66 protein-coding genes and 1 pseudogene (1 of these 67 running past the window's edge) are annotated in these 56935 nt (G+C 34.8%); 20 read left to right on the forward strand and 47 right to left on the reverse strand.

Annotated features, from left to right (window positions below; all coding sequences use genetic code 11):
* Window positions 1–18: 18 nt before the first annotated feature.
* The 7 genes from lpdA to NSQ69_RS13610 all read right to left on the reverse strand — a co-directional run bounded on the left by lpdA (window position 19) and on the right by NSQ69_RS13610 (window position 7661).
* Entirely contained in the window at window positions 19–1398 is a 1380-nt protein-coding gene (gene lpdA / locus NSQ69_RS13580) for a dihydrolipoyl dehydrogenase (RefSeq protein ID WP_002127713.1), read from the reverse strand.
* Window positions 1399–1413: 15 nt separating this feature from the next.
* The gene (locus NSQ69_RS13585; protein WP_002127715.1) at window positions 1414–2613 is read right to left on the reverse strand and encodes a dihydrolipoamide acetyltransferase family protein; all 1200 of its coding nucleotides are present in this window, start codon (window positions 2611–2613) and stop codon (window positions 1414–1416) included.
* Between the two features lie 27 nt (window positions 2614–2640).
* The gene (gene acoB, locus NSQ69_RS13590; protein WP_002127716.1) at window positions 2641–3675 is read right to left on the reverse strand and encodes an acetoin:2,6-dichlorophenolindophenol oxidoreductase subunit beta; all 1035 of its coding nucleotides are present in this window, start codon (window positions 3673–3675) and stop codon (window positions 2641–2643) included.
* Window positions 3676–3692: 17 nt separating this feature from the next.
* Window positions 3693–4691 carry an acetoin:2,6-dichlorophenolindophenol oxidoreductase subunit alpha gene (acoA, locus tag NSQ69_RS13595; RefSeq protein WP_002127717.1) on the reverse strand — a complete coding sequence of 333 codons (999 nt, stop codon included), beginning with the start codon at window positions 4689–4691 and terminating at the stop codon, window positions 3693–3695.
* 169 nt (window positions 4692–4860) lie between these two features.
* Entirely contained in the window at window positions 4861–5340 is a 480-nt protein-coding gene (locus NSQ69_RS13600; protein WP_002085139.1) for a DinB family protein, read from the reverse strand.
* A 41-nt stretch (window positions 5341–5381) separates the two neighbouring features.
* Window positions 5382–6578, reverse strand: coding sequence for an MFS transporter (locus NSQ69_RS13605; protein ID WP_341099379.1), 1197 nt, complete (start codon window positions 6576–6578; stop codon window positions 5382–5384).
* Between the two features lie 123 nt (window positions 6579–6701).
* Window positions 6702–7661, reverse strand: a complete 960-nt coding sequence (locus NSQ69_RS13610; protein WP_002065832.1) for a helix-turn-helix domain-containing protein — start codon at window positions 7659–7661, stop codon at window positions 6702–6704.
* Window positions 7662–7797: 136 nt separating this feature from the next.
* On the opposite strand from NSQ69_RS13610, the gene NSQ69_RS13615 reads away from it, so the two are divergent.
* Both NSQ69_RS13615 and NSQ69_RS13620 read left to right on the forward strand, forming a co-directional pair.
* A complete protein-coding gene (locus NSQ69_RS13615; RefSeq protein ID WP_002127720.1) occupies window positions 7798–8643 on the forward strand; it encodes an oxidoreductase in 846 nt (281 codons plus the stop codon).
* A gap of 40 nt (window positions 8644–8683) precedes the next feature.
* Window positions 8684–9193, forward strand: coding sequence for a GrpB family protein (locus tag NSQ69_RS13620; protein ID WP_002200267.1), 510 nt, complete (start codon window positions 8684–8686; stop codon window positions 9191–9193).
* A gap of 100 nt (window positions 9194–9293) precedes the next feature.
* Here NSQ69_RS13620 and NSQ69_RS13625 read toward each other — a convergent pair whose 3' ends face one another.
* From NSQ69_RS13625 to NSQ69_RS13640, 4 genes are all read right to left on the reverse strand, one after another.
* Window positions 9294–9602, reverse strand: coding sequence for a DUF4181 domain-containing protein (locus tag NSQ69_RS13625; RefSeq protein WP_341099380.1), 309 nt, complete (start codon window positions 9600–9602; stop codon window positions 9294–9296).
* A gap of 63 nt (window positions 9603–9665) precedes the next feature.
* Window positions 9666–10502 (reverse strand): PP2C family serine/threonine-protein phosphatase, encoded by an 837-nt coding sequence (locus NSQ69_RS13630; RefSeq protein WP_170935230.1) that lies wholly within the window; start codon window positions 10500–10502, stop codon window positions 9666–9668.
* A complete protein-coding gene (locus NSQ69_RS13635; protein WP_078178696.1) occupies window positions 10486–10977 on the reverse strand; it encodes an HIT family protein in 492 nt (163 codons plus the stop codon). The genes NSQ69_RS13630 and NSQ69_RS13635 overlap by 17 nt, the downstream gene beginning before the upstream one ends.
* Window positions 10978–11081: 104 nt before the next feature.
* Complete coding sequence (locus tag NSQ69_RS13640; protein ID WP_002127725.1) at window positions 11082–11255, reverse strand: hypothetical protein; 174 nt, start codon at window positions 11253–11255, stop codon at window positions 11082–11084.
* 215 nt (window positions 11256–11470) lie between these two features.
* Between NSQ69_RS13640 and NSQ69_RS13645 the strand changes: the two genes are divergently transcribed.
* Entirely contained in the window at window positions 11471–11707 is a 237-nt protein-coding gene (locus NSQ69_RS13645) for a hypothetical protein (protein ID WP_002085127.1), read from the forward strand.
* A gap of 47 nt (window positions 11708–11754) precedes the next feature.
* Here the strand turns inward: NSQ69_RS13645 and NSQ69_RS13650 are convergent, their stop codons facing one another.
* Together NSQ69_RS13650 and NSQ69_RS13655 are read right to left on the reverse strand one after the other, a co-directional pair.
* Window positions 11755–12591, reverse strand: coding sequence for an ABC transporter permease (locus NSQ69_RS13650; protein WP_002127727.1), 837 nt, complete (start codon window positions 12589–12591; stop codon window positions 11755–11757).
* A complete protein-coding gene (locus NSQ69_RS13655) occupies window positions 12584–13789 on the reverse strand; it encodes a quaternary amine ABC transporter ATP-binding protein (RefSeq protein ID WP_002013036.1) in 1206 nt (401 codons plus the stop codon). The genes NSQ69_RS13650 and NSQ69_RS13655 overlap by 8 nt, the downstream gene beginning before the upstream one ends.
* 173 nt (window positions 13790–13962) lie before the next feature.
* Here NSQ69_RS13655 and NSQ69_RS13660 point away from each other — a divergent pair, with 173 nt between their 5' ends.
* Window positions 13963–14820, forward strand: coding sequence for a glycine betaine ABC transporter substrate-binding protein (locus NSQ69_RS13660; protein WP_002085124.1), 858 nt, complete (start codon window positions 13963–13965; stop codon window positions 14818–14820).
* Between the two features lie 53 nt (window positions 14821–14873).
* Here the strand turns inward: NSQ69_RS13660 and clpP are convergent, their stop codons facing one another.
* On the reverse strand, window positions 14874–15455 hold the full coding sequence (clpP, locus tag NSQ69_RS13665) for an ATP-dependent Clp endopeptidase proteolytic subunit ClpP (RefSeq protein ID WP_002136712.1): 582 nt from the start codon (window positions 15453–15455) through the stop codon (window positions 14874–14876).
* A 20-nt stretch (window positions 15456–15475) separates the two neighbouring features.
* Window positions 15476–16162 (reverse strand): RNA polymerase subunit sigma-70, encoded by a 687-nt coding sequence (locus NSQ69_RS13670; protein WP_002127730.1) that lies wholly within the window; start codon window positions 16160–16162, stop codon window positions 15476–15478.
* 143 nt (window positions 16163–16305) lie between these two features.
* Here NSQ69_RS13670 and NSQ69_RS13675 point away from each other — a divergent pair, with 143 nt between their 5' ends.
* The 3 genes from NSQ69_RS13675 to NSQ69_RS13685 all read left to right on the forward strand — a co-directional run bounded on the left by NSQ69_RS13675 (window position 16306) and on the right by NSQ69_RS13685 (window position 17833).
* Entirely contained in the window at window positions 16306–16626 is a 321-nt protein-coding gene (locus NSQ69_RS13675) for a 2Fe-2S iron-sulfur cluster-binding protein (RefSeq protein WP_001125405.1), read from the forward strand.
* 4 nt (window positions 16627–16630) lie between these two features.
* Entirely contained in the window at window positions 16631–17293 is a 663-nt protein-coding gene (rpiA, locus tag NSQ69_RS13680; RefSeq protein WP_002136714.1) for a ribose 5-phosphate isomerase A, read from the forward strand.
* Between the two features lie 105 nt (window positions 17294–17398).
* Window positions 17399–17833 carry a GNAT family N-acetyltransferase gene (locus NSQ69_RS13685; RefSeq protein WP_002142060.1) on the forward strand — a complete coding sequence of 145 codons (435 nt, stop codon included), beginning with the start codon at window positions 17399–17401 and terminating at the stop codon, window positions 17831–17833.
* A gap of 212 nt (window positions 17834–18045) precedes the next feature.
* On the opposite strand, the gene NSQ69_RS13690 is transcribed toward NSQ69_RS13685, so the two are convergent.
* From NSQ69_RS13690 to NSQ69_RS13730, 9 genes are all read right to left on the reverse strand, one after another.
* Window positions 18046–19413 (reverse strand): lytic polysaccharide monooxygenase, encoded by a 1368-nt coding sequence (locus tag NSQ69_RS13690; protein ID WP_341099383.1) that lies wholly within the window; start codon window positions 19411–19413, stop codon window positions 18046–18048.
* 438 nt (window positions 19414–19851) lie between these two features.
* The gene (locus NSQ69_RS13695) at window positions 19852–20412 is read right to left on the reverse strand and encodes a hypothetical protein (protein ID WP_002127734.1); all 561 of its coding nucleotides are present in this window, start codon (window positions 20410–20412) and stop codon (window positions 19852–19854) included.
* 76 nt (window positions 20413–20488) lie between these two features.
* Entirely contained in the window at window positions 20489–21685 is a 1197-nt protein-coding gene (locus NSQ69_RS13700) for a macrolide family glycosyltransferase (RefSeq protein WP_002127735.1), read from the reverse strand.
* A 92-nt stretch (window positions 21686–21777) separates the two neighbouring features.
* On the reverse strand, window positions 21778–22455 hold the full coding sequence (locus NSQ69_RS13705; protein WP_002127738.1) for a formylglycine-generating enzyme family protein: 678 nt from the start codon (window positions 22453–22455) through the stop codon (window positions 21778–21780).
* A 59-nt stretch (window positions 22456–22514) separates the two neighbouring features.
* Complete coding sequence (locus tag NSQ69_RS13710) at window positions 22515–23021, reverse strand: DNA topology modulation protein (RefSeq protein ID WP_002013022.1); 507 nt, start codon at window positions 23019–23021, stop codon at window positions 22515–22517.
* 21 nt (window positions 23022–23042) lie between these two features.
* Window positions 23043–23429 (reverse strand): ribosomal maturation YjgA family protein, encoded by a 387-nt coding sequence (locus NSQ69_RS13715; RefSeq protein ID WP_002127740.1) that lies wholly within the window; start codon window positions 23427–23429, stop codon window positions 23043–23045.
* A 92-nt stretch (window positions 23430–23521) separates the two neighbouring features.
* On the reverse strand, window positions 23522–23875 hold the full coding sequence (locus NSQ69_RS13720) for an MmcQ/YjbR family DNA-binding protein (protein WP_000994618.1): 354 nt from the start codon (window positions 23873–23875) through the stop codon (window positions 23522–23524).
* Between the two features lie 15 nt (window positions 23876–23890).
* Entirely contained in the window at window positions 23891–24295 is a 405-nt protein-coding gene (locus NSQ69_RS13725; protein ID WP_002127741.1) for a GNAT family N-acetyltransferase, read from the reverse strand.
* A gap of 33 nt (window positions 24296–24328) precedes the next feature.
* Window positions 24329–24745, reverse strand: a complete 417-nt coding sequence (locus NSQ69_RS13730; protein WP_002189844.1) for a GNAT family N-acetyltransferase — start codon at window positions 24743–24745, stop codon at window positions 24329–24331.
* Window positions 24746–25052: 307 nt separating this feature from the next.
* Here NSQ69_RS13730 and NSQ69_RS13735 point away from each other — a divergent pair, with 307 nt between their 5' ends.
* Window positions 25053–25793: a collagen-like protein gene (locus NSQ69_RS13735; RefSeq protein WP_341099388.1), complete on the forward strand. Its 741-nt coding sequence runs from the start codon at window positions 25053–25055 to the stop codon at window positions 25791–25793.
* 218 nt (window positions 25794–26011) lie between these two features.
* Here NSQ69_RS13735 and NSQ69_RS13740 read toward each other — a convergent pair whose 3' ends face one another.
* From NSQ69_RS13740 to NSQ69_RS13760, 5 genes are all read right to left on the reverse strand, one after another.
* Window positions 26012–26761, reverse strand: a complete 750-nt coding sequence (locus NSQ69_RS13740; RefSeq protein ID WP_341099883.1) for a serine hydrolase — start codon at window positions 26759–26761, stop codon at window positions 26012–26014.
* Window positions 26762–26981: 220 nt separating this feature from the next.
* On the reverse strand, window positions 26982–27494 hold the full coding sequence (locus tag NSQ69_RS13745; protein WP_002065789.1) for a GNAT family N-acetyltransferase: 513 nt from the start codon (window positions 27492–27494) through the stop codon (window positions 26982–26984).
* A 74-nt stretch (window positions 27495–27568) separates the two neighbouring features.
* Window positions 27569–28576, reverse strand: coding sequence for an HAAS signaling domain-containing protein (locus NSQ69_RS13750; RefSeq protein ID WP_016095584.1), 1008 nt, complete (start codon window positions 28574–28576; stop codon window positions 27569–27571).
* Window positions 28563–28910: a PadR family transcriptional regulator gene (locus NSQ69_RS13755; protein WP_002065784.1), complete on the reverse strand. Its 348-nt coding sequence runs from the start codon at window positions 28908–28910 to the stop codon at window positions 28563–28565. Before NSQ69_RS13755 ends, NSQ69_RS13750 begins: the two co-directional genes overlap by 14 nt.
* A gap of 189 nt (window positions 28911–29099) precedes the next feature.
* The gene (locus tag NSQ69_RS13760; RefSeq protein ID WP_016095585.1) at window positions 29100–29432 is read right to left on the reverse strand and encodes a DUF952 domain-containing protein; all 333 of its coding nucleotides are present in this window, start codon (window positions 29430–29432) and stop codon (window positions 29100–29102) included.
* A gap of 82 nt (window positions 29433–29514) precedes the next feature.
* Between NSQ69_RS13760 and NSQ69_RS13765 the strand changes: the two genes are divergently transcribed.
* Window positions 29515–29931 (forward strand): hypothetical protein, encoded by a 417-nt coding sequence (locus NSQ69_RS13765; protein ID WP_341099393.1) that lies wholly within the window; start codon window positions 29515–29517, stop codon window positions 29929–29931.
* Window positions 29932–30015: 84 nt separating this feature from the next.
* Window positions 30016–30743 (forward strand): annotated as a pseudogene (locus NSQ69_RS13770) (hypothetical protein).
* Window positions 30744–30807: 64 nt separating this feature from the next.
* Here NSQ69_RS13770 and NSQ69_RS13775 read toward each other — a convergent pair.
* The 4 genes from NSQ69_RS13775 to recQ all read right to left on the reverse strand — a co-directional run bounded on the left by NSQ69_RS13775 (window position 30808) and on the right by recQ (window position 36451).
* On the reverse strand, window positions 30808–32883 hold the full coding sequence (locus tag NSQ69_RS13775) for a HelD family protein (protein ID WP_341099397.1): 2076 nt from the start codon (window positions 32881–32883) through the stop codon (window positions 30808–30810).
* Window positions 32884–32999: 116 nt separating this feature from the next.
* Complete coding sequence (locus NSQ69_RS13780) at window positions 33000–33743, reverse strand: class I SAM-dependent methyltransferase (protein ID WP_341099399.1); 744 nt, start codon at window positions 33741–33743, stop codon at window positions 33000–33002.
* A 181-nt stretch (window positions 33744–33924) separates the two neighbouring features.
* Complete coding sequence (locus NSQ69_RS13785; protein ID WP_341099400.1) at window positions 33925–34308, reverse strand: gamma-glutamylcyclotransferase family protein; 384 nt, start codon at window positions 34306–34308, stop codon at window positions 33925–33927.
* Between the two features lie 25 nt (window positions 34309–34333).
* The gene (gene recQ, locus NSQ69_RS13790; protein WP_341099401.1) at window positions 34334–36451 is read right to left on the reverse strand and encodes a DNA helicase RecQ; all 2118 of its coding nucleotides are present in this window, start codon (window positions 36449–36451) and stop codon (window positions 34334–34336) included.
* A 1176-nt stretch (window positions 36452–37627) separates the two neighbouring features.
* Here recQ and NSQ69_RS13795 point away from each other — a divergent pair.
* The 3 genes from NSQ69_RS13795 to NSQ69_RS13805 all read left to right on the forward strand — a co-directional run bounded on the left by NSQ69_RS13795 (window position 37628) and on the right by NSQ69_RS13805 (window position 39327).
* Window positions 37628–38251, forward strand: a complete 624-nt coding sequence (locus NSQ69_RS13795) for a hypothetical protein (RefSeq protein WP_002127750.1) — start codon at window positions 37628–37630, stop codon at window positions 38249–38251.
* 129 nt (window positions 38252–38380) lie between these two features.
* A complete protein-coding gene (locus NSQ69_RS13800; protein ID WP_002012999.1) occupies window positions 38381–38737 on the forward strand; it encodes a hypothetical protein in 357 nt (118 codons plus the stop codon).
* A 137-nt stretch (window positions 38738–38874) separates the two neighbouring features.
* Window positions 38875–39327 (forward strand): hypothetical protein, encoded by a 453-nt coding sequence (locus NSQ69_RS13805; protein ID WP_002012998.1) that lies wholly within the window; start codon window positions 38875–38877, stop codon window positions 39325–39327.
* Window positions 39328–39378: 51 nt separating this feature from the next.
* On the opposite strand, the gene NSQ69_RS13810 is transcribed toward NSQ69_RS13805, so the two are convergent.
* Together NSQ69_RS13810 and NSQ69_RS13815 are read right to left on the reverse strand one after the other, a co-directional pair.
* On the reverse strand, window positions 39379–39564 hold the full coding sequence (locus NSQ69_RS13810; protein WP_002085081.1) for a hypothetical protein: 186 nt from the start codon (window positions 39562–39564) through the stop codon (window positions 39379–39381).
* A gap of 126 nt (window positions 39565–39690) precedes the next feature.
* Window positions 39691–40140 (reverse strand): DUF6884 domain-containing protein, encoded by a 450-nt coding sequence (locus NSQ69_RS13815; RefSeq protein ID WP_002127751.1) that lies wholly within the window; start codon window positions 40138–40140, stop codon window positions 39691–39693.
* 319 nt (window positions 40141–40459) lie between these two features.
* On the opposite strand from NSQ69_RS13815, the gene NSQ69_RS13820 reads away from it, so the two are divergent.
* Window positions 40460–40648: a DUF4017 family protein gene (locus tag NSQ69_RS13820; protein WP_002012993.1), complete on the forward strand. Its 189-nt coding sequence runs from the start codon at window positions 40460–40462 to the stop codon at window positions 40646–40648.
* Between the two features lie 129 nt (window positions 40649–40777).
* Here NSQ69_RS13820 and ppaC read toward each other — a convergent pair whose 3' ends face one another.
* From ppaC to NSQ69_RS13840, 4 genes are all read right to left on the reverse strand, one after another.
* Entirely contained in the window at window positions 40778–41707 is a 930-nt protein-coding gene (ppaC, locus tag NSQ69_RS13825) for a manganese-dependent inorganic pyrophosphatase (RefSeq protein WP_002032629.1), read from the reverse strand.
* Window positions 41708–41858: 151 nt separating this feature from the next.
* Complete coding sequence (locus NSQ69_RS13830) at window positions 41859–42524, reverse strand: lytic polysaccharide monooxygenase (RefSeq protein ID WP_002127752.1); 666 nt, start codon at window positions 42522–42524, stop codon at window positions 41859–41861.
* 437 nt (window positions 42525–42961) lie between these two features.
* The gene (locus NSQ69_RS13835) at window positions 42962–43477 is read right to left on the reverse strand and encodes a DinB family protein (protein ID WP_002168219.1); all 516 of its coding nucleotides are present in this window, start codon (window positions 43475–43477) and stop codon (window positions 42962–42964) included.
* Between the two features lie 255 nt (window positions 43478–43732).
* On the reverse strand, window positions 43733–44236 hold the full coding sequence (locus NSQ69_RS13840) for a GNAT family N-acetyltransferase (protein WP_078206998.1): 504 nt from the start codon (window positions 44234–44236) through the stop codon (window positions 43733–43735).
* Between the two features lie 105 nt (window positions 44237–44341).
* On the opposite strand from NSQ69_RS13840, the gene NSQ69_RS13845 reads away from it, so the two are divergent.
* Complete coding sequence (locus tag NSQ69_RS13845) at window positions 44342–44983, forward strand: HD domain-containing protein (RefSeq protein ID WP_262449380.1); 642 nt, start codon at window positions 44342–44344, stop codon at window positions 44981–44983.
* A gap of 1 nt (window position 44984) precedes the next feature.
* Window positions 44985–45257 (forward strand): hypothetical protein, encoded by a 273-nt coding sequence (locus NSQ69_RS13850; protein WP_033713265.1) that lies wholly within the window; start codon window positions 44985–44987, stop codon window positions 45255–45257.
* A 54-nt stretch (window positions 45258–45311) separates the two neighbouring features.
* Here the strand turns inward: NSQ69_RS13850 and NSQ69_RS13855 are convergent, their stop codons facing one another.
* The 7 genes from NSQ69_RS13855 to NSQ69_RS13885 form a co-directional block, all read right to left on the reverse strand.
* Window positions 45312–45677 carry a carboxymuconolactone decarboxylase family protein gene (locus NSQ69_RS13855; RefSeq protein WP_002168216.1) on the reverse strand — a complete coding sequence of 122 codons (366 nt, stop codon included), beginning with the start codon at window positions 45675–45677 and terminating at the stop codon, window positions 45312–45314.
* Between the two features lie 125 nt (window positions 45678–45802).
* Complete coding sequence (locus NSQ69_RS13860; protein ID WP_002185654.1) at window positions 45803–47293, reverse strand: alanine/glycine:cation symporter family protein; 1491 nt, start codon at window positions 47291–47293, stop codon at window positions 45803–45805.
* Window positions 47294–47425: 132 nt separating this feature from the next.
* On the reverse strand, window positions 47426–48910 hold the full coding sequence (locus NSQ69_RS13865) for an aldehyde dehydrogenase family protein (protein ID WP_341099402.1): 1485 nt from the start codon (window positions 48908–48910) through the stop codon (window positions 47426–47428).
* An 18-nt stretch (window positions 48911–48928) separates the two neighbouring features.
* Window positions 48929–49825: a 4-hydroxy-tetrahydrodipicolinate synthase gene (dapA, locus tag NSQ69_RS13870; RefSeq protein ID WP_341099406.1), complete on the reverse strand. Its 897-nt coding sequence runs from the start codon at window positions 49823–49825 to the stop codon at window positions 48929–48931.
* A gap of 22 nt (window positions 49826–49847) precedes the next feature.
* Window positions 49848–50789, reverse strand: coding sequence for a proline racemase family protein (locus NSQ69_RS13875; protein ID WP_002127764.1), 942 nt, complete (start codon window positions 50787–50789; stop codon window positions 49848–49850).
* Complete coding sequence (locus tag NSQ69_RS13880; RefSeq protein WP_001257535.1) at window positions 50786–51823, reverse strand: proline racemase family protein; 1038 nt, start codon at window positions 51821–51823, stop codon at window positions 50786–50788. The genes NSQ69_RS13875 and NSQ69_RS13880 overlap by 4 nt, the downstream gene beginning before the upstream one ends.
* Window positions 51820–52995 (reverse strand): NAD(P)/FAD-dependent oxidoreductase, encoded by a 1176-nt coding sequence (locus NSQ69_RS13885; protein WP_341099409.1) that lies wholly within the window; start codon window positions 52993–52995, stop codon window positions 51820–51822. Before NSQ69_RS13885 ends, NSQ69_RS13880 begins: the two co-directional genes overlap by 4 nt.
* Before the next feature lie 184 nt (window positions 52996–53179).
* On the opposite strand from NSQ69_RS13885, the gene NSQ69_RS13890 reads away from it, so the two are divergent.
* From NSQ69_RS13890 to NSQ69_RS13905, 4 genes are all read left to right on the forward strand, one after another.
* On the forward strand, window positions 53180–54841 hold the full coding sequence (locus tag NSQ69_RS13890; protein WP_002127767.1) for a sigma-54 interaction domain-containing protein: 1662 nt from the start codon (window positions 53180–53182) through the stop codon (window positions 54839–54841).
* A gap of 73 nt (window positions 54842–54914) precedes the next feature.
* Window positions 54915–55187 carry a (2Fe-2S)-binding protein gene (locus NSQ69_RS13895; protein ID WP_002012972.1) on the forward strand — a complete coding sequence of 91 codons (273 nt, stop codon included), beginning with the start codon at window positions 54915–54917 and terminating at the stop codon, window positions 55185–55187.
* Window positions 55184–55516 (forward strand): (2Fe-2S)-binding protein, encoded by a 333-nt coding sequence (locus NSQ69_RS13900; RefSeq protein WP_002127768.1) that lies wholly within the window; start codon window positions 55184–55186, stop codon window positions 55514–55516. The genes NSQ69_RS13895 and NSQ69_RS13900 overlap by 4 nt, the downstream gene beginning before the upstream one ends.
* A complete protein-coding gene (locus tag NSQ69_RS13905; protein ID WP_002127769.1) occupies window positions 55513–56748 on the forward strand; it encodes an NAD(P)/FAD-dependent oxidoreductase in 1236 nt (411 codons plus the stop codon). The genes NSQ69_RS13900 and NSQ69_RS13905 overlap by 4 nt, the downstream gene beginning before the upstream one ends.
* A 24-nt stretch (window positions 56749–56772) precedes the next feature.
* On the opposite strand, the gene NSQ69_RS13910 is transcribed toward NSQ69_RS13905, so the two are convergent.
* Window positions 56773–56935, reverse strand: the 3' portion of a protein-coding gene (locus NSQ69_RS13910) for a YxcD family protein (RefSeq protein WP_002127770.1). The gene runs 146 nt beyond the window's last position; the window shows 163 of its 309 coding nt (coding positions 147–309); its start codon lies off the right edge, out of view — the gene reads right to left on this strand; it ends in the stop codon at window positions 56773–56775.

Consider the following 56935-nt stretch of genomic DNA (forward strand, 5'->3'; position numbering starts at 1 on the left):
AGACTGGTCTTTTTACCTTCAAGCATGTACAGCATGTCCTACTGCCTGCAATAATGCCTCATGAATCGCTTCAGATAAAGTTGGATGTGCTGCAATATAATCTCTCATTATATCAGCGGTTACTTCTGTATGAATCATCACCGTTCCTTGTCCGATTAGTTCGGTTGCACGAGGACCGATAATAGAAATCCCTACAATTTCTTGATATTTAGGTTCCACAATAACTTTTACTTTCCCCGTTTGTTCTCCAATAATAAGCGCTTTTCCGTTCGCTGTAAATGCGAATTCTCCGATGAGGATGTCACCGTATTGCTCTCTTGCTCCTTTTTCTGTTAAACCGACACTAGCAATTTCTGGAGCTGTATAAATACAGCGAGGTACAGCATGATAGTTTACTTTCACATCTTCTCCGCTCGCGTGTAATGCCGCTGTCGTTCCTTCATGGAAGGCAACGTGAGCAAGCTGTATTCCACCAATCACATCACCCGCTGCGTAAATATGTGATCTATTTGTTTGCATATGTTCATTCACAGAAATTCCTTTATTTGAAAATTGAATGCCTGCTTTTTCTAAAGCTAATTCTTGTACACGTGGTTTTCGACCTACAGAAACGAGAATGGATTCCGGGTTGGCTTCTTGGATACTTCCTTCATATTCAAATGAAGCCTGCTTCTTATAATTATTTAATCCTTTTAAAGCCGCTCCTGTAAATATTTTTACGCCATCATTTTCTAGTTTCTCCCTTAAAATTTGTGCGATATCTTCATCTTCACCAGGTAATAATTGCGATGCCATTTCAACAATCGTAACTTTTGTTCCAAGACGACTATAAATGCTTGCAAACTCGCAACCTATTACACCACCACCAACGATTAATAATGATTTTGGTATATTTTCTAGGGACATTGCATGACTACTATTTAAAATCCACTTCCCATCAAATGGAGCAAAAGGTAATTCAGTTGGTTCTGATCCTGCCGCTATAATAAACTGGTCTCCAACTACTACATCTTCTTTATCACCATGTGTAACTCGCACACGGTGATCCGTTTCAAATTTCGCTTTACCTTGTATAACTTTTATTTTATTTTTCTTCATTAAATATTGTATACCTTGTACGAGTTGCGTAACAATTTGTGATTTTCTCGTCTGTATTTGTTTCCAATCAATTGATATATTCTGCTTATCTACTAATACTCCAAAACGATTCGCATGATTAACAATATCGTATACTTCCGCACTTTCTAACAATGATTTCGTAGGCATACAACCGACATTTAAACAAGTCCCGCCAAGATCAGCTTCATCAATAAGAGTGACATCTTTTCCATTTTGAGCCGCGGTAATTGCCGCTACATAACCAGCAGGTCCGCCCCCAATAACAACTAAATTACTCATTTTCTCACCTTCTCTTTATAAAAGAATTGTTACAGGTTCTTCTAAATAACGTTTAATTGTGCGTAAAAATGCAGCTGCTGGTGCACCGTCTAGTACACGATGATCGAATGTTAAACTTAAAGGTAACATACTTCCTTTTCTTAATTTTTTCCCTTTATATACAGGAACATGTTCAATTGCACCTACACCTAAAATACCAGTTTCAGGTGTATTTAATACTGGCGTAAAATATTCAATACCGAAGCTACCTAAATTACTAATTGTAAATGTTGTCCCTTGCATATCATCACTACTTAAACTGCCTGCTCGTGCCTTTTGTGCCACATTTTTAATCTCTTTAGATAACTCTACTAAAGATAGATTATTAGCAAAGCGAATAGCTGGAACGACTAATCCTTTTTCTAACGCGACCGCCATACCTAAATGAACATGTTCAAATTGATGAATGACATCATTTATATACGCGCTGTTCATTTCTTTATGCTCTCTTAGCGCTAATACAACAGCACGAGAAACGAAATCAGTAATAGTTAGTTTGTTATCGTATCGTTTTTGTACAACTTCCGCTATTTCTTTATGTAAAGCAACTAAATCTGTAACATCTACTTTCATCGTTAATGTTAATTGCGCACTATTTTGTAAGCTTGCATGCATACGGTTCGCAATTGCTTTTCGCATACCAGTAATAGGAATGACTTTACTTTCTTCTTGTTCAAGTACTTCTGGAATTGCTACTCTTTCTTCAAGCGCCTTTAATACATCTACCTTTGTAATTCTTCCGCCAGGTCCTGTACCAATTAATGATCTAATATCGAGATTTTCAGTTTTTGCAATTTTCTTTGCTACTGGAGATATTTTAACTCTTTGCTTCGTCACATCTATCGCATATGGTTCTGGATGTTGTACCTTTTTAGGTTCTGGATTAGATGCTTTTTCTTCTACAACATGTATGTTTTCATGAACTTCTACTTTTTCGTCCGGTTTACCGATGTAGCAAATTACAGTACCCGGCGGCACTCCCTCATCTTCACTTACAGCTATATCAAGAACAGTTCCATCAGCTGGTGCTTCTATTTCAGTTTCGATTTTTTCCGAGTTAATACTAGCAATTAGTTCACCTTTTTCTACATTATCACCTGCTTTAATATTCCAGCTCGTAATAATACCTTCTTTCATCGCCATACCTAACTTCGGCATTACAACTTCTACAGCCATGTTTCTCTCTCCCTTCTCATCGTTTCATTACACATGTAATAAAGATTGGTCTCCGATCATTTCTGATACAGTTTCAATTACTTTCTCCGGCGTTGGTAAATATAACTTTTCAAGTGGTGGCGAAAACGGAACTGGTGTATGTGGTGCTGTAATTCGTTTAATAGGTGCATCTAACAAATCGAATCCTTTATCCGCTACAATTGCCGCAATATCTGTTGCGATACTACATCTTGGATTTGCTTCGTCAATAACAATCAGGCGATTCGTTTTTTCAACAGATGCTAAAATCGTATCTTCATCCAGCGGTGATAAAGAACGTGGATCGATTACTTCTACTTCGAGTCCTTTTTCCGATAATTGCTTTGCAGCTGCAAGTGCTGTATGAACTTGTTTTCCAATTGCAACGATTGTTACATCAGAACCTTCACGTTTAATATCTGCTTTTCCTAAAGGAATTGTATAGTGCCCTTCTGGTACTTCGCCTTTCATATTGTAAAGTGTTTTATCTTCAAAGAAGATTACTGGATCGTCATCTTCAATTGCCGCTAATAATAAGCCTTTTGCGTCATAAGGAGTGGAAGGAACGACAACTTTTATACCTGGAATGCTCGTAAATAACGCATATAAACTTTGTGAATGCTGTGCCGCTGCGCTAAATCCAGCACCGTGCATCGTACGTACTGTAACTGGCACTTTCGCTTTTCCACCGAACATATAGCGGAACTTTGCACCTTGGTTTAATACTTGATCAAGACAACTACCGATAAAATCATTAAACATTAATTCAGCTATCGGACGTAAACCTGTTGCAGCAGCTGCCATCGCCGCTCCCATATAACCCGCTTCTGAAATTGGAGTATCTAAAATACGATTTCGACCAAATTCTTGTACAAGTCCTTTCGTAACACCGAGTACACCGCCCCATGCTTCATCATCTTGCAAGTGATCCACTTGTGCACCGCCTGCAACATCTTCTCCGATTAAAATTACGTTTTCATCACGACGCATTGATATTTTCATCGCTTCATTAATTGCAGTTGACATACTTACTGTTCTAGTCATTATTTTTCACCCTCCTCTTATTTGTAAGAAACGTATACATCTTTTAATAATTCTTCATCCTCTGGATATGGACTGTTTTCACTAAATTCAATTGATTTTTGTACTGCTTCATCTACTGCCTTTTCCATATCCACAAGTTCGGATTCCGTTAATAAAGCTTCATGAATTAAATGCTTGCGGAAATGCACAATCGCATCTTTTTCATTTAAATGTTCTTCTTTTTCTTCCGCTGTTTTATACGTTTGTGCTTCTCCTTCAAAATGACCGTAATTACGATATGTCATGCATTCAATTAAAGTTGGGCCACCGCCATTACGTGCACGCTCAACAGCCTCTTCCGCCGCTTTATATACTGCTAATAGATCTTTTCCATCTACTTGAACACCCGGAATGTTATATGCTTTTGCACGATCAGCAATAGAGTTACAACTAGAAGCATATTCAAATGTTGTTGCTTCACCGTAACCGTTATTTTCTGCGATAAAAATAACTGGTAACTTCCAAATCGCTGCTAAATTAACCCCTTCATGGAATGTTCCTTCATTATTTGCTCCGTCACCGAAGAAGCAAACACTTACATCTTTCGTTCCTTTATATTTAGCTGTTAATGCTGAACCGCAAGCAAGTGGAAAACCTCCGCCTACAATCCCATTTGCACCAAGCATTCCTTTATCTAAATCGGCAATATGCATTGAACCACCTTTACCTTTACATAACCCTGTCGCTTTCCCAAAAAGTTCGGCCATCATGCCATTTAAATCACAACCTTTTGCGATACAATGGCCGTGACCTCTATGCGTACTTGTAATACTGTCACTATCTGTTAAGTGGGCACATACACCAACTGCTACTGCTTCTTCACCAGCGTATAAATGAACGAAACCTGGCAGAACGCCTTGCGCGAATAATTCATGCACCTTGTCTTCAAACTTACGAATCTCTAACATTTTTTCATACATCCAACGAGCTTGTTCTTTCGTAATTTCATTCCCTTTACTTTCAGTTGTTTTTAACATGTCCAGCCCTCCTATTTTCTTGTTCATCTTTTATATTGCAAGTACTGTGCCAAATTCTAATCCCTGATTTAATAGGTTTTCTCTTTTCTTTCATAATAAAAAAGTGGACAAAATGAGACATCTGTCTCGTTTTGTCCACTTTTGTTCACCTAATTTGAGAATTATTATCTTATTCATTATCAAAACTCTTCTGTAATTTCCGAATGTAAATAATTTGACCAATGTGATACGCGTTATGAGTCGTTACATTAGCTAATACTTCCCACCACTTCGCAGATACAGGAAATCCAATTACATCACTTTCAACCTTGTCTTCATTTATGAGACTTTGCCATTGTAACAGTTTCTCTAATAGTTTTTCTCTTAACTCTTCAAATGTTTGATTATCTGATAGCATAAAACTTTTGTTATTATCACCAATAGCGGGCACAGCATTAACATTTGATTCTTTGTACCTAGTTTGCCACGTCGTATTCCAATACAGTAAATGTTGTACAATTTCAGCTATACTATTACACTCTTCATTCGGTTTCCAGAAAGCTTCTCTCTCAGATAAATCCTTAACTGCATCTGAAAATGGAATATACCAACTGGGATCATTCGCATTTGCTAATAACTGATCTGCTAATACGTCTTTAACATGGAACACTTTGCTTCCCCCCATTAAAAAGATTCATTTCAAGACAATACTCACTTCTCTATATACGCTGAGTTTGCCAGATCCCCTCTTTTTAGCCTTAATCCCAAACATATGCACATAAAGAAACCAAAAGCACCTAATCCATAAGCTGTTGTATATCTACTTTCCCCGATAATCCATCCTGCAAGTCCTGGTCCAATCATTTGACCAACTGCATAGAAAACGGATATAAAACTAATTGCCATTGAGACATATTTCGGAGATACTTGCTTTGAAGCAGCAACTTGAATTAATAAAAGGATACCTCCGAGGCTGGAACCCCAAATAATTGCCGACATGATAAAGCCAATGGTATGTCCAAATATAATTGGAATCATATCACCTATTACAGCTAATAAAAGTGCAATACATAACGTCTTCTTTATACCAACCCGATCCGAAATCAATCCCCAGACAGGAGCTCCTACGATTGAAAACATTCCTGCAATCGCATAAACAGTTCCCGAAATTGATGCCGCAATACCATTATTAATCATAAAACTAGTTTGATATAAATTTGGAATTAAATAAACAACGCCCACAATAAAATACATCCATGCAATGATGTATAGCTCTTTCGTTTTCCATAAAAACGACTTATTATTCCTTTCCCCCTCATCTTCAGTAACTTCTGGATTTTTCAAAACAATTGAGGCAACGAATACAACAATACATGTAATAACTCCAAACAAAAGCCATGAACCACGCCAACTATACTCTGGAAATGCACGTACTATATAAGGAACAATTATTCCACTAAATAGCATGCCTATGCCAGCACCGCTTAATAATAGCCCCATTGCAGTTCCTCTTTTTTCTGGAAACCATCCTACTGTTATTGACATGAGTGGTGTATATACAAGGGCACTACCAGCTCCAGCACATAACATACAAATAGAGGCTATCCAAAATGAGGAGACAAATGCTAATCCTATTAAACTTATAACGACGAGCCAACTCCCTATTAATAAAACTGATTTTGCTCCAAAACGGATAGTAAGTATTCCAGATGTTCCGACTGTTAATAAATACCCTAAAAAGAGTATGGTTCCTAACATACCTGCTTGAGCTGTAGATAAATGGAGTCCTTCTTGCATAAACGGCAATATAATTCCATATGCCATACGTGCAAAACCCGTCGTTGTTATAATAAGAAACATTCCTGTTAATACAAATATCCAAAAATGACTTTCATTCCGTTCTTTCATTTAAATTCCTCCATAAAAAGTTATTTCCAATTGGATGTTGTTTGTAATTATAATGACCATTACAAAAAGCAACTACCAAATGACGGAGGAATTTACGGTATAGCGGATTATTCCTGTTTTACGTTAATAAATACGTAAAAATTCTGATGGATTCATTCCATACTTTTTACGAAATAACTCTGAAAAATGACTGACATTATTGTATCCAACTGCAAATGCCGTTTCGGTCACATTACTATTTCCCGAACGCAGTAAATCTATCGCATGCTCCATACGCTTTTCTCGTAAATATGCAAATGTGGACATCCCAAATAATTCTTTAAACCCAATTTTTAATTTATAATCATTTAACTCTACTATTTTAGCTAATTCTAATAATGATGGGGGTGATTCCATTCGTTGAAGTAAAATTTCTTCAGCCTGTTTTATTTTATTCAAATCCTGTTTTGATAATTGACTCCTTTTATTTGCGTCACAATCATTAAGCAACACTCTCCCCAAATGTATAGAAAGCAATTCGAGCGCTTTACTTTCTAATTCTAGTTGACTAATACGATCCTTTTGGGGATGCTCTATCATTCTCTTAATAAGATTAGATGTTATAGAATCAATTGGATTTTGAAACTTTTTAAAAGATTGATTTCCTAATATAGAATGAAAATCAAGACTTTTTTCAATAGCATTATTCATCATGAAATGATTAAACAATTGTACAGGAATCCCAATCGCTAATGAATATAGAGGCGTTTCTTTTTCATATTCAAATACTACATCAAAATCATTCATAAAATATAAATAGCTATTTCCAGTCATTAATTCATACGAAGAATGACCAACTTGCACTCCTCCGAACCCTTGTAAACAAAAATTAAGCTCCACCATTGCTGCATCAGATGCAAACTGGATGCGATGGTTATTATGAAATTGATAATTTGATAACACAATTTCCATACCTGAAAATGAAGTCCATCTTCGTATTTCACCCATACCTATTGTTTTTGGAACATTCATATGTCTTTCCTCTACAACTTGTAAACCATAAAAATATTTATGAAAAATATCATGAAAACCGTTAGTCTCCATGAAACCCACACTCCTTTTATGTAAAAACCAAAATTTAATTGATAATTATTTTCAATTATATCAAATATCTTTATACAATAAATAGATTTTCTCTTTATAACTCGTTATGATAAAAGAAAAAGAAAGCGAGCGAACAATGAATAAAAAAATCGCGATTATTACAGGAGCATCAAGTGGATTCGGACTTTTAACGACACTTGAACTTGCAAAAAAAGACTATTTTGTCATTGCTACAATGCGCAATCTTGAGAAACAAATAGACTTAATATCTCAAGCTACTAAACTCGACTTACAACAAAATATAAAAGTTCAACAATTAGATGTAACAGATCAAGGTTCTATACATAACTTCCAATTATTTTTAAACGAAATAAACAGAATAGACATTCTCATAAATAATGCAGGATATGCAAATGGGGGCTTTATCGAAGAAATCCCAGTGGAGGACTACCGTAAACAATTTGAAACAAATCTTTTTGGAGCTATATCCATCACGCAACTTGTCTTACCATATATGAGAAAGCAGAAAAGCGGAAAAATCATTAATATAAGCAGTATTAGCGGGAAAGTAGGATTCCCTGGTCTATCTCCTTACGTTTCTTCAAAATATGCATTAGAAGGCTGGAGTGAATCCCTTCGCTTAGAAGTAAAGCCTTTCGGAATAGACGTTGCCTTACTTGAACCTGGTTCTTATAACACGAACATATGGGAAGTTGGTAAACAATTAGCTGAAAACCAATCTGATACAACCTCTCCTTACAAAGAATATATGGATAAAATACAAAAGCACATAAACAATGGCAACGATACACTTGGTAATCCGATGGATGTTGCAAATAAAATCGTAGAAATTGCTGAAGCAAGGCGTACTACATTACGATACCCAATTGGGAAAGGTGTAAAATTTATGATCTTTGCGAAGAAGGTTCTTCCTTGGAGATTGTGGGAGTTTCTTGTATTGAGGAGTTTTAAGAAGATGTAAGTAACTTTATTGAAAAAATATGTAAGGAGGTGCTAATTAAATGCTAGGTTTACCCTATGGTAAAGTGTTTTTAGTTCCGTGGTCCGAAGAGTGGGAATTTGAGTTTTCAAAAGAAAAACAATTAATTGAGGAACACATTGGAAAATATATTTTAGCGATACACCATATTGGAAGTACTTCCATCCCGCATTTAAGCGCAAAACCTATTATTGATATTGCGATGGAATTAAGAGATTCCAAAAGTGGTCTAAAATGTATTACGAACCTAGAACAATTAAATTATAAATATAGAAAAGATGTATTACCCGAAAGGTATTATTTCAATAAAGGTGAGCCAAGAACTCATCAAATTCATATGTATGAACAAGGGAATCCATATTTAATAGAACAATTAAAATTCAGAGATTACTTAATAGACAATAAAACTTCTCGTATGCAGTATGAACAGTTAAAGATTCAACTTTCAACAGCTAACCCTAATGATAAGCATAAATATGCAGAGGATAAAACAAATTTCATTAAATCCATATTGGCTAAAATAAATGATTAAATTGCGAAGACCGAACTTCGTACACATAATAAGAAACCATTCATGTATAGATGAATGGTTTCTTATTAATTAGTTATCTCATTATTTGTACCATCAATAATCATTTTAGTATGAACCCTGTTATTATTAATGCTACAACTCCTAATAATGAAATCAAAAACTCCCGCGATTCCTTATCATATTTCCACTCCATATATGATTGAAATCCATATAACGTAATAAAAAATAAAAGAGGTACATAGCCCATATATATACAATTTGGAAGAAAAGTGCTTATAGCAATAACAACTATATAAGAGGAAATGATAATTCTATTTCCCCACTTATGTGTATCATTCACATATTGGTTATTCCATCCTTTTTGTTTCGGTATATTTAACTGTCTTCTCGCTATTCTTTCAAAAACCAATAAAGATAGCACCCATAAAATTAATAAGGATATTTTTGTAACGGACAGAAAACCCTCTCCTTTTTATTTTTTTACTTTAATTTTCTCCGGCTGATCACTCGGATACGTAGCATTTGTTTTGTTTTCTAGGTCCCAACTAATAATGGTCGCACTATCTCGTCCTAATTGATGATGAACGTGTTCTAAAACATTGTGAACATGTTCTTTAAGCTCTACATTATTTCCATTCATATCATTATAAAGATTTAATGGAGTTTCATAACGGCGTTCCCCGCATTCTAATACCCCATCTGTCACCATTACAATTCGATTCTTTCCAGTACGTAATTCACGAATTCCTGATGAATAGCAAGGAACGGGTAAATCAAATGTGTTTACATTTCCAATCCATTCGTAAAAGTGGCGTTGATTCAATGTATATTGTCCTAATTTATGTAATTCATCATGAAATACATAAACTAAGCAATCACCTATGGAAAGCCACCATATGTAATTTTCTTTTCTTACGCATATTAAGCAAGCAGTTTCACCTTTTACCCTTTCGCACTTTTCTTTAAATGAGCGGGATTGAAATATCGTAAGTATATAATTTTCAACAGATCGAAATACGGTTTCAATTGATTCTTTCATAATCACTTCTATATTTTCATATTCTTTTTGGATTGTATTTACTACTAATTCAACACTTTCTGCACTATTATGCCCGTCTAATATAACGGCGAATTCCCAATCACCATTCGACAAAACTAATGCACCGTCTTCATTCTTTTTTGCTCCGGCACTTATATTCCCGCCGTATCTACCAAGTACGATATCACCATATTGCTTTACTGAAACTTCGTCTAAACACATTTCCCTACTTCCAACCCATGAATATTGTGTATTATTTGTTGTATGCATACTCATTTACCATATACTTTCGTATTCTTTCGCATAGTTTTTTAATTTTCTCTGAATCTCCATGTGGTGCACCAGTCCAATTTGCTACTTCAGTCGGTGACCAAAACTCTTTTGGTGTATTTGGATAACGTGGAATAATGTGCATATGCAAATGTGGTACACCATTACCTGAAACGAAACTGTAAATATGTTCTGCACCTTTGCTTTCTTTAAGCGCTTTACTTACTCTACTTGTTATCAGTCCGAATGCCTTTGCCTCATCTTCAGTTAATTCAGCGAGACCAGGTACATGTCTCTTTATATCAATCATTACATAACCAAGATATGTTTCTTCTGCATCCCAATGGACATGTCCAACGTAAATGAGTTCATCTTCGTAAATAGCTCCACCTGAAACTGTAATGTTCCCTTTATGTTTTTCACAAATGAAGCAGTTTTGTTCTGCTTGATTGTTTATTGGCATATCCATCACCATCCTTTGCATATATAATATCATAAAAAAAGGGAAAATAGGTTTTATATTTCGAAAATTCAATCTCTTAAAACAAGAATTTTCACATTAAAATAATTTACAACTCATTATTTCTTCAAAAGCGTAATCCCCATTCCAACTGCAATCCCAATCGCTATTCCGATTGCTATATTATCAGTAAATACACCAGGAATTACACCGATTACAACACCTATAGCGACACCAATTGTCATAGCATCATTTCTTTTTTTATTATTAGCCAAAATAGCATCTCCTCTCATAATTTCTCCCCATATAATATCCATTTACATGAACGTTGCTGTCTCCTAATATATTTGCTATTCCGCTTGGAAATTTCCAGAAAATGTACTTTATTACTTTTCCATTCCCCCTACATAATCCTCTTCGTTTGAAAGAATTTTTAAGTCACCATTACATATACATAGGCATTTACTATAAGAAAGATCAGTAATTTATTGAAGGAGGAACGATTCAAATGTATCCTCATTGGAATCCAAATATAAATCAACAATATGCTTACTCCCCCCATCCAGTAAGGAATACACTGCATTATGATTCGCAATACATGATGCAGCGCATCGCAAGCCTTGAAAGCCAATTAGCTAAATTAATCTCATTAATCGAAGAAAATAATCAATTAATAAAATCAATGGAACAACAGCAAAACCAAGTTTGTGCACCTGCTGGAGGCTCTGTTATTGTTCGGATGTAATTCGAATTCAAAAAACACACTTTATACTACAAAGTGTGTTTTTTGAATTATTTTCTTTTTGTATAAAACCCTTGCGTAATTCGGTCTAATATAATCGCAATCACGACGATAGCTAGTCCAGCTTCAAATCCCATTCCGATATTTACTTGTGTTACAGAGCGATATACATCGACGCCAAGTCCTGGCGCTCCTACAAGTGAAGCTGTTACAACCATTGATAACGAAAGCATAATACTTTGATTCACGCCAGCCATGATCGTTCCGGTTGCGAGCGGTAATTGTACTTTAAATAATTTTTGTGATGCGGTAGAGCCAAATGCATTCGCAGCTTCAATTAAATCTTCTGGAACTTGTCTAATTCCTAAGTCTGTAAATCTGATTGTCGGTGGCATAGCAAAAATAACGGAAGCAATAATGCCTGGTACGACGCCTACTCCAAAAAATGTTATCGCGGGAATGAGATAGACGAATGCCGGCATTGTTTGCATAAAATCTAATGTCGGCTTTAAAAATTTTGAGAAACGTTCATTTTGAGATGCTAAAATGCCAATGGGAATTCCGATAATAATTGAAATAATAACTGACGTAAGTACGAGCGCTAATGTTTGCATCGTTTGTGCCCAGTAGTTAATATTTAAAATAAATAATAATCCGATGAGCGTAAAAATGACTAAAGATAATTTCCTCGTTGTGTACCAAATGAGGAAACATAAGATGATAATCATCACTATGGCTGGTATTATTGTTAAAAAATTAGTGAGTAAATCAACAAATCCACCGATAATATAGGAGAATCCTCGGAACAAGCCTTCAAAGTGCTCATATAAACTTGCAACAAATGAATCGACCCATTCGCCTAATGGAATGCGCGGAATATTATTCATCGTCTTTCACCTCTTCCTCAATGTTACCTGCAAGAGCTTGAATGACACTTTCACGTTTAATAATTCCTCTCAACCTTTTCTTTTCATCAATTACGGGTAATGGATATTTCATCTCCGCCATTTTTGCATACGTTTCTTCCAGTAATGTATCTAGATAAACGTGTGGAATATCGTTAAGTAATAAATCAGCAATTGGCCATTGTTTTTTCATTGCTTTACTTGCATCATCCGCTGTTAAAATACCTAAAAACTCATACTTTTTGTTCACAACATATACCGTAGAAACACCTGCATTTCTCATAATTTGCAAAGCTACACGCGGCCCACGATCGATTAATAACGTTTCTGGTCTTTTTAAAATAGATTCTGCCGTAATTACTTTTCCTAAATTCACATCCGCAACGAATTTCTCTACAAATTCATTTGCAGGGCTCATCATAATTTCTTCCGGTGTTCCAATTTGGACAATTTCTCCATCTTTCATTAATGCGATACGATCACCAATTCGAAGAGCTTCATCTAAATCATGTGTAATAAAAATAATTGTTTTTTCCATTTTATCTTGTAACTCTAACAATTCATCTTGCATTTCTTTTCGAATTAGTGGATCTAATGCACTAAATGACTCGTCCATTAGTAATACATCTGGATTATTCGTTAGTGCCCTTGCAATTCCAACACGCTGCTGCATACCACCACTAAGTTGACTGGGGTAATTATCTTTATGATGATCGAGTCCTACTAACTGTAGCGATTCTAACGCCTTATTTTCTCGTTCCTCTACTGGAACTCCTTGAATTTCTAACCCGTACGCAACGTTTTGTATTACCGTACGATGTGGAAATAAAGCAAACTTCTGAAAAACCATACTCATTTTCGTCCTTCTTACTCTTCGCAATTCTTCTTTTCCCATCGTTGCGATGTCTTCACCATCTATGTATATATGCCCCGCTGTCGGTTTAATTAATTGATTTAGCATTCGAACCAATGTAGATTTCCCACTACCAGACAAACCCATAATAACGAAAATTTCTCCAGTGTATACTTCAAACGTTGCCTTTTTCACACCAACGTTCATTCCTGTCTCCTTTAAAATTTCCGATTTGCTTTTTCCTTCTTTTAATAAGGTAAGCGCCCGTTGCGGATGTTTCCCAAAGACTTTTGTTACATTTTCAACACGTACCTTTGTATTATCCATGTCACTACTCCTTTTCTACCCATCTATTTACATAGTGTTGCGATTTTACAGAGAAATATTACATAAAAATGACATATATAAGATTTCTTTAAAAATTCTTGTTTCCGTTCATAATAAGAAGGTTCACTTATAGATTAATTTATAAAAAGCAAAAGCTTCACAGGAGGTTTTGAATGCGAAAAAAAATATGGATTATAAGTCTGTTACTATTTATTAGTATGATTTTCACTTCTTGTAATGCAACAAATGCAAATTCGAAAGGAAAAATTAAACTTGGTGTAACAAGTTGGAAAGAAAATATCGCAACCGCAAATATGTGGAAAGTTTTATTAGAAGAAAAAGGCTATAAAGTTGAACTCATGTATTTAGAAAAAGCTGCGATATGGACTGGCGTCGCACGTGGTGATGTTGATGCGAATCTAGAAGTATGGCTTCCTGTTACGGATAAACCATTAAATGCCCGTTACAAAGATGACTTCGTCTTAAAATCAAAATGGTATGAAGGTACTGGGCTTGGTTTAGTCGTCCCTTCTTATGTGAAAAACGTTAACAGTATTGAAGATTTAAATGCACATAAAGATGAGCTAGATAATAAAATTGTTGGGATTGAACCTGGTAGTAGCCTAATGAATTTAACGAATAAAGCAATGAAGGAATATGATATAAAACTAAAACTTGTCCAATCTTCAGAAGCTGCGATGATGAGCGAACTAAAGAAGGCATATACGAAAAAGAAACCAATCGCTGTTACGCTTTGGAATCCTCATTGGGGCTTTTCAGAATTTGACTTAAAATATTTAAAAGACCCTAAGAAAGTATATGGTGAAAAAGATGACATTTATTACTCCGTTCGTAAAGGTTTCGAAAAAGATCATCCGGATATTGTGAAATACTTTGATCAATGGAAAATGAACGATGAACAACTTGGTACATTAATGGTCATGTTAAATAAAACGAAAGATCCAGAAGAAGCTGCTCGAAAATGGATAAAAAAGAATCAAGCTTTAGTTGATGAATGGATAAAAGAATAAAGAATGACAAAAACAGGCTAGAGAATTTAGTATATTCTCTAGCCTGTTTTACGTTATTTTTTCTCAATAACTGCATCAACAATTCCATATTCCTTCGCTTCTACTGCCGTCATAAAATAATCTCTTTCTGTATCATGAGCTACCTTTTCTACTGGTTGCCCTGTTCGATCAGATATAATTTTGTTAATATCATGTTTTAACTTTAATATTCTTTTTGCTGTAATTTCAATCTCCGTTGCTTGCCCTTTTACACCGCCGAGCGGTTGATGAATCATGATTTCACTGTTAGGGAGCGCAAATCTTTTTCCTTTTGCACCAGCTAATAGTAAAAGCGCACCAAACGATGCCGCAAAGCCCATACAAAGTGTTTGCACATCTGGTTTAATAAGGTTCATCGTATCTAATATTGCAAATCCCGCTGTCGTTGAACCACCCGGACTATTGATATACAGGAATATATCTTTTTCTGCATCTTCCGCTTCTAAAAACAATAATTGTGCTACTACACTGCTGGCAACTTGATCGTTAATTTCTGAACCAATCATAATAATTCGGTCTTTTAATAATCTTGAATATATATCATAGGAGCGTTCTCCTAATTTCGTTTGTTCTATTACGTATGGAATTACACTCATTATAAATCCCTCCATCTGTTTTATGCCGCATTAAGCATACAACTGTAAGAAGAAGATTGTTTCATACTGAAGAATAACACTGGTTGTATTGATGGTAACTTAGTGAAATCTATTGTTGGGAGAAGTTTCGTCAACAATTCAGGTCTTTCTTCTCGAATAGAAGTTACAACGATTTCAACATCATCCGTGTACTCCACTATTTCAATGCCTTCTTCATTTACAGTTTTCAGCCTATTTCTACTCCTAAATAAAGATGCTTTCACTGCCCCTTCTGATACAGAGCATATTTTTGCAATATCCGCGATACTATACTGAAAAACATCCTTCAATAATAAAATTACGGATTGTTGCACATTTAACGAAGACAATACTTTCCCTACCATTTCATGCAAATCTGCAATTTTTCCATGTGGTTCTTCAAATGTATTTTGCTGTTCTAACTTTTCTTGAACGGATTTTGATTTCATTTGATCTAACCATTGATTTCGAGCAATTTTATACAGAAGCGTTATACAAATTTCCTTCTCACTATACTTTTGAAGAACTTTGCAAATTGCTTCTTGGGCAAGGTCTTCCCCATCCCATTTGTTTTTCGTCAAAAACGTACAGTATCTTTTTACCTCTGCATAATGTGTAATTAAAAAATTTATATTTGAATGATTCATATCGATATGATCCTTTAAAACCTGAGTTACTTTTGTGCACAAAATAACCACTCCTTTTCAGCGCTTACTTAATAAACGATTGAACAAATAAAAAAGTTACGGGGCTTATAATTAATTTTATGTTTATGTTCATGAATACGGGTCATAAATATGTTATATAGCATTTTACATGAGGAGGAATCAATTTGCCAAAATTAACAGTTGAAGGTACCGGAACTTTCGATATTAAAGAAGGAACGAAATTAGTATTAGCACTTGAAGATAACGGTGTACACATTCTTCATCGTTGCGGTGGCAAAGCAAGATGTACAACTTGTAGAGTTGAAGTCATTGCAGGTGATTTTTGTGAGGCGACAAATGATGAAAAACAAGCTATTACGGAAAAAGGAATTGAAGACCACTTACGATTATCGTGCCAAATGCGTGTACATAAAGATATTACCGTTCGCCCTATACTTACAGTTGAAAATTCCGGTTTAGATGCTGGACCACGCCCAGCGGAGTAAAATGATGAATTTAAAACAGCTTGCAGGCGAATATGCTGCTGGCTTTGTAAGAGATGGTATGACGATTGGACTTGGTACGGGTTCAACCGTATATTGGACGATACAAAAGTTAGGTCACCGTGTACAAGAAGGGTTATCTATTCAAGCTGCACCGACATCAAAAGAAACTGAAGTATTAGCAAAACAATTATCTATTCCGCTAATCTCTTTAAATGAAATTGATATACTTGATCTCACAATTGATGGAGCAGATGAAATCAATAATGATTTACAATTAATAAAAGGTGGCGGTGGTGCATTACTTCGCGAAAAGATTGTTGCCACCTCCTCTAAAGAACTTATTATTATTGCAGATGAATCCAAACTCGTTTCACATTTAGGTACCTTTCCACTTCCTATTGAAATTATCCCCTTCTCTTGGAAGCAAACTGAAAAAAGAATTCAATCTTTAGGATGCGAAACGCGTTTACGTATGAAAGATGGCGGACCATTTATAACTGATAACGGCAATTTAATTATTGATTGTATTTTTCCAAACAAAATATTGAATCCAAATGATACACATACAGAGTTAAAGATGATTACCGGTGTAGTTGAAACAGGATTATTTATCAATATGACGAGCAAAGCGATCATCGGAACAAAAAACGGTATAAAAGAATATTAAGCATTTTAAAGGCTGACTTTTGCAAGTCAGTTTTTTCTTTTATAGCATTACAGTATGATATACTATGAAAACACATTCATATCACACTAGAAAGGGCTGAACAATTTGCAATCCAAACTCATAACAGAACTTACAGATTTAGAAACTACCTTTCACATTCGAAAAGAAGTCTTTGTAAAAGAACAAGGTGTCCCTCTTGAAGATGAATTCGATACATATGACCAAATTGGCGAGGCATGCAAACATATATTAGTTTATTATAATGAACTTCCTGTAGGAACTGGCCGTATACGATTCGTTGACGGAATGGGTAAACTAGAAAGAATTTGTATTTTAAAAGACTATCGCAAATACGGATTAGGAAAAGTAATCATTCAAAAGTTAGAAGAGATTGCTCGTAACAAAGAAGCAAACAAAGTTAAACTACACGGTCAAACACAAGCTGAAGGGTTTTATGAAAAATTAGGCTATCAAACTTCTTCCGACGTATTTATGGAAGATGGAATTCCACATATTCTTATGACGAAAGTGTTATCATAATAGAAAGGTTACTATATGATTCTACATTATGTATTCGTATAGTAACCTTTCTGTAGCTTATTCGTTTGAAAGTCTCTTTAATGAATATTCTAGATTAATACAAAAAGACGACGCTGAATACGTCGTCTTTTTTATAAGCAGAAAAGTTAACTCTCAAACTTCCTTTTTTTGCATCAAAGCCCATCATCTTTCATTTCATTTTGAGGTAAAGCTTACACTGTTTTCCATAAGGATAAAGCAAAAATCCAGTTTGGATCCCCATGTCCTTCATAATTCTGGACTGCTTCATACACTTTTCCCTCGTGTAAAACTCTATCTTCCTTTTTATATGCTTTCTTTGCATCCCACGCTTCATATGAAGCGCTTTCAGTTTTTGTAGTAATTGTGAACGTATCACTTTGTACGGATTCATTTCCAACTACATCCACTGCTTTCACTGCATATTTATAAGTAGTATTAGCGAGTAAATTTTTATCCATATAAGAAGTCGTATTGGATGTTGCAATTTTTTTCATTGTTCCTTCTATTTCTCTATAAATATCGTAATAGTCTACTCCAACGTTATCATCAGATGGGCTCCACATTAGATCCACACTTGACGCTGTTGTTCCCATGCTATGTAATCCTTTTGGTTGTGTTGGTGCTTCTGTATCAGGAGCTTCAACTGTTGTTTTCACTGTAAGCGCTGTACTTTCTTTCGATACATTGCCAGCTGCGTCAATTGCTTTTACAGTATAAGTGTATTCTGTGCTTGGTTGTAATTTCTTATCAATAAAATAAGTGCCTGGTACTATGTCAATCATCTCTCCGTTACGGAAGATTTGGTACCCTTTTATTCCTACATTATCCGTAGAAACGTTCCATGTTAATTCTATACTATTCGCTGTTACTTTTTGCGCCTGAATTCCATTTGGAATACTTGGCGCTTCTGTGTCTGGTTTCACATTATTGATGAGATTCACATCAATTACATTATAGAACGCATTTGCTGTATCAGCTACATCCCATACAGCTAAAATCACATGATATCCACTACGGTCAGTAGGTACATTGATTTTATGAGTTAAATTATTTGAAGCTGCAGAACCATCATGTTGTACAGTGCCAATTGGCTCAAAGTCTGCTCTTGTTAGTGCTTTATTTGGATTCCATCCTTTTTTTGTAATATAGTAGTGCCATTTGCTTGTTAAGTGAGGTGCTGTATACTTCCAAGTAAATGTATTTTCCCCACCAGTGATTGTATTTTTAAACCAACGATTTGCTGTTTGTTGATCTAAAATACCGCCAAATTTTCCACCTGCAGAAGCGATTTGCCCATCAACTGGGCCACCTTGTGGGAATCCTTTTGGAGCTTCTAAACTTTGTGGTTCATACATAACACTTCCGCAGTTTACATTTAGAGCACCATAAGTTGGACTACATAAAGCGGAACGGCTACCAGGCTTTTCAACAAAGCCGTGCGCGTATGCATTTTGAGGAATAAGTGTCGTGCTGATAATTCCAGCTGTTAATGCAACAGCTCCTATACTTTTTTTGTTCATTTTCAAGTTTTGTAGTTGTTTTAAAAATCGATTATTCATGTTCCTGTCCCCTTCTTGTTATACTTCGTAGTGTAATGTGGGCTTTGATGTAAAAGAATAACAAGAGTCAATCTTATTTCGTGTATGCGTAAATATGCATACACCGTCGTAAAGAAACATTTCATTTCTTGTGAAATATTTCACTTATGGAATATATCATGACATAGAAATCACCTAAATGTGTGCAGAAGTTGTGCAGAAATAGTGAAATTACTACTAACACGTAAAACTACATCCTAAATTTATAAAGTAAAAGTGAGCAATAGAAATTGTAGTACTTGTAATGAAAAATTTTAGGTATATATATGGATGAATTGCACCAAGTCGTCTTGAAACCCTTCATCGTTAACTTAAAACGCATGGCAATGTGAGATCACATTATTTTAAAACAACGTGCCATCTCCATTTTCCATATATCTTTCTATCAATACTTTGAAATTACTTATCACTTGTAAACATTTCCGAATCCGTCAATATAGTTTCATAAAACTTATCATATTCTTCACTGTATTGAAGTTTTAACTTTTCTATTAAACTTGTATCTGGTGAAACAATGTCAATAACGTCTGTACTTATATACAATAAATAAGTATCGTTATAAAAAGAAATATACGCTTGCTGACCACCATTAACGACATACTTGCAATACTTATATACTTCATCTTCATGTACACCTTTAATCGTAGTAAATATGATTGTACTTTCAAGATCATCAACGTCTACTTTCGTTTCTGTCCAATTCTTAATCTTCATGAACCTCCCAATTTTTGTTTTCTCATTTATTCTCTTACTTTTACCATATGTTATGTAACCGGAAATAAATGAAACATCAATTGTATCAGGACTTTTAAAAAGTTCAGTCAAAATCCCTCTTAATCCTCTCAAATTACTCTCAAATAATTCTATATCGAATCTAATTCTATTTTTCGCCTCCACTTGAAAAAATGGTGTAGCTGTCATATCAGCAAAATTTACATCTAGTATTTTCATTCTTTCCATTTCATCAATTCCTCGCTTCATATAACATAAAAGTGTCTATATCATTTAATATAGACACCCTTTCACATGTATAGTTTTAATAACAGCCTGTAAATTTAAAAATTTCATCAACAGCTTGCTTATACCCACCTGATTTTCGGAAAGACTCCTTCATATTCAAAACAGTTTCTTTGAATGAAGAGTTATTTAATACTAGATCTACACTCTCACGTAGTTGACTCTCCGTTAATCCTTGCATTTGTAATGTAACCCCTGCTCCGAGATTCTCAACTTGCCTTGCGATTACTGGCTGATCTGCACTTTGCGGAATTACAACGAGTGGAACACCGTTATATATCCCTTCATGCGTACTGTTCATACCGCCGTGTGTAATAAATAGTTTCGTATATTTGAGAAGTTCAGTTTGTGGTACATAGTTTTTCACAATGAAGTTTTTAGGGATATTACCTAAATCACTTATTTCCGTTTTGTTGCCAATAGACATAACAAGTGTATGCTTACTATTCTCGAACGCCTTCATACAAAGTTTATAAAAATCAAGCGCTTCATTAAAAACAGTACCTAATGAAATGTAAATCAGGCTTTTTTCTTCAATTGAAGTGTAATCAAAACCTTCATTTTTCACTTGTGTAGAGATAGATGGACCCACAAATTTGAATGTTTCATTAAATGTATCCCCAAAAGGTTGGAACTCCTTAATTGTATACACAATAGTAAGTGAAGCTGGATTACAGAAAACTTCATACGGTGAGTTTATATTAACACCATATTTTTCTGTAATTCCATTAGTTAAGTTTTCAAAATCATTATGTATTCTATCCTGAACTTCCAGTGGGATATTTTTAGAAAGATGGTCTAACATTTGTTTAAATGATTTTTCATCTTGTGCAAAAGATGTGCATGAATTTATGGCTGGAAGATTAAGAATTTGGGCAATTAAGCGACCACAGCCAAACATCGAATCATGAATAATATAATCAAAATGTTCACCTTCAATTTGTTCTAGAACACTAGGTATTACAATATCAGCTGTATGTAGAAGGCCGTTTATTCTTTCCTGTAAATAATTTCGACCACCGGAAAGAAATGCTTTTATAAATTTTTCATCATCAATCGTTCGTACAGTAGCACCTGTCTTCTCAATACGCTCCCTGAAAGCCTCTATTGAAAAATAAACTACCTCTTCACCGCGAGAAATCAGTTCTTCTACAACATGTAATGTTGGATTTATATGTCCTTCTGATCCAGCGTTAATGAATAAAACACGTGCCATTCAAAACACTCCTTAAATTTTAAAATTTCTATGTTGTAAAGAGTATGGATACTTTCCATACTCTTTACGGAGTTATATGTATCATTTTCCTGCTAAATTGACCTAGCAAGCCTAAAACCGAGATCATCTATATGAAATGTAGGATGACTACGACGGCGACAAGTAGCACCGCACCCTCTCGCTTCTTCAGCCCAGCTACCGCCTCGGAAAATTCGGTACGATCCATATACCTTTTCATCATACAAATCATAACACCATTCCCAAACATTCCCTAACATATCATATACTCCCCATGCATTCGGTTCTTTTTTACCGACCTCATGAATTTTCCCATCCGAGTTTTTATTATACCAAGCTATCTTATCAAGTTCTCCATATGTATACCCAGTAGTCCCTGCTTTACATGCATATTGCCACTCTCCCTCAGAAGGTAATCGGTAGCCGTTGGACTCTACATTACAACTAACCTTTTGACCGCCATCACTAATAGAATAATATTCTTTTAATCCCGCTTTTTTTGAAAGTAAATTACAAAATATAATCACATCATTCCAAGAAGTATTAACAACGGGTTTATGATTGCCTAAAAAAGAATTTGATGATTCATTTATAACAGTATAATATAATTCCATCGTTACAGTATATTGCGCAAGAAGAAACGGCTTAATTTGGGCCTTCCATTCTCTTTTAATTCGATCGTCTCTTAAAACTATCTCCCCTGCTGGGATTTTTACCATATAAGAATCAATCAAGCGAATTATTTCATTCAATATTATTCCTCCATTCAAAATGGAACATAATTTAATGTTTTTAGTGCATCAATTTATACTTACTGCACTTCCTTTATGAATCGTTGAACCTCATTTGGTGTTTTTAAAATAATAATTCTTTTATCCTTATTGAATTGATCGATTCTTTTTAAAATTGCAGGTCTTTTCGACTTAGGATATTCCCATATCCATTTGAAAAATTGCAAGTCAAATCTTTCTTCACATCCAGCCCCCATATCCGGTCTTGTTTTATTCCGATATTGCACAATTCTTTTAAAAGCACGATAAACACAAATTGTTCTATGAATATCAAGAAAGATAATTGTATCAGCTGCGTTAATTCTTATGTCCATTGTCCCGCCATAATTCCCATCAATAATCCACTTTTCCCCTTTAACTAATTCATTTTGAACCGTTCTTTGCTCCTCTTTCGGTACACCCTCCCAATTTGGTTTCCAAAATAGTGCATCAAGATGATGCACCTTAATATTTAATTTATTCCCTAACTGTTTTGCTAATGTAGATTTTCCTGAACCACCAGAACCTATTAATATTATTTTTTTCATAAATACCCCTTTTTACATCTTTTATTTCTTCCGTAGCATAAACTCACCAAGCATTCCTACTCCAACACCAATTGTGTAAGCCACTAAATCACTCCATAAAAATCCGTAACCTAATACGAGTCCACCTAAAGTCGTTGCGCGAATGCTATCAATCCATTCCGCATGGTACAATTGGCTAATTTCAATCCCGTAGCAAAATATCAAACTAATAAAAGCTAATTTCTTCATTTCTATTTTAGGAAACAAAAATCCGAATCCAGTAAAAATCATTAATGCCCATAAAGCATCACCTAAGTACTCATTTAACAAATCTGGTAACGCAAAAGCAAACTTTCTTGAACTAAGACCTAAAATAATAACAACTATAGTAAACACCGCATATAGTAATCTATTTCGTTTCGTATTCATTTCAAAATCCCCTAATATATAATGTAAAACTGCAAATAGCTAGTAAAATATAATCATTTTACTAGCTATTTATAGTCGACTTCACTTTGTATTTAATCCAATAACTCTTGCTGCTTTTTCTTTGAAAATGATTGTAATACTAAATCATACGACCAATCTATCATTTTATTAATTTGTTCTTGCCCCACATCCTTATGTATGTACACTGTATTCCAATGCTTTTTATTCATATGATATCCAGGAATTATTGTTTCTGGATAATCTTCTCTTATTCGTAAAGAGAGTTCTGGATCACATTTTAATGTAATCGCAGCTTTTTCCCCTTCTTCATGGTTCACTATCGCAAATATTTTATTATTGAGCCTCATACATGTTGCACTCCAGCCATCTGGAGAATCCTCTGTCGCTTTTCTTTTCGATAAACAATACGCTCTTGTTGCATTCATTCTAATTGGCACCTCTTATTCTTTCACTATTTGATTACGATGCATCACAATTTGCTTCGTCGCTTTAAATTGCTGTTCACCATAAAACTTTATTAGTTTCTCGCCGCAAAATAGACTTACAATATCAATATGAGATATCTCTCGAAGTAACATTGTAAGCATCTTCTCACCAATTCCCTTGTTTCTTACACTCTCATGTACGACAACATCTTCAATATACGCCCGAAAAACACCGTCAGTAACAACTCTAGCAAATCCAATTAATTCGTTTTCTTCCCATACTCCAATTGCTATACTATTCTTTAACATTTTTTGAATATCGACTTCTTTTCTTTCTGGCCACCAACCTACAGAATCGTAAAGTTTCTTTATTTTTTCTACACAGATTGGTTGTTCATGTTGTAATCTATACGTGTACATTTTTTCTCCCCTCAACCAGTATACATAATATTATTATAATCTCTTTTCTAAAAAGTGTTGACTATGCCCTTTAGGATGATCTTCAACAACACCATATTCTCGGTATCCGTGCTTTTTATAAAAATCTGGTGCTTGGAAACTAAATGAATCTAGTAAAATAAGTCTACATCCTTTTTCCATCGCAATTCCTTCTATTTTATGTAACAATTGACTACCATAACCATCATGACGAACAGATTCATCAACCCATAAAAAATCTATATGAAGATGATAAAAATACATCGTTCCTGTTACCCCGCCAAAGATTTTTCCTTCCTCATCTTTCACTACAAAACTTACTTGTTCCATGGGCTGTTTTACTTCATCTGTTAAGATAGACATATTATATTGAATTACTTTATTTTTAATGTATTCACCTTCAGTGCGAGTACCGTTTTCTATATGTTTCATATATACTTCTTCCTTTCAATTCTTATAATATTTACATATTTTTATTGTATCATTTCAATAGATTAATCAATACAAATCTACCATATGTAACAAAACATGAAAAACTAATTAACTCCGGCATTGATACATACCCTGTTCTTGCATAACTTATGACAGTATAACTAGCAATTAATGGAATAGATTTATATCTGTGACATAAGGGTATATGCCTATTTTTATTTTTAAAGGCTTTTTCCTTATACTTGCGTGTTAACTAACTCATAAACTATATAATGTAAGTTGGGTTAATGATAAGGATGGTGTAAAAATGAGTAAATTTAATAAGAAATTTCATATTCCATGCGAATGTTTTGGTCCCCCTTTACCTCCACCTGAAATTGGTCCAACGGGTCCAACAGGACCAACAGGACCGACAGGACCAACAGGACCAACAGGACCAACAGGACCGTCAGGACCAACAGGACCAACAGGACCAACAGGACCAACAGGACCAACTGCAGTAGCGTGTTGTCCATGTACTAATGTTCTTGACAACCCTGGATTTGACGAACTACCATTAGTAACCGATCCAGTTCCTGGTTGGAATCAAACTGGGGATGTTACAGAGGTAGGTGTTCCAAACGCTCATAGTGGTCGTATCCTTTCAGATGGGACACTTAGTCTCTTAGCTGTGTCAATTGGACCAGGTGGAAGTATTAATCAATCAGTTGATGTTGACGAAGGCTGTTGTTTTACGTTTTCTTTTGCTGCAGATGTAAGGGATAATGCATTTCTTATAGCTTCTGTATCTTTTCCAGAACTTGGACATGGATGTCCTCCTCTCCCAATAACTCTTGGAAATATTCCACATATTATACCTGTTGCGAATCAACCGCAATCCCTTTTCCAACATTATATTCTTGTTGTGTGTATACCTCCTGGTGTGACTACAGCATGTGTTGCTTTCCAAAATATTGCTACAGGTGGGCAAGGCGCAACAGCTTTTGTTGACAATGTTGTATTTCAGCCGACTGGTGGACCTTGTACTTCATGTTCACAAAATTTCTAATGTATTGAAGTACTTGAATCTTTTCGTTTTGCTGGCGGATCACAAAACCATTAAGGAGAGCCTTTGTGCTCTCTTTTTATGTTAGAAATCACCAGACACTCCCATATGCTGAGCGCATTTCTTTATAGTCCCGATACATATGAGCGATTCACTTTTGTAAACGGTATACTCCTTTAGGTGCACTATTCCCCTCCCTGCTATTAAAATAACGTTTTTATTCAATTATCGGTTACAACGTTTGTTTGACTTGTTATCTTATATTCTTTATATAAGCACTTCAAAGCTTCTAGAATTGTTTCATCAACCTCTTTATTATCAAATCGATTAGGTAAATCTCTTCCCCCAATTACATAAAGAAACGGAAATTCATGAAACATTCCTATTATACCAATATTTATTATAGCGGTGGATAAACCACCTGTCATATGAGCTAAATGATAATACGGTATCCCTTCATAATCACCTTGTTGCCTTACCATTCCATTAATAATGGGTTCCCATAATTCTGGTTCTGATTTATATCCTTGAAAAATATGTATTAAAAGTGAAAGAACTTGATTTAACTCTCCGACATTTTGCTCATCTCTAGGGTTTTCCTGTATATGAATCTTTGAAAAGTACGTTAAAACATTTTCTCTGACGGTTTCCCATCCTCCGCAGTGCATTACAACCGAGTGAGCAATATAACTGTCGTGGCAAGCTATCATTACTTCAACCGCTTTACTAAGTGTTAATGTAGTTCTTCCTTGTAAATGAGGATATAACTGCACACTATCCTCATTTGGATTAAACTTAATGTGATGAAGTGTATCATTCCAATTAATTTGTTTGTCCTTTACCATCCTCGCTACTGCAAATCCAATTGCCACTTTTGCTGCTGATGCTAAAGGAACGTATAGCTCATTGTTATGGGTAGCAACTATATTTCCATTCTTTGTTAAATAAACAAGTATTCCAACTTGACCAATTTATATTTCTTTTATTTTTTTAATGACAGCCTGCATATTCATCCCTCTTCTTATATCGTTTTATCATCTTCTCAAAATTCGATATAGAATATAAGAATCCTTTTTTGTTAAATGATAATCATGAATACAATAAGAAAAAGATAGCATGAGATTTCTTCATACTATCTTTTGAAATATATACAATTTCTTTTTAAATTTATTTGTACCGTAATAAATATCTCTATTCTTCTATAGGATTTTCAGGCCCGTTAAGCTCCAATTGATAAAAGGCTAAATCCAGCCATCTATTAAACTTATAACCAGCTTTTTGTATTGTTCCGGCATGAACAAATCCATAATTTTGATGCAAGGCAATACTTTTCTCATTTTCCGCATCAATTCCAGCAATTAAGGTCATATATTCTCTTTCTTTTGCAAATGTGATTAATTCTTCCATCAAAGAGGACCCAATACCATTTTTTCTATACTCCTTATCAACATACACAGAATGTTCAATTGAATATTTGTAGGCAGGCCACGCTCTAAATGGGCCGAATGTCGCAAATCCTACTACTTTATTATCTAGTTCGTATACGAAAATTGGATAGCCATCAGCCTTTTTTTGTTCATACCAATCTATTCTATTTTCAAGGGTTACAGGTTTATACGCATATACAGCTGTTGTATAAAGTATTGCATCATTATAAATATCTAAAATATATGCTACATCTCTTTTAGTTGCTTCCCTGATCATCGTTTTCTTCCTTTCATAATGTTAATCTTCTTTCGCTATCTTTTTAATAATTTTATTTTACCGAAATTTCCGTTTTATTTCCACATACGAACACTAGCTTTTCGGAAACCATCAAATATATTTAATGCAGCAGATAAAATGTAAATGAGAATACCTCCACCGATTAACCACGTTTTAAATTCCTCTAGAGAAATAGTAAACACATTTGCCACATACGTAATGAATCCTTCGTTAAATAAATGAGGATTTACTACAATTATAATGAATACTATTGTTCCGGTTATTTGAAGAATTGTATTTCCAATTGCCAATCTTGTCGTCCATTGTCCCTGTACTAACTTATAAAGAGATATAGCTACTTCGAAAACGATCATAACCACAACGATTGGCCAGTATTGAAGTAAAACATCTTGATTAAACGTTGGCACTACAAATTTCAGGCCATTTTCAGTACCTTCATATACACCAACAAGGTGATTTGCATAAAAATAAAATGTAGCCCATATTGCCGTCCACATCAAACCTCCAAAAACTTCAAACTTCGAGATCGACTTTTTCTTTGGAACATACGAGATATTTTTCAAATCATCAGGAGTCCATTTTTTTAAACTTGTCGTCAACGGTTGGGTACCTTTGTCTTTATCTGTTCTTTCTAAAATAGCAAATACAAGTGTCAACCAGAAAAATACATGGAGGCCTACTTCGACAATTTCCCCAATGCCTTTACCTATCAATTTTAAAATAACATCTAATACTGCTTGATCACCACTATAGCCTATAAAATTTTCTGCAACCATTGCAATGAGTGCGATAACAGCTGCAATTGGTATAATCATTTTTAATAATGTCGTATATACATCAAAATAACGCGGTCCAATTAAATGCATCGGTCTATCCAAATACCCATTAGCCAATGAAACTGGGCTCCCCAATTTTTCAAGGACACTCTTTACATCTTCTTCATTATAATCATCAGGTAACATATCCTCTATAGTTGACCGGAGTTCTAATGTAATATCTTCACGATTTTTTTCAGGTAATCTCTTCGCAACTTCTTGGATATAGATATCAATTAAATTCATTCTCGTCCTCCTCCTTTAATAAGTTATAAAGTTCTTTCGAATCCTTTATCCATTCCTTTTTCAATTGCAAAAATATATCTAATCCATATTCACTTAAAACATAATACTTACGAGGTCTACTCTCCGTTTTATCCCAACTACTCGTCACTAGCTCCTGCTTTTCTAATCGGCGAAGTAGTGGATATAAAGTACTTTGATCTATCATGATTCCTGATTGCTCCAATAACTGGACAAGTGAATAACCATACTGCGGTGTTCTTAATTGGCTTAAAACTGCTAATGTCAACGTCCCTCTTCTTAGCTCAGTAATTAATGAATTTAATAAAGTATCCATTTACCCACCTCATTTGCATTACTATATGTCATACAGTATATGTTTTATACTATGTATCGTACAGTATAGTTGTGACAAAAACAATATATTTTTATAAAAATCAGAAAATAAGAAAAGCACAAACTATATAATTTGTGCTTTTCTTATTTTCTTGCAGCTCACTAACAAACTTAAATACCATTAATACTTTTAACTATGTACCTCTGGTAATATAAACTCTCCTTTTTCTTTAGAAAATGGGACAACCTCTACAATCGCCTCAACATTAATTACTCCATATACATGCGGGTATTCTTGACCGTTTGAAGCAAGTTCATATTTTATTTCTGCTTTTACAAGAGATGGATCTATTGTAAGTAATAAAACATCTTTTTCATGATTGAAATGTTTTTGAGCAACTTTTAAAGCTTGGTCTAATAATGAACAATGAATAAATCCCTCTTCTTTAAGTGAAGCTTCATTAATCTCTCCAATGTTTTTCGCGATTCCCCAATTTCTTTTTGTTATTACTTTTGTAATCATAGTTACTCTCCTTTTTTAATATATGTAATGATATAATACTACTAAAATTTTCAACACATGATTAATAGATTGGAGACTTATAATGGATAAAAAATTAGAAGAGATCATTGTAAAATCATTTTTTACTAAACGAATTCAAGATAGAATCATGTTTGAGCTTTCTTCTACTAAAAAACGTAAAGATGCGATAGGTCGACTTTGCCATAATTACAGAACTACGTTACGTGAAGAATATATGATTGAAATTCCTAAACCTAATTCGTGTCCAATTGATATAGGTCGTCTGTTAAAAAAACATGGGGCCGATGATTCTTGCTACGCCATATCATGGGACACAAAAATTGATGGGAAAACCCTCCCTTTGCTAGACGCATTAGAGGCTGCTGTTGGAATGGGAATGCCTTCTATTCTATACTCAATTACAAATCAAGTTGCGTATTTTGAAGCAGAACAAGAAACACTTCCATCACCAAGATTTATACTTAAACGCACATATTAAATCATATAACTCCAGTGAATTTTTTCTATATGCTTACGTTATTCAATTAAAATAGCATTTTATCGGGATGGAGATACATAACTAATGAGTAAAAATCACACTGCACTACAAGCCATTATTATACATATGAATACAAATGAGAACTGGCATGATTTTATTTCTTACTGTCAGCAGCTCGAAGCAGGACTACGAAAATTAGCTTTTAAGCATTTAGAAACATTTATTTCAAATGCAAAGAAATGGGAACTCAAAGAACAACAAGAGTTTGCTATTATGCTGTTTACTATTTTAGATACATCAAACGAAAAAAATGAAGTGTTAACTTTCCCACTAAATCGTTTTCTAATAGACATTCTATATCGATGGATAGAAAAGGATCCATCTGATTCAAGACCTTTTAGATGGATGGGACTTTATATGGGTTCCGGAAATACTGATGAGGATTTGGAACAACTTCTCCAAAAAACCATTGAATTAGGTGGCGATACAGAACAAGAGGCAATGATACATCTTGTTTCTTACTATATAAGTAGCTTAGAGTTTGGTACGCATGAATTTCCATCAGGTTATTGCGGAGATTTAAACGAATGTAAAGAAAAACTTCCCTATATGATTCAATTAATTGAGAGAATTCGGGATGAGAACATAAAAGAACAAATAATATGGCAAACACAAGAGCAACTAGACTTAATTCTAGATTGGTTAAAGAATACACAAAATCCGGTAGATGCTGTTCGTCTATGGGAAAAGAGCAGATTCAGGAATTTGAGAATATGATATTTTATTATTTAAAAAACAGCTTAGATTGTTAATTCATATACCTTTTAACTATAAAAAGAGGATTTTCATGAACTACTAGAAAATCCTCTTTTTTATTTATTTTAATCCCTTAATTAAAGGTGATACTTCCCCGCTATAGAAAATCCATAAATCATGAAGCGACCTTGTACATCCGACATACAATAATTTCGCATCATGTTTTGTATTTTTGTAATGTTCTTCATCAACGTCGATTAGAAGTACGGCATCAAATTCTAACCCTTTCGCCAAGTATACTGGCACTACCGAAATACCACCTTCATACTTGCTTTGATCTGCTTCAATGACATTAACTGTCAACCCTACATTTGTTAATTTCTCATATATATCACGGCATTCATCATCTGTTCTACCAATTACCGCGATTGTTTTCACATCTTCATTTTGCAAATGCTGTAATGTCTTTAAAACTTCAGTAAATTGGTCCTCTGCCCGGATTACTTTCACGTCTTCACCGCTACGGAAAACTGGTGTTGCGAGTCCTACTGGAATCTCTGCATTTTTAATTATTTCATTCGCGAATTCAATAATTTCTTTTGTAGAACGATAACTTCTCGTCAGTTCATAATAACCTGTTTCTTGGAATACTTCCTTAAAAGTATTCCAGTCTTCAATTCCTTGATAATCATAAATCGCTTGAGATAAATCACCTAATATGGTGAAAGAATTACCTAGTGTAATTTCTTTTAATACATACACTTGGAATGGTGAAAAATCTTGTGCTTCATCAATAACGACGTGATGAAACTTCTGTCCGATTTCAATTCCATTTATGCGATGGTGTATGTAAATTAAAGCTGGTAAATCTTCTACATATACTTCTTTTTTACGGCAATTCTTTTCTGTTTCTTGAACAAGTTCTTCAGGTAATACTTCGAGTATTTCTTTACTCTTCATCATCGAACTATATAGTGAAAGTGGGCTCATTTTTGGCCAAAAATTCATATATGTGTTTAATCTCTTTGTTGCTTCTTTTTTTAGTAACTTTTTCTCGTTTGTTTCTCCAAACTTTTTAAGTTCAATTTCAATCCAGCGCTTCATTCGGCCGACTAAACGTTCTCTTCTTTTCTTTAATGGATAATGTTTATATTCAACTTGTATCCATTTTTTAACGTCTTCCACTGGAATAACTGCTTTATCCCATGCCTCAAAATCTTTTGTCGGTACTAATTCTTTTTCAAATTGAATCATTCTTTCTTCAATAAACGACTTAAATTCCAGCGTGCCTTTTAATTTTCCGAGCATAACCTTTTTTTCATCGCGATTAATTGAAAAAGCTTCTTTCAATTTTTCTTCTGTCTGCTTTAGTTTCACCGAACCATCTAACGTACGTAATGCCCAATCTGGAAACGTTGTTTGACTAATATTTCCTACCCCTAACTCAGGAAGTACACTCGAAATATAGTCTAAAAACAAACTGTTTGGAGCGAATACGATCATTCTCTCCGCTTCAAGTTGTTCACGATATTCATAAATTAAAAAAGCAAGGCGATGTAAAGCGATCGTTGTTTTTCCGCTCCCTGCAACCCCTTGAATTAATAATGGTAAGTTTCTTTCCGCACGAATAATATCATTTTGTTCCGATTGTATAGTCGAAACGATATCTTTCAATTTATTATCTTTATTCTCGCCTAATCGATATAGAAGAAAATCATCAGCATGCGAGACATCTTCATTTCCTTTCACATATGTATCAACAACACGTTCTAATTCTCTCTTTCGAATCGAAATATTTCGCTTTAAATAAACATCGCCTTCTACTAATCCGTCTGGTGAATGATAAAATGCTAATTCATCACCACCGGTAAATGAATAAAACATACTTGCGACAGGTGCACGCCAATCAATTACAATTGGTTTCATCGTATCTTTATCTGAAACACCTACTTTACCGATGTAAATCGGCATAACTTCTTCCTTGCCATCCTCCTGAAAGTCTAATCTTCCAAAATACGGCTCATGTACACCAATACGTAAGCTTTGTCTATTAGACTCCCTCATACTTTCAAGAATTTGCTCTTTAAAATCTTCTCCATAATAAACTGGGATTTTTTCAAGTTGCTCTAATTGCTCATCCATCGTACATAAAATATCTTTCATTTTCTGTAATTCTTCTTCAAATATGTTACTCATTTGATGATTCCCTCCTGTCCGTTCCAATTTTTCAGTCGAGATACAATTGTATTAAAAATCCATTCATAAAGTCAATAGTTTAAGTAAGAATTTTCTAAAATATAAAAGAGTAGAGATTAATCTCTACTCTTCTTTACTTTAATTCTATATGACAAACATTCATTTAAACTTGCCAGTTCTTTATATTTCCATTGTTCAAAATCAAATGCTCCCCCTGGGAAGAATCCTACAATACTTAAACCTGCTTTAGCACATAAATCACTAATCTCTTCAACTGTATAACAACGTAAAGACTGTGTCACAATCTCATTAGGTTGATTAGGATCCCACCAATGATCTAACATTCTTTCATTTATACTATCGTATTCATATTTTCGCATAGCTGAACTTAATGGCATCTCTTGTCCACTTACCTTTTTCCAATACAAAAATTGATAAATATCAATAAGTGCACATCCATCATCCTTCATCCAATCTTTAATCCGTTTTAGTAGAAACAATTGCTCATCATTTGTTCCTACACCAAATCCATCTAAATAACTAACCACATCAAATTTTTCTTCAAAGTTAATTTTATAAAAGTCAGCGCAATGAATATCTATATTATTAGTAGAATGTTCTTTTGCAAACATAACTAACTCTGGTACAAGTTCAACCGTAGTCATTTTCACTTGTAACCTAGACATCGCCCTTGCAAATCTACCATTTCCTGCTCCTAGTTCTAACATCGCTTGAAATGGATGACCAACTTGTTCTTGAACTTCTTTAGCAACCTGCTCTAACCAGCTTTCTGTATTGATATCGTAATTCGACAGTTCGAATTGTTTTTGGTAAAATTCCTTCACATTTAATTCGTTCATTATTATTCTCCTCCTGCACTAGATTTTTCTGCTACAGGTGAGAAACTAAATTTCTGACACCCATGAAAAAAACCATTTTTATTTCTCTATATTTATGATTTATCGAAATAATAAGAATTTTGAAATTACCAATATAAAAAGCAGATAATGGTCGATTCCACTATCTGCTCTATAGCTGCTTTTATTTTCCTTGTTGATACTCCACCCAATCACCAGAAATGATGACTTTCTTTAGCATCTCTTTATCTTGAGCAATATACACAAATGCACGTATTTCTCTATCACCTAAATAAATCGTTTCGGTGATTCGGTCATATAAATCACTCTCTGTATTACCTGTGTATTCTTCAAGTTCATCTAACTTTTGCAGAACATCATCATTTACTTCATAAACTTCTCCGTATACTCTTTCCTCATTTGAACAAATCATCGCAGGGTACCCTTCGTATGTATCAAATAATTTACCATACGTCCATGCTTCGTCTGCGATGCATATTGCACCTTGCATAAAATGAGCATTCGTTTGCTCTTTTCTTAACGTGCCATACACGAAAACGTGATGCATAAATCCCTATCCCCTTTATATGTCTCTACTTTCTAATTTGTAAATAAGCACGAATCATAAAGTAACTCACTTCATTTGGAAGTTGGTCCTTAATCGATTTCAGACCACCCTCTGCATTTTGCACGGCAGTTTCAATCAGTGATTCATATTCTGCAGGAACAAAACTGTTCCAGTCTACTTCCATTCCATCTTCAAAGCAGCGAATTAAATGATTTTCAATTGTTTGTCTTGATAAGCTACGTTCTTTAGCAATTTCATCTAGATCAATGCCTTGTTTATACATTTCATACGTTTCTAAATGAGAATTCGCTGACGCTTTTCCTGATTTTTTACTCTCTGAAACAACTTCAGTCTTAATTGTTTCCGCATAGTTTGGGTTATCCTCAATAAAGTGCTGAACTGCTTGTAAGAAGTGAGACCCGTACTTCACAAGTTTGTGTTCTCCGATTCCTTTTACAGTTAGGAGTTCGGAGTCACTTTGTGGCATTTTCGCACACATATCTTTTAACGTTTGGTCAGAGAAAATAACGAACGGTGGTACACCTTCTCCTTGTGCAATTTCTTTACGCACTTCACGAAGCACTTCAAATAAAGGATGGTCTTGAACAATTTGTCTCGTTTCTACTCGTTCTTTGCGTAAAACATTCTCTTTACCAAGTAATACTTCTTTTCCTTTTTCCGTTACTTTTAATGTTGGATACGTACCATGTTCAACTGCAATTAACTCATCTGAAATTAAAAACTCAATAAACTCACTGACTTCTTTTACACTACGGTTTGATAAAAGACCGTACGTTGGCAAAGTATGAAAATTAAATTCAATGACTTTCTTATTTTTAGATCCAGTTAATACTTGTGCAATCATTTGCTTTCCGAATCGTTGGTTCGTCCTAATCATACAAGATAGTACCATTTGGGATTCTCTCGTCACATCGATACTTTCACGGTCGTCCGTACAATTACCGCAGCGACCACAATCTTCCTTCGGCTCTTCTCCGAAGTATTGCAAAATAAATGATTGTAAACATTGTTCTGTATGACAGTAATCGGTCATATCTTGGAGTTTTTCAAGCTCATTTGAAAAACGTGATTCTCCAGTTGATTGATCGATTAAAAAGCGTTGTACTTGCACATCTTGAGAAGAATATAACAAAATACATTCACTATCTAATCCATCACGACCAGCACGTCCTGCTTCTTGATAGTAACTTTCCATATTTTTTGGAAGTTGATAATGGATAACGTAACGTATATTCGATTTATCTATACCCATTCCAAATGCAGATGTTGCCACCATAACACTTATTTCATCTCGTAAAAAGAGTTCTTGCTGTTCATTTCGATCGTGGTCGCTCATACCAGCATGATATTTCGATACAGAAACTCCTGCTTTCCCTAAATCTTCATATAACTGATCGACAACTTTTCTTGTAGCTGCATATATAATCCCAGATTCCTTCTGATTTTGACGAATATAATCCGCTAAATAAGCATTACGATCCTGTCCTTTAATGACAGAGAATGATAAGTTCTCGCGCTCAAACGTTGTCATAATCGTGTTTTCTTGATTAATTCCAAGCGTGTTGCAAATATCTTCACGAACTTGTGGTGTTGCCGTAGCAGTTAACGCTAATACGAGCGGCTTTTCTGGAAGATAATCTAATACGCGATGTATATGTAAATAACTAGGACGGAAATCATGTCCCCACTGCGAAATACAGTGCGCCTCATCAATTGCAATCATCGGGATTTTCATATCGATAAGTTGATCAACAAACTCCATAGAATCAAGACGCTCAGGCGCCACGTAAAGCAACTTGTAATGCCCTTGTTTCGCCAATTGAATTCGTTGATTCGCTTCTGTAATAGAAATAGAACTATTAATATATGTAGCGGAAATACCGTTTTGTATTAATGTATCTACTTGATCTTTCATAAGTGAAATCAAAGGTGAGATAACTAATGTCGTTCCTTCAAATACTAATGCGGGAATTTGATAACAAATTGACTTACCACCGCCCGTAGGCATAATACAGACTGTATCTTTCCCATCTAATACATTTTTAATTGTTTCATCTTGTCCTCTTCGGAATGACGAATAACCGAAATAAGACGCTAAAAGTTCTTGTGCTTTTGTAAACAAAAAAGAGTCACCTGCTTTTCTTTATCTTTCATCTATTACTATTATATCATCACTTATGCGTCATGAAAGTGCTGAATGAAAGAGTTATATATAATCACGTATCAAACTGATTCACGCTATGCTTTTTCATTATTCTAAGTTTCTCTTCATTTTGGATATTAATTAGTATCAGTGTTTTAGTTGCTTTCTACATTTTACAGCATATAAAAAACAAATCTAGTACACAAGAAGAAAGAATTTCAAAATAAATATTCATTTAATTTACCTTCCTAGAATACTACTAATCGTATACATATGAATTTGAGGAGGTTAAATTATGAAGAGTCGTTACAATAATTCCAACAAACCTAAAGCATCAAATAAACAACTCCAATTCTCTAATAATGATGCGTGGAAATATGAATCATTTTATAAGTATCAGCCCTTATTTTCTTATAGCAAGCTTATGAATTTCCTTTCTCAACTTTTTAAACGTTAATACATGTGCCAAATATATATCATTCAAACAAATTTTCTCAACATATAACTTATAGACTTACTACAATACAGTTGTTACCATATATAATAATCTGTTAGATAAACCCCTTATGTTGACCTGCTTAAATTAGCAGGTCTTTTTTTATACTTACATATTGCAATGTATCGTAGCCTGGCTGAAAAGTCTTTTCTCCATTTTAGAACCCTATTCCGCTCTCCACAAATGATTATAATTCCAAAAAGCAAAATATAAATCCGCTACATTCATACAAGCAATTCATTTTTTCTCAATACACAAAGTGAATTTCATTTGTTACTATAAAAGTACTCTAGATGAGTTTTTGCTCATCAACATTATCTAGTTAAAGGGATCTGCCGCGGGAAGCAGATCCCTTTAACTTTATTAAAAAGCACCCTTCTCATTTGGACACATTTACCAGGTTTTTTTGAAAGAATTTTATGTTAATATTACTTAGTCGAGTCCGACATCTCGGCAATACCCTTTTGAGGTCCTGCAATTTCCCTTGCAGGACCTCTATTATTTTAAAATTCTTTTTATTCATATATATCATAAGTGTGTTTTTTATTCCCCTTCAACTTTCTCCTTTTCCAACTCTCAAAAAATCTCTTGGACACGTAACTTAAAAATAACGTTTATCATATTGTGAGATATACATGTTCAAAGGAGTGTAACTATTTATGTATACTTATTGGCAATCGTATTACTCCCCTTATCATATCACTAATGGAAACTTCGATTCATTTGTACGAAATTACCGAGTTAGTAAAAACGAAAACTTTCTAAAAGGATATATGCGTTCTTTATGGGAACAACACGTTGCTTGGACACGATTAGCCATTATAGGCATCATCTTTAACTTGCCCGATGTAAACGTTACCGTTGGACGTCTTCTACAAAATGCAACACACATGGGGCTATCACTTGAACCATTCTACGGAGAAAATGCAGTAAAAAAATATAGTGCATTAATTAAAGACCACTTAACAATCGCTGCTGATCTTGTTAAAGCCGCAAAAGCTGGTGATCAAAACGAAGCGGCCGCTATAGAAAAGAAATGGTACGCTAATGGAGACGAAATTGTTGAGTTTCTAACTAGTATCAATCCACATATAGAAAAAGAAGAATTTAGAAAAATGTTTTATGAGCATTTAGCGTTAACGAAAGCGGAAGCACTTGCCTTCCTAAATAAAGATTATGATGCCAGTGTAAAACTATACGATAAAATTGAAAAAGAAGCATTAGAAATGGCCGACATGATAACAGACGCAATCGTAAAACAATTTCCGCAAGTATTTCAATAAAAATAAGCCGATTTGAAAAAACAAATCGGCTTATTTAGTTTTCTATCAATGATATTTCACTACTCCTCTTTACATTTAACGTATATCGATATATTTTATTAATATCCGTTTTTTATAGGAGGAAATAGTTTGATTAACGCAATTGGTCTCGTATTTATTCTCACAAATAAGCACGAGAAAAAGAAGAAAGTTTATCTGAATGAAAAATTCGCATTAATAGACATTATTGATTCTAAAGAAGTATTTGATGATGAAGGTAACTCATTAGTAGAACTAACATGTAAATACAGCATATACTTAGATGAAAAATACTATTGTAAATCTCTCGATGATTATACTGGACAAGTATTCCCCTTCTTAAGCACAAAAATAGGAAAGGGACTTCTTAGAAACTTAAATTATTACTTTTCTTACGTTGATGCCTATGATAAAAAACCACCTGTTAAAGAAATAAGACCGCTTATGAAACAAGTAACTAACAGATAGCGGACAGTATTCAAAAAGAAAGCACCTAACTTCAGATGCTTTCTTTTTTTGAATCAGTAACTCTCTAACTTTCATCTCCTTCTAAATATATATACCCAAGCATACTTTAAAATAAAAACATTGGAGGATTAGGCTGAATGAAATATTCAGAATCAATCGTAAGTAAACGGCTTCGAAAACTTAAAACAACTGGTATGTTTTTTATACTATTTTTAATCGCCTGGCTTGGTTATACAAAATTCCTTTATGGAAATGGTTTTCTTCTAGAAAAGAAAAATTCAGTTGAAGTAATGAATACTAGCGTTACTGGAGAAATAGAAAAGAATTTCGATGTAAACTTACAAGGTTTTCGTAAAACAAACCTTGATACACTTATAGATGCTAGTAAAACCGATCCTAGCGAACTATCCTTAATTGAACTTATCAACACATCTTGTTCTAAAGATTGCATTGGCGAGCCTTTAACTTACGTTAAATCAAACCACGGATATATCTTTTATAAGGAATCTAATGGTACTAATGTAGCTTTAAAGATTATAAAACAGGATTCATGGGAAATTGAAAAAAAATCTGTTCAAGATGGAATTTAAAAGGTTTATACACAAAAAGAGTACTTACTTCGAAGTACTCTTTTTAAAATATTACCACTTACGACATTTATCATCATCGTCGTCACGTTTACGATTGCGACGGCAATCATCACAATCACAGTCACGTTTACGTCTACAACCACAATCATCACAATCTCTGCGTCTACATCTTCCAAACATTAAATCATCCCAAAATCTATTACAATCTCTGCGTCTACAACCACAATTATTACACATGAATATGACTCTCCCCTCAATAGCGTTCATCATATTCTATGTTTAAAAACGTAAAAAGGCTTGTTTACTAGTCTATTTTAAATGTATTAATTTGGTATAATTTGAATCTATATTACTAATTTATCCCTATACTTCCTTCTGCGCTTCCACTGCCCCATTCAACCTCTGCAACATATACCCAATTCCTTTACACCCTTCTAATGGATATGTAATGATTTCTTCTGGATATAGCTTCGTCACAACTTTTTTATGCTTCTTCCCTGCAAGTAATACTATTTCATCAAACTGAAGTAAATCTTTATCAATCATCTGTTGTTTTAATTGATCTATGCTAATAATCTCATTACTATTTGAATCAAATGCAAGATCATAATTTCCCTTTACAATATCATTTGGTCTTAAAAATCCATGCTTTGCTGATAATATAACCCAATTCTCGAAAAACTCAGTTGCATACGCCTGGCATGCTTTTCCGAATGGACTAATATATACATCTTTTGCCTCTGCCTCTCTGTAATCTGAGTACTTATCCCAAATTTTCTTCTTTCCGCATGGAATTATGCATAACCTTTTCATCGTTATTTCTTACCTCGATTCTATATTTCTTATGAAATATCAATTTTTCAGTACATTTTTTTACAGAATACTATATACTTATCTCGAAAGATAAAATTACATTATATCCTATATTTGGTTTAATTTATTTCAGAACAGTCTATTAAGCATATGTATTATTACATAAACACACCGTACTAAAGTCACTTTCATACAGCATGCAGACTCCTCATCCTTTAGTGAATTTGTAAAGATTTCGTAAAATCAAGTACACTTAATCTCCCAATCTCTATTCAATAGCACAATATATAAATATAGTATAAAAAGGAGGTGAACAACTATGAAAAATATACTCCCAGCATTATTAGCTTATATTATTGTTTGTATCATCGCGATTATCATTCCAGCATCTGAGGGCTATAATACTGTAGGTTGGAAATTCTTTGTTGGGCAAGCGTACGCAATACCTATTTTCATTATTGCAGCTATTATCACATTTTATATAAATAAGAAACGATCTTATGAATAAATGATAAGAAGGATAGCTATTGCTATCCTTTTTTATTTCCATCCAATAGGCTCTTCTGTAATTTTATAATAAAAAGGACAAGTAGCCAATATGACTACTTGTCCTTTCTTTTATCCATACTCAATAATATTAAGCTTGGAATGTTTCTGTTAATACAGGAACGATTTGTTTTTTACGAGATACAACACCTTTTAAAGTAGCTGTGTTGTTTTGTAATGTTACGTTGTAAGCTTTCTCAACAACGTTTGTTGCTTTACCAATCGCAAGACCAACAGAATCGTTAGTTAAGATATCAGTTACAACGAATAAGAATAGGTCCAAACCTTTTTCTTCTACTACTGTAGTGATAACTTTTTCAAGTTCTGCTTGGTGTACAAGAACGTCGTTTGTATCAACAGCGTTTACTTGTGCGATTTCAACTTTCGCGTTACCCATTTGGAATTCTTTAGCGTCAAGAGAGATTAATTGCTCCATTGTTTTTCCGCTTAAATCAGCACCAGCTTTTAACATTTCTAAGCCGTAGCTATCTGCATCTACACCAGCGATTTCCGCTAATTCACGAGCTGCTGCTACGTCTTGTTCTGTGCAAGTTGGAGATTTGAATAGTAAAGAATCTGAAATGATTGCAGATAACATTAAACCAGCAACTTCTTTACGAATTGTAACGCCATTTTCTTTGTACATTTTGTTTAAGATTGTAGCTGTACATCCAACTGGCTCACAACGGTAGTAAATAGGATCGCTTGTTTCAAAGTTAGCAATACGGTGATGGTCAATAACTTCTAACACACGAACAGATTCGATATCGTTAGCACTTTGTTGACGCTCGTTATGGTCAACTAAAATAACGTTGTCCACTTCGTTTGCTACTGTCTCAACAAAACGCGGTCCTTCTACTTTAAAAGAGTCTAACGCAAATTGAGTTTCACCACTGATTTCGCCTAAACGTACAGGCTCAGCATTCATTCCTAATTCTTTTTTCAATTCTGCATAAGCAATCGCAGAACAAATTGCATCTGTATCTGGGTTTTTATGCCCGAAAACTAGTACTTTTTCCATGTTTTCCACCTCTTCATGAAAAGGATATCTTAAAGAAGCAAATATGACAATATTTTAGACACATTTTTTTATAAATAATTGCAGTTTCTTCTATATTTTTCATAAAAAAAATCATCTAAAATGAATTAGATGATCAAAATGTATATTTAATTTAAAATAGTTTAGGAACTTGCACTACATTGTTAAAAGCAAAATTGGAATTTAAACCATTATTCACAAGGTTCACATCAATAACTTGATAAAACGCATTTCCAGTGTCCGCAATCTCCCAAACAGCTAAAATAAGATGGTAGCCATTACGGTCAGTTGGTACATTTGCTTCATGCGTTACTGTTGTCCCCGGTCTAACTCCGCCATCATTTTTTACATAGAACGGCACTAAATCTAAACTAGACCTTGTTAAAGGCATATTTGGATTCCAATCCTTCTTTGTAATGTAGTATTTCCATTCTTTCGTACTATGTGGAGCGGTTAGTTTCCACTTGAATGTATTCATCCCGCCGTTTAACGTAACTTTCTTCCACCTATCAACTGCTTGAACGTCTAAAGCAGGAAAATGGCCAGCTCCTGCGATTTGTCCATCAGAAGGTCCTAATTGCGGAAAACCCCCTATTCCTTCTACACTTTGTGGTTCATATTGAACTGGACCGCAATTTACATTTACCCCTTGCTTACATAAATAAGATCGGCTCGCTGGTGATTCTACATACCCATGAGCTGAAGCCTTTTCTGAAAATCCAAATGTTAATAACCCCGTAAGTAATATCCCGCCACTTAATATAACCTTCTTCACCTTTTGTAAACTTGTCTTTTTCATTCTTTCATCCCCTTCCCAAAAATGAAATGAAAATAACTATAGTTGCCTAGTCATCTTCTCTACATCCATTATAAGTGGAAGAGTATTACTAAAAGAACCCTCTAAAAACTTTCTCAAATTCTTCTAGCTACAAAAATATCAATTCTTCACGCATTTTAATTACCAGTTATCAAATCTATTATTTATTTTGTCGTTTTACTGTTAAATACTTATAACACCGTCTGAAAATACAAACGGCGTTAAAGTAGTTAATAATTACTTACAATTATATATCACAGTGTAGCTTCGAAAAAAGTTTGATTACATTAACTCTATAAACCTAGATAAAATAATACAAAGAAAAAGTGTGTTTTGAAAAAGATTGATCTAAACACGCTTTAAATATACTCAATTAAACCATTCGTTTATAAATAAATTACGAAATTGGCAAAGGTAGTCTAGTTATCAAATAGCCCTCTCCCTCTCAGATTTGCGGAAACTGGCTCCTTTCCTATCTCACGTGCCCATATAGATAACTGGCCGATATGGTGGATTTCATGGACAATGACATGACGTATTATCTCTCCGTGTGTACATTCAATGACTCGGCGCCTGATTGGGGCGTCTCTAGAGCTAATCGGTTCTTCATTGAAATCAGTTTCTGAAAGTTTCCGAGAATCCATTTCATTTGTCCAAGAGGTCACAAATGGCTTCACTTTCTCGTGGTATTGATCCGAAAGATTTTTCACTTTTTGCAAGCTAGCATAATCTTCAAACAATGGCTCCTCAGGCACTGGTTCACCTCGCAAACCTAAGATCCACATATATTCCACATCTACAATGTGAAATAGGGTATGTAGTATACTGCCGAACCCACCGACCCGTTTCTTTACCAGTTCTTCAGCCGACATGTCTTCGCACAATGTAAACCAATCATCACGAACTTGCCAGTTATATTGAAACAGTTTCAACATCACAGCAACCTCCATCTTTTAGATTAACATTTAATATTCACCAAAAGACTTCAAAATTCCTATTTAAATAATACCTCTTATAAACCTATTAAAACCTTATACAAATTGGCCCTCAAATTGAACATTCAATATAAAGTTAATGAATGAAAAGAAAACCCCTATTATACAGGGGTTTATCAATCTTTTTATAAATCAATACTCAGACCTAATAACAACTTTGTGGTTTGAAAATATCCTTCTTTTTAAATAAAAATACTAAATCATTTTATAATAAATAACCGTTGCATCTAACTCACCATTCGGAGAAATTGCATACCCCGGTATTTTACCGGATTCTTGAAAGCCTAATGACTTGTACAATCTATTGGAAGAATCTCCTTCTCTAGTATCTAATACTAAAAGAGATCTGTTTTCTCGCTTTGCCCGTTCTTCTGCTTTTTGCATAAGTAAACGCCCAATACCATTTCGTCTATAATTCGGATGAGTCATTAACTTGCAAATTTCAGCTCTATGTATCCCATTAGGCTTTGTAACTAAATGTAATTGAATACTCCCTGCCACTTCATTGTTTATTTTAGCAACATACAATATCACTTCTGGTGCTAATACAGTTTGCCAATAATTTGTTGCTTCTTTTTGTTCCAGTGGAGGTAAAAAACCAATTGACGCCTCATCATTTACTACAGTTTTCAACAGTTCAGAAAGCTCTTCAAGGTCTTCATCAAGTCGTTTAATTTCTTCTATTACTATACTTCGCATTCCTTTTCCCCCTTTTGTTTCATTGTAACAATTTTTAAAGCAGGAATAATGAAATACTAAGATGAAATTATTAAATATATGATTTTTTAAAGAAAGGATACCTATATGAAATATATATTAGATAGGAAATATGCAAGAGAATTACTCCAGTGGGCATATGAACAAAACCCAGGTCCGTGGTTCGATCATTCACGTAATGTTGCCCTTGCAACTGAAAAGATAGTTGTTGAACTTATTAATAATGGGTACGACCTAAATGCTGATATAGCATACAACGCTGCCCTCCTGCATGACATAGGAAGATATAAAGGTTTTACTAAATCTGTTATTCATTCCTATGATGGTTATATGTATATGAATGATTTAGGGTATACAGGAAACGCCATTATATGTGTGACGCATTCATTTCCTTGCAAAAATGAGCATTTAGATATCGCGGCAGAGTGGAGCATTGTTCCTGATTATATGGAAAGCCGATTAATTGAAATATTGAATGAAAACAGTGACTACGACTTATACAATAAGGTGATTACCCTTTGTGACGCACTTGCTGATGCGGAAGGTTTTAATACTCTTGAAAAAAGATTGGTTTCAGTTGGTTTACGTCATGGCACAACCTCTCATACTTCTTTACATTGGAAGGGATTCTATGCAATTAAGAAAGAATTAGAATCTTTAATTGGTAAGAGCATATACACACTTCTCCCTAATATAGAGACATCGATTTATAAAAATATAGAATATTAAAATGGGATTTGACTTGATAGAACATAAAGGTAACTTTGATTTTGGATATGAAGATATTGCGGGTATATCTCGGAAATGTAAATTTTCTAATTGTTCGCATACAAATGAACCACACTGTGCAGTAAAAAAAGCTATCTCTGACGGCATACTTTCTGAAGAAATATTTAATAGTTTTTATAGAAATTTAAACGAGGCACACTATGTTTCTAAACAGAGTAATAAAACAAAAGCTATCGACTATATGAAACAATTGAAACTCTTTCAAAAAAATTAGACTAAACTAGAAAGTCCCCCTTAAAAGAATATTTTAAGGAGGGCTTTTTCTTGTTTAATGATTTTGATGTTTCAATTCCACCAGACATTCTTGTACTAAGGTTACTGCCTGACTCATTGCAGCTCCCCCAGCAAACGCGGCTGAAACACCACAAGCTTCTAAAATTTCTTTATCAGAACATCCTTGGTCAATACAGCCCTTCGTATGATAAATCGTACAATATTCGTCTTGTGTTGCTAAACTAATCCCTAATGCAATGAGCTGCTTTTCTCTTTTAGTTAATGTACCCTCCTGAAAACATGCTTGTGTAAAAGCGTTATATGTTTCTGCAATTTCAGGGATTTGTTGCGTAAAATTCCCTATACCTTCTTTATAATCAAGTAATACATCATTTATAGAGCCATATTGTTGATTTTCCATCGTATATCCTCCATTCATTTTATTCACACTTACTTTAGTATGAGATAAAATAAAGGACATATACAAATATTTACTTTAAAAAATAGAATGAATTTTCAGTTTATTTTACTTTTAAATTTGCACATCTACAGTTTCAGCCCATTATCTACTGACACTTTTTCTTTAGAATTTTTCCTTTCAACCTCTTTACTTCTTTCTTCCCAAAATGTTAAACCTTCAATTCCCACATTTTTAGGATCAAACACTGGATCTTTCCCTTCTTTTTTCTGCGTTTCATAGTCTTTTAACACTTTTAATGCCGTTTTACTTAATAATAGAATCGCGATTAAGTTTAACCATGCCATACTACCGATTCCTAAATCTCCAAGGTTCCATAATAGCGAAGCTGATTCTACGCTACCGATGTAAACCATAATTAAAAACCCAATTTTCAAAACTGGTTTTAACCAGCTATATTTGAGGTCACGATCTAAATAAGTGAGTGTCGTTTCAGCGATATAGTAGTACGCGAGTAAAGTTGTAAATGCAAAAAAGAAGATTGCGATTGAAATAAATAATGGACCAAATCCTGTCATAACAGTTTCAACTGCTTGTTGTGTATAGATTGGACCTGCATCTACATTTCCCATATTCTTTACAATAGCGCTTTTCCCTTCAGGTATTACATTATACATACCTGTTATTAATATCATAAGAGCTGTCGCTGTACATACTACAATTGTATCAATATATACAGAAAACGCTTGAACTAGCCCTTGTTTTGCAGGATGAGATACTTCAGCAGCGGCAGAGCTATACGTTGCTTCTCCAACACCAGCAACATTTGAAAATACAGCACGCTTTACACCCCATGCAATAGCTGCGCCGACGATGCCGCCAAACATTTCATTTACACCAAAAGCACTTGAGAAAATTAAAGCAAACATACTTGGAATTTCCGTTACATTCGCAATTAATACGATACATGTAACAATTACATAACCAATTGCCATAAATGGAACTAGCATTTGAGAAACGCCCGCAATTCTCTTTACGCCACCAAAAATGATAGCTGCTAATAATACGACTAACAATATACCAGTTATATATTTGCTAATACCATTAGAATTTTCAAATCCAACTGCGATACTACTCGATTGAATACCTGGTAATAAAACGCCATATGATAGTGTTACAACGACCGCTACAATGACCGCAAACCATTTCATTTTCAAGCCTTTCTCAATGAAATATGGCGTACCACCACGGTATTCATTGCCTACTTTACTTTTATATACTTGTGCTAATGTTGATTCAACAAATGCACTAGCTGCTCCTAATAATGCCATCACCCACATCCAAAATACAGCTCCAGGTCCGCCGAAAGCGATAGCTGTCGCTACTCCTGCGATATTACCAATTCCAACCCTACCTGATAACGCCAAACAAAATGCTTGAAAGGATGATATCCCAGTCTCCGAGCTCTTCCCTTCAAATAATAGTTTAATCATCTCCTTAAAATAGCGAATTTGTAAAAAACGAGTTGCAATTGTGAAATACACTCCTGCTCCTAATGCGAAAACAACTAAGCCAATACTCCAAACTTGCCCTACTAACCATTCTACTAACTGCTCCATCCAAATCCCCCTTATAATTCTTTTGAAAAAGCAATTTTATATATAAGAAAACGGACAACTATTATTAAACCTTCCAGTTGTCCGCATCTCTCATTATTTCATCCCTCTATTTATTAACAGTTAGACTCTCTATTACTTTATATTTACCCAAACACTTTTCACTTCTGTATAGTTATCAAGGGCGTATGAACCTAATTCACGTCCGATACCAGATTGCTTATATCCACCAAATGGTGCAGCTGCATTTTCTAAGTTATAATCATTAATCCACACTGTTCCTGCCTTTAATTTATTGGCAACTTGATGTCCGGTTTTAATATTTTGTGTCCATACGCCCGCAGCAAGCCCGTAAGACGAGCGATTTGCTCTTTCAATTACTTCTTCTGTCGAATCGAACGGGAGTACAACGACAACTGGTCCGAAAATTTCTTCCTTAACGATTGTCATATCGTCTGTAACATTTGTGAATACTGTTGGCTGTACAAAATAACCTTTTTCAAATGCACGTTTACCACCAGCTGCAACAGTAGCACCTTCAGATTTTCCTTGTTCAATGTAATTTAGCACACGCTCTTGTTGTTTTTTAGATACGAGCGGTCCCATTTCAGTTTCCGCCTCCATACCTGCCCCTAGCTTCACGTTATTTGCCATTTTCACAAGTTCATTTACTACTATTTCATAATGTTTCCGATGAACGAAAACTCGAGATCCTGCGCTACAATTTTGACCATGATTATACATAATGCCTTGGAACGCACCGTTAATCGCTTCTTCTAAGTCAGCGTCTTCTAAAATGATGTTTGGTGACTTACCACCAAGTTCTAACGTTACATGTTTAATTGTTTCTGCAGATTGACGCATAATATATTTCCCTGTAACTGTTGAACCTGTGAAAGCTACTTTATCAATATCATGATGGTTTACAATTGCCGATCCTGCTTCAGGGCCGAAACCTGGTACAAAGTTTACAACACCGTTTGGAAAACCAGCTTCTTTAAAAAGCTTCGCTGTATATAGTAAAGATAAAGGCGTTTGCTCTGCTGGTTTTAATACGATTGTACAACCCGTCGCAAGAGCGGCTCCCATTTTCCAAGAAGACATAACGAGCGGAAAATTCCACGGGATAATTTGACCTACAACGCCAACCGGTTCATGGCGTGTGTAATTTAAATAGTCTTTTGAAATTGGAATGGTTTGACCAATAATTTTTGTAGCCCATCCCGCGTAATAGCGGTAATTTTCTACAGTCGCTGAAATATCATCATCAAGTGCTACTTGATATGGTTTTCCATTATCTAAAGCTTCCAGCTGTGCTAATTCTTCTCTATGCTCTTCAATTAAATTTGCTAATTTATAAATAAGGTGTGCTCTTTCAGCAGTAGTCATCTCTGCCCACGGGCCTGATTCAAAAGCAAATCTTGCCGCTTTTACTGCGACATCAACATCTTCTTCTTGCGCTTCACATACGACTGCTAGAACATCTTCTGTTGCTGGATTGTATGTTTCAAACGTCTTTCCACTTATTGAAGAAACAAATTCACCATTAATAAACATTTTAATTTCTTCATTTAAAAACGCTTTCACTTTTGGTTTCAGCTCAATGTTTGTCGTTAACATATATACTCTCCTCCTTATTTAAACAGCTGCATGAGCTGCAATTTCTAGTAAAATAGCTTGAAGCTTTTGATCTTCTTCTTCAGTTAATCCTAATCTCGGATAACGTGAAGGTCCTCCGACTTGCCCATGTAATTCCATTGAACGTTTAACGATTTGCACATACTTTCCTGATCCTTCAAGAAACTCACAAAGAGGTAAAATAGCATCGTTCATTTCCCACGCTTTTTCTAATTCACCATTTTGAAAATGCTCATACATTTTCGTAACGAGTCCTGGAACGATATTTCCGGCTACTGAAACCCATCCCGATGCACCAACTAAATAAGATTCCATAACTAAATCTTCAGATCCGCAGAAGACTTGGAAAGCACCTTCACCTTGTCTTACTAAATCTCTCGCTTTTCGAATATCTCCGCTAGATTCTTTAATATGTGTAACATTTTTACACTCTTTTCCAATACGGAGCATTAACTCTGTGCTCATATCAACACCAGAAGTAAATGGGTTATTGTATAGCATAATTGGTATATTTACAGCGTTTGAGATTTCTTTAAAATGAAAATAAATCTCCTCTTCCTTCGGTTTACAATAGTAAGAGTTTATAATTAATGCGCAATCCGCTCCGTGCGCTTCTGCATGTTTCGTATATTCAATCGTTTCTTTCGTCGTCTCTGCAGCAGTTCCAACAATGACAGGAATACGGCCATCAACTTCTTTTAATACTGTTTCTACCATGTTAAATCGTTCTTCTTTTGATAAACTAACAAATTCCCCTGTACTTCCATTAATAATAATTCCAGCTACCTTTTGCTCAATAAAGTAGTTTACGTTTTGTTTTACGCCTTTCCAATCAATCTCTTGAAATTCATCCATCGGTGTTATTAATACTGGAAATGCCCCTTTAAGTTTTTGCATCTTTATCTCTCCCTTTAACATATTATTTTAATAAGAAACCTGTTGGAAACGGATCAGTAGGATCTAATATAAATGTTTGCATACCTGTAATAAACCCTCTACTTTCAAATCGAAAAATGTATCCGAGTTCTTCTTTCTTCACTTTTTCTACTGTTATAAAGCTATTAAAAATACTTTCATTTCTAAAAGGTTTATCCGCTATATAATCATTTTTAAATAATGTATGAACATAAGACACAATAGTAGAAACAAAACCTGGTGAACGTACTATAAAGTTATCTTCATGAAATGTAATCGACTTTATATGGTTCTTTTCTTTTTGCATAGAATCTACTAAAATAAGTCTTTTTATTAATGACTGTTTTTGTATAGCTTGAAGTGTAGCTTCACCCCATTTTTTTAATTTAGAGATGTTTTCAATACTGATTTCTGGCGAATACGTATCCTTTTCTACAACTGCATATACTTTATCTGCCTGTATGAGAGAGTAACTTATATTACCAACCTTTAAATTTTTCTCAATCATATAACATAGTTTGCTTTCAAACGAAACAGATACAACTTCATCATTCTCTACATATGCATTCACTGAAAATATGCCAGATAGCGTTTCGATTTTGTATTGATTAGACTCTCTCTTTTTTAAATACCCGCTTTCTAGTAACATCGTTATTACTGCGACAATGCCTCCGTAATGAAGAGGAATGGATCCTTCATGATTAAAAAACAATACAGCTGCATCCACTTCATTATGAATAGAAGGAACGACAATACATCCATTTAAACCGATAAAACCACGTGGTTCATTTAATAAAAGCTTCATTTCTTCTGCTAATTCACCTGAAAATTGTTCGTTTAATTGCTCCAAACTGTAGTAGTATTTACATGGTACGTCTTTCATTACACGAAATGCCTCGCCATTTACGTGTACGTCTACTGCTGTATACATTTTTTGAATGTTCATTTTACATCCTCCGTTTCATGTTCCATCGGCGGAATTAGCAAAAAGCCTTCTTTAAGTGGATCCTTTTCATTGTAAAAAAATCTATGCATACCCATAAGCCAAGCTGATCCCGTAATTTTCGTTACTACAGCTTCAATATTTTCTACATATGTTGTATTCATAACACACCCTTTAAATAAAGAACCTACAATACTCTCATGAACAAATTCTTCATCGATATCAATTTTTTTATGAGCATATAATACAGCTAACTTCGCTGATGTTCCTGTGCCGCATGGAGATCGATCAATTCCTCCTGGCGGAACAACAACTGTATTTTTCACATGCGCACTTTCATGAGTAGGATCTGTATAAAATTCAACATGTGTTAATCCTCTTATAAACGAATACTCTGGATGAATGATTTCAAACTTCTCATTAATTGTATTTCTAATATGAATAGCCTTATCAATGATTGTAGATGCGTTTTCTGGTACTAACTCTAAACCTACTGACTTCGCATCGATAATGGCATAAAAATTCCCTCCATACGCAATATCAGCCTCTACAGTTCCAATTTCTTCGACGTGTACAGAAATATTTTTCAGTAAAAAAGCTGGTATGTTACAGAAGGAGACTTCTTTCGCTTTCCCATCTTGAACAGAAATATCTACTTCAACTAAGCCAGCTGGTGTATCTAGCTTTAAAGAAGTAACCGGTTCAATTACTGGAATTAAACCTGATTCAACTAAAGCTGTACATACACCGATTGTATCGTGGCCACACATCGGCAAATATCCACCTGTCTCTATGTATATAACACCTATATCAGCTTCAGGATGACACGGATCTGTTAATAGTGCTCCTGACATTACATCATGACCACGTGGCTCATTCATTAACAATTTACGAATCCAGTCATACTCCTTTTTCATATGTAACATCTTCTCTGCCATCGTCTCCCCAATTAACTTAGGAAGTCCGCTAATTAATGTCCTCGTTGGATTCCCGCCCGTATGTGTATCAATCGTCGTAAAGACTCTTTGTGACCTCATCCGTTTAACACCCTTTCTGTAAAACGACTCAAACGAAGTTGTTCAATAGGAATGATTGTTTCTTTGTCATTTAATAACTCTTCAATTACTTTCCCGGTTACTGCTGCAAGACTAATTCCATCACCTTCATGTCCTGCTGCTATAAAGTAGTTCGGAATATGTTCCACTCCTGAAATGATTGGCAAATGATCTTCTGTCCACGGGCGTAAACCAGCATATGAACGAATCACCATCATATCTGCCATTTTCGGATAAAAACGAATTGCTCTATTCGCAATACATTTAATAACCTCATTGTTAATCCTCGTATGAAAGCCTACAAACTCTCTACTACTACCAATTAAAAAATTTTGGCTTTCTGTCGGTTCAAATACAAGTGCCACCCCGTATTTTTCAGTTAAAGCATCCACTTTTCGTTTTCCGCCAAATTTAGAAATTAAATAACCAAATTCCATTACTTTACGGCAACCTACGTGTTGTTGCCTTGAAGCTACAATAATATGTCCCTTTCTCGGTTCAATTGGGATATTCACATCTAACATCTGTCCGATTTTAGGAGCCCACACACCGGCTGCGTTCACCACTTGCTTCGCAGTAAACGTCCCATTTGTTGTTTCTACAATAAAGGAACCATCTATATCTCTTTTCATTTCTTTTACTTCTGTATGATTAAAAGCTTTTGCACCAAATTTCTTCGATTCTGCAAGAAGTGAAAAAGCAAGAAGATATGGATTTACAGTTGAATCCGTTGCACATTCTAAACCACCCAATAAATCATCTGCAAAAAATGGTGATTCTTCTTTTATATCTTGCCTATCAAGCATTCGAAACGGTAATCCAGCTTCTTTTTGACGATTTACCCATTGCTGCGCTGCCTCCATCTCTTCATCTGATTCACAAACGAGAATGCTTCCTGGCGCTCTATATTCAAATGAGTGCTCCAATTCTTCACTTAATTCAGTTACTAAATTTTGACTTACTAACGACATTTGACTATCAAACCCTGGGTCTTTATCAATCGCCAAAATGTTCCCGTCACACCGTGAAGACGTTCCACTTACAAATTCTCCTTTTTCAATGATCGTTACGCCTCTTCCGTATTTTAAAGTGTAATAAGCGATAGAACATCCTATAATTCCACCACCTATTATTAAAACGTCACAGTGCCTCATATATAGCACTCCTCCTTTCTCCTAAATCTCTCACTTTTTATTCATGCAATTGGTGTGCCAACTCTACATACAGAACTATTTATATGAAATAATTTTTATTTGTAAAAATATTTTAAATTTATCGTAAATAGGTGTATTATTTCTTTATCACTGTCTAAATTTTTATACATACCAGGAGGACACTATGACATTTTCATTTCCAACAATAAAAGAGTTTATAAAAATTTTATCAATTGATCGTACAAGCACCATTCAGCACATGAAACAGGAAGGTGAAAATTTTTATTACCTTCCTTCATCTACTGAAGAATGTAGTTGCGCAGTTATTTATGAAGTTGACTCTTTCACTACTTTAATCGACGCATTTTCTCATGAACTAGCCGTTGTCATCATTAAAGAAAATCAAGAGCCTTTATGCTGTATAACTGCTCAGCAAATGATTCCTTTTCTTTATAAGTATTACAATGAACTACTAGCTTTTTATAACACTGTTATTCAAACGTCTGATTCTTCTGTTACAGTCATCGACGATAAAGAATGCGTTCGTACTTGGACAGATGGCGCTGAAAAGATTTTTTCAGTGAACCATAATGAAATTATCGGACAACCCATCACCCGTTTTTTTGATTATAAAGATTTAGAAATTCTGCAATCATTACATGACGGAAAAAGCATAATTGCTCAGTTCCATCAGCCACGTCCAGATTTGTTCGTATTAATTAATTCAAACCCAGTTTATTGCAACGATAAAATTATTGGAGCAGTCGTTTCAGAAACGGATGTTACAAATCAAGTCGTATTAAATGAAAAACTATTTAATATGTCGCATGAAATGCACCGTTTAGAACAAGAAGTAGCAAAATATAAAGATACATCCGATCCTTTCCTTGCGATGAATGGAAAAAGCCCTGTTATACAAAGAACGATTCAATTAGCTAGAAAGGTTTGTTCAGTGAAATCCACGGTTTTAATACTCGGAGAAAGCGGAGTTGGAAAAGAAGTGTTTGCGAAAGCAATTCATGAAGCAAGTGAGACAGCAAATGCCCCTTTCATTTCAATTAACTGCGGCGCAATCCCAGAAGCGTTATTTGAAAGTGAATTATTTGGTTACGAGCGCGGGGCGTTTTCTGGTGCAAATAGTAAAGGTAAGAAAGGTAAAATAGAGCTCGCACAAGGCGGTACTTTGTTCCTCGATGAAATAGGTGAAATGCCGCTCGATATGCAAGTGAAGCTTTTACGTGTACTGCAAGAACGAAAGTATTACCGAGTTGGTGGAGAAAAAGAAATACATATCGATTTCCGCATTATCGCTGCTACAAACCGTGATTTACAAGAAGAAATGAGAAAAGGAACTTTCCGAGAAGATTTATACTATCGCTTAAATGTAGTTAGCTTGCTTATTCCACCGCTGCGCGAAAGACGAGAGGATATTATCGAATTGACGTACTCCTTTTTAAACGATTTTTCAATAAACTATAACAGGCCTATTCGAGACTTACCTTCAAATATTATGCATGAACTGCTTCATTACAATTGGCCTGGTAATATTCGCGAGCTCCGCAACGTAGTTGAAAGACTCGTCGTATTTGCGACAGACGGCATTATAAAACAAGAATATTTACCGTTTCATACAAATGATACTTTAGACAATCATACGGCTCATTCCTTATTAATCAGCAATAATAATACGATTCTTTCTTTACAAGAAGAAATGGATGAGCACGAGAAAAAGGTAATTGAAAGAGCTTTACGCATTTTAGATGGTAATAAATTAGAATGTGCGAAACAACTTGGGGTAACGAGGGCCACTTTATATAACCGTTTAAAAAGACTAGGGTTACAATAACCCCTCTCCTCCTCTATATTGGCATAGTTTTTGCATAATAATTTATGTAAACCGAACTAGAGGAGGAATACATATGACGAATAAAGAGAACTTAATTGTTTGTCGTTGTGAAGAAGTTACATACGGACAACTTCAATCGACAATTGCTGAATATAATTGCTCAGCTCGTGAGCTAAAACTAAGAACACGTGCTGGTATGGGTTTTTGCGGCGGTAGAACATGTAGAATGACGATAGAACGAATGGTAGAAAATGCGAATCCTAACATATCCCAAAATGAAATTCCATTAAAATATCAACCGCCAGTGCGTGCAGTTACTTTTGGAGCGGTAGGTGACAATCAATGAGTAGAATTACACATCACCCTATTTTAGGTAGTTTAAATAGTAGTCAGCGTATCAATTTTCAATTTAATGGTCAACAATATGAAGCATATGGACATGAAACGATAGCGGCCGCTCTACTTGCAAACGGAATAAGAACGTTAAGAGTACATGAAGATAGCGGAACTCCGCGAGGTATTTATTGTAATATCGGGCATTGTTCTGAATGCCGCGTGACTGTAAACAATCAAACGAATGTACGAGCTTGCTTAACTGTAGTTGAAAACGATATGGTTGTTGACAGCGGAAAACAGCATCCAAATATCGTGAGAGAGATGGTGAAAAAGCGATGATCGATGTAATTATTATTGGTGCAGGACCAGCAGGATTATCAGCTTCCATCTCTTGTGCACGTTTTGGACTTAACGTACTTGTTATTGATGAATTTATGAAGCCGGGCGGGAGATTGTTAGGACAGTTGCATCAAGAGCCTACTGGGGAATGGTGGAACGGAATAGAAGAATCAAAACGTCTTCACGAAGAAGCAAAATCTCTTTCAGTCGATATTCGGTGCGGTGTTTCCGTCTATAATTTAGATAAAGATGAGAGTTGTTGGTTCGTGCATACAAATATCGGTACGTTAGAAGCACCGTTCGTACTAATTGCTACTGGGGCTGCGGAGTATTCTATTCCCCTACCCGGTTGGACACTTCCAGGGGTTATGTCAATTGGCGCAGCTCAAGTTATGACAAATGTTCACCGCGTTCAAGTTGGTAAAAAAGGAATCATTATCGGTGCTAATATTTTGTCATTCGCCATTTTAAACGAATTGCAATTAGCTGGCATCACAGTGGATCATATTGTAATCCCTGAAAAAAGCGAGTTAAGCCAAAAGGCCGGTGAACCAGAAGAAGTTTTAAAATCGCTCTTAAATGCGGCTCACCTCGCCCCATCTCCCTTCCTACGTATAGGTAGCCGTTTTATGAAATATGATTGGATTCGAAAAGCTGGATTAACATTTTATCCAAATAGCGGCATGAAAATAAACGGGACGCCGCTTCATCTTCGTAAAGCTGCACTTGAAATTATCGGTACAGATCAAGTAGAGGGTGTACGTGTTGCTAACATTGACTCTAAAGGGAATATTATTAACGGATCAGAAAAGATCTATGAGGCAGACTTCGTTTGTATAGCCGGAGGTTTATATCCGCTTGCTGAGCTTGCCGCTGTAGCAGGATGCCCTTTCCATTACATTCCAGAATTAGGCGGACATGTTCCACTTCATTCAGAAGAAATGGAAACCCCTCTTCCAGGTTTATTTGTAGCTGGAAATATTACTGGCATTGAAAGCGGAAAAATCGCGATGGTGCAAGGGACAGTTGCAGGTCTATCTGTCGCTAAACATGCAAGTGAGAAACTTGACGTAGTCGACCAACAATTACAACAAGCAATTCAAAACGTTCACTCTGTTCGTCAAAAAGCAGCGATTCAATTTAATCCAATGATTGATGTTGGTAGACGGAAGATGAATGAACTTTGGCGTGATTATTCTTCTACATATGCACATACTAAAAAGAGCTGCTGAGATTACTCTCAACAGCTCTTTTCACTACTCGTCCGAGTTATTAAATTTCGCTAATGCGTAGATGCCTTCTTCATCATCTAATTCAAGTTGCAATCTTGCTGCAAATGAATTGACGTTGTATTCTCGATCAAGCAACAAGCGTAGTGCTTCGATTAAGTTTGCTTGAATTAAAATTTGCTGGCGACCA

This window comes from Bacillus sp. FSL R10-2201, from assembly GCF_038008665.1.
Classification (GTDB): Bacteria; Bacillota; Bacilli; order Bacillales; family Bacillaceae_G; genus Bacillus_A; species Bacillus_A mycoides.

What these genes read in the sequence shown, in the direction of transcription:
- NSQ69_RS13650 (WP_002127727.1), bottom strand. Translation starts at nt 12,591, where the DNA reads ATGAATAATATTCCGCGCATTCCATTAGGCGAATGGGTCGATTCATTT.
- NSQ69_RS13775 (WP_341099397.1), bottom strand. Translation starts at nt 32,883, where the DNA reads ATGAGTAACATATTTGAAGAAGAATTACAGAAAATGAAAGATATTTTA.
- NSQ69_RS13840 (WP_078206998.1), bottom strand. Translation starts at nt 44,236, where the DNA reads ATGCGAAGTATAGTAATAGAAGAAATTAAACGACTTGATGAAGACCTT.
- NSQ69_RS13610 (WP_002065832.1), bottom strand. Translation starts at nt 7,661, where the DNA reads ATGGAGACTAACGGTTTTCATGATATTTTTCATAAATATTTTTATGGT.
- rpiA (WP_002136714.1), top strand. Translation starts at nt 16,631, where the DNA reads ATGAATTTAAAACAGCTTGCAGGCGAATATGCTGCTGGCTTTGTAAGA.
- NSQ69_RS13690 (WP_341099383.1), bottom strand. Translation starts at nt 19,413, where the DNA reads ATGAATAATCGATTTTTAAAACAACTACAAAACTTGAAAATGAACAAA.
- NSQ69_RS13830 (WP_002127752.1), bottom strand. Translation starts at nt 42,524, where the DNA reads ATGAAAAAGACAAGTTTACAAAAGGTGAAGAAGGTTATATTAAGTGGC.
- NSQ69_RS13720 (WP_000994618.1), bottom strand. Translation starts at nt 23,875, where the DNA reads ATGAATGCAACAAGAGCGTATTGTTTATCGAAAAGAAAAGCGACAGAG.
- NSQ69_RS13875 (WP_002127764.1), bottom strand. Translation starts at nt 50,789, where the DNA reads ATGAACATTCAAAAAATGTATACAGCAGTAGACGTACACGTAAATGGC.
- NSQ69_RS13695 (WP_002127734.1), bottom strand. Translation starts at nt 20,412, where the DNA reads ATGGAAAGAATGAAAATACTAGATGTAAATTTTGCTGATATGACAGCT.
- NSQ69_RS13620 (WP_002200267.1), top strand. Translation starts at nt 8,684, where the DNA reads ATGCTAGGTTTACCCTATGGTAAAGTGTTTTTAGTTCCGTGGTCCGAA.
- NSQ69_RS13605 (WP_341099379.1), bottom strand. Translation starts at nt 6,578, where the DNA reads ATGAAAGAACGGAATGAAAGTCATTTTTGGATATTTGTATTAACAGGA.
- acoB (WP_002127716.1), bottom strand. Translation starts at nt 3,675, where the DNA reads ATGACTAGAACAGTAAGTATGTCAACTGCAATTAATGAAGCGATGAAA.
- NSQ69_RS13760 (WP_016095585.1), bottom strand. Translation starts at nt 29,432, where the DNA reads ATGATTACAAAAGTAATAACAAAAAGAAATTGGGGAATCGCGAAAAAC.
- lpdA (WP_002127713.1), bottom strand. Translation starts at nt 1,398, where the DNA reads ATGAGTAATTTAGTTGTTATTGGGGGCGGACCTGCTGGTTATGTAGCG.
- NSQ69_RS13750 (WP_016095584.1), bottom strand. Translation starts at nt 28,576, where the DNA reads ATGAATTTAATTGATATCTATATCCAAGAAGTTGCGAAGAGATTACCT.
- dapA (WP_341099406.1), bottom strand. Translation starts at nt 49,825, where the DNA reads ATGCAAAAACTTAAAGGGGCATTTCCAGTATTAATAACACCGATGGAT.
- NSQ69_RS13880 (WP_001257535.1), bottom strand. Translation starts at nt 51,823, where the DNA reads ATGAGGTCACAAAGAGTCTTTACGACGATTGATACACATACGGGCGGG.
- NSQ69_RS13640 (WP_002127725.1), bottom strand. Translation starts at nt 11,255, where the DNA reads ATGAGAGGAGATGCTATTTTGGCTAATAATAAAAAAAGAAATGATGCT.
- NSQ69_RS13865 (WP_341099402.1), bottom strand. Translation starts at nt 48,910, where the DNA reads ATGTTAACGACAAACATTGAGCTGAAACCAAAAGTGAAAGCGTTTTTA.
- NSQ69_RS13890 (WP_002127767.1), top strand. Translation starts at nt 53,180, where the DNA reads ATGACATTTTCATTTCCAACAATAAAAGAGTTTATAAAAATTTTATCA.
- NSQ69_RS13730 (WP_002189844.1), bottom strand. Translation starts at nt 24,745, where the DNA reads ATGAAACATATAGAAAACGGTACTCGCACTGAAGGTGAATACATTAAA.
- NSQ69_RS13785 (WP_341099400.1), bottom strand. Translation starts at nt 34,308, where the DNA reads ATGCATCACGTTTTCGTGTATGGCACGTTAAGAAAAGAGCAAACGAAT.
- NSQ69_RS13645 (WP_002085127.1), top strand. Translation starts at nt 11,471, where the DNA reads ATGTATCCTCATTGGAATCCAAATATAAATCAACAATATGCTTACTCC.
- NSQ69_RS13895 (WP_002012972.1), top strand. Translation starts at nt 54,915, where the DNA reads ATGACGAATAAAGAGAACTTAATTGTTTGTCGTTGTGAAGAAGTTACA.
- NSQ69_RS13615 (WP_002127720.1), top strand. Translation starts at nt 7,798, where the DNA reads ATGAATAAAAAAATCGCGATTATTACAGGAGCATCAAGTGGATTCGGA.
- NSQ69_RS13810 (WP_002085081.1), bottom strand. Translation starts at nt 39,564, where the DNA reads ATGTGTAATAATTGTGGTTGTAGACGCAGAGATTGTAATAGATTTTGG.
- NSQ69_RS13735 (WP_341099388.1), top strand. Translation starts at nt 25,053, where the DNA reads ATGAGTAAATTTAATAAGAAATTTCATATTCCATGCGAATGTTTTGGT.
- acoA (WP_002127717.1), bottom strand. Translation starts at nt 4,691, where the DNA reads ATGTTAAAAACAACTGAAAGTAAAGGGAATGAAATTACGAAAGAACAA.
- NSQ69_RS13660 (WP_002085124.1), top strand. Translation starts at nt 13,963, where the DNA reads ATGCGAAAAAAAATATGGATTATAAGTCTGTTACTATTTATTAGTATG.
- NSQ69_RS13905 (WP_002127769.1), top strand. Translation starts at nt 55,513, where the DNA reads ATGATCGATGTAATTATTATTGGTGCAGGACCAGCAGGATTATCAGCT.
- NSQ69_RS13755 (WP_002065784.1), bottom strand. Translation starts at nt 28,910, where the DNA reads ATGGATACTTTATTAAATTCATTAATTACTGAGCTAAGAAGAGGGACG.
- NSQ69_RS13860 (WP_002185654.1), bottom strand. Translation starts at nt 47,293, where the DNA reads ATGGAGCAGTTAGTAGAATGGTTAGTAGGGCAAGTTTGGAGTATTGGC.
- NSQ69_RS13850 (WP_033713265.1), top strand. Translation starts at nt 44,985, where the DNA reads ATGGGATTTGACTTGATAGAACATAAAGGTAACTTTGATTTTGGATAT.
- NSQ69_RS13585 (WP_002127715.1), bottom strand. Translation starts at nt 2,613, where the DNA reads ATGGCTGTAGAAGTTGTAATGCCGAAGTTAGGTATGGCGATGAAAGAA.
- NSQ69_RS13805 (WP_002012998.1), top strand. Translation starts at nt 38,875, where the DNA reads ATGAAATATTCAGAATCAATCGTAAGTAAACGGCTTCGAAAACTTAAA.
- NSQ69_RS13795 (WP_002127750.1), top strand. Translation starts at nt 37,628, where the DNA reads ATGTATACTTATTGGCAATCGTATTACTCCCCTTATCATATCACTAAT.
- ppaC (WP_002032629.1), bottom strand. Translation starts at nt 41,707, where the DNA reads ATGGAAAAAGTACTAGTTTTCGGGCATAAAAACCCAGATACAGATGCA.
- NSQ69_RS13700 (WP_002127735.1), bottom strand. Translation starts at nt 21,685, where the DNA reads ATGGCACGTGTTTTATTCATTAACGCTGGATCAGAAGGACATATAAAT.
- NSQ69_RS13855 (WP_002168216.1), bottom strand. Translation starts at nt 45,677, where the DNA reads ATGGAAAATCAACAATATGGCTCTATAAATGATGTATTACTTGATTAT.
- NSQ69_RS13725 (WP_002127741.1), bottom strand. Translation starts at nt 24,295, where the DNA reads ATGTACACGTATAGATTACAACATGAACAACCAATCTGTGTAGAAAAA.
- NSQ69_RS13765 (WP_341099393.1), top strand. Translation starts at nt 29,515, where the DNA reads ATGGATAAAAAATTAGAAGAGATCATTGTAAAATCATTTTTTACTAAA.
- NSQ69_RS13885 (WP_341099409.1), bottom strand. Translation starts at nt 52,995, where the DNA reads ATGAGGCACTGTGACGTTTTAATAATAGGTGGTGGAATTATAGGATGT.
- NSQ69_RS13655 (WP_002013036.1), bottom strand. Translation starts at nt 13,789, where the DNA reads ATGGATAATACAAAGGTACGTGTTGAAAATGTAACAAAAGTCTTTGGG.
- NSQ69_RS13780 (WP_341099399.1), bottom strand. Translation starts at nt 33,743, where the DNA reads ATGAACGAATTAAATGTGAAGGAATTTTACCAAAAACAATTCGAACTG.
- NSQ69_RS13635 (WP_078178696.1), bottom strand. Translation starts at nt 10,977, where the DNA reads ATGGTGATGGATATGCCAATAAACAATCAAGCAGAACAAAACTGCTTC.
- NSQ69_RS13710 (WP_002013022.1), bottom strand. Translation starts at nt 23,021, where the DNA reads ATGAAAAAAATAATATTAATAGGTTCTGGTGGTTCAGGAAAATCTACA.
- NSQ69_RS13630 (WP_170935230.1), bottom strand. Translation starts at nt 10,502, where the DNA reads ATGCATACAACAAATAATACACAATATTCATGGGTTGGAAGTAGGGAA.
- NSQ69_RS13900 (WP_002127768.1), top strand. Translation starts at nt 55,184, where the DNA reads ATGAGTAGAATTACACATCACCCTATTTTAGGTAGTTTAAATAGTAGT.
- NSQ69_RS13815 (WP_002127751.1), bottom strand. Translation starts at nt 40,140, where the DNA reads ATGAAAAGGTTATGCATAATTCCATGCGGAAAGAAGAAAATTTGGGAT.
- clpP (WP_002136712.1), bottom strand. Translation starts at nt 15,455, where the DNA reads ATGAGTGTAATTCCATACGTAATAGAACAAACGAAATTAGGAGAACGC.
- NSQ69_RS13835 (WP_002168219.1), bottom strand. Translation starts at nt 43,477, where the DNA reads ATGTTGAAACTGTTTCAATATAACTGGCAAGTTCGTGATGATTGGTTT.
- NSQ69_RS13715 (WP_002127740.1), bottom strand. Translation starts at nt 23,429, where the DNA reads ATGAATACGAAACGAAATAGATTACTATATGCGGTGTTTACTATAGTT.
- NSQ69_RS13845 (WP_262449380.1), top strand. Translation starts at nt 44,342, where the DNA reads ATGAAATATATATTAGATAGGAAATATGCAAGAGAATTACTCCAGTGG.
- NSQ69_RS13820 (WP_002012993.1), top strand. Translation starts at nt 40,460, where the DNA reads ATGAAAAATATACTCCCAGCATTATTAGCTTATATTATTGTTTGTATC.
- NSQ69_RS13745 (WP_002065789.1), bottom strand. Translation starts at nt 27,494, where the DNA reads ATGATCAGGGAAGCAACTAAAAGAGATGTAGCATATATTTTAGATATT.